Source organism: Paenibacillus tepidiphilus (genome assembly GCF_008635795.1).
Taxonomy (GTDB): Bacteria; Bacillota; Bacilli; order Paenibacillales; family Paenibacillaceae; genus Paenibacillus_AQ; species Paenibacillus_AQ tepidiphilus.
The window spans coordinates 115343-173013 of sequence record NZ_VWRQ01000011.1 but is presented as its reverse complement, the minus strand read 5'-3'; the positions used below and the strand labels follow the sequence as shown (position 1 = coordinate 173013).

Genomic DNA, 57671 nt, shown 5'->3' with positions numbered 1-57671 from the left:
TACGAGTTGACCCGGCCCAAATTGAAGCGTAAGCACCGTGATACTCCGGAAATCCAGTCGCAATAACACCACAGTAAACAATGAGCCCGGTTAAGCTTGCTCTCAAGCTTGCCCGGGTTATTTTTGCTGTCTGAAAAGGGAATGTCTTTGCATCTCGGGCAATAATAATATATTATAAATAAATATTAATTTATTGTTAAACGATAAATTAGTTTTACAATACTTACGGCGAGGTGCTTCATTCATGAAATCAATCGTACAGCTGCTGCATTTTGGATATCATCAGGCGATGAGCTGCATTTTTCCGGTGGCGATCTTCGGGACATTGGCATTGTCAGGCACCGTTCAGGTGCCTTTTATTGAACGGTATGATCTGATTCTGCTTGTACTGCTGACCGTACAGGTTTTGATGTACCGCTCCGGACTGGAGACACTTGATGAGATCAAGGTGATCTGCGTCTTTCACATTATCGGCCTGCTGCTGGAGATTTACAAGGTGCACATGGGTTCATGGGCGTATCCGGAACCGGGGCTGACCAAGCTGTTCGGGGTTCCGCTCTATAGCGGATTTATGTATGCAAGCGTCGCAAGCTTCATGTGCCAAATCTGGCGCAGGCTGGATATGGATATGACCGGCTGGCCCGGACTGTTAAGTGCGGGATTGCTGGGAGGGGCCATCTATCTGGACTTCTTCACCCATCATTTCCTTCCGGATTTCCGCTGGTGGCTGACGGCGCTTGTCGTCGTTGTCTTCTGGAGAACGTGGATCATTTACCGGGTGCGGACAGTGACTTACCGGATGCCTTTGACGCTGGCTTTTGCCATTGTAGGTTTCTTTATCTGGCTGGCTGAGAATATCGCCACCTTCTTCAATGCCTGGAAGTACCCCGACCAGCACGAAGTCTGGCAGCCGGTCAGCTTCAGCAAGATCAGCTCCTGGTTTCTCTTGGTCATCATCAGCGTTATTATCGTGGCGCAGTTGAAGCATGTTAAGGCGACAAGACAAGGCGGTAACAGAATCTGATTTCTCTCTCAGCGGCTCCCGATTGGCGGGAGTCTTTCTCTTTGCTATCGACGGCATTCACAGCTTGTGTTATTATGATACTCTGATAACGTGGTAGCGAACTAAAGCGTATGATGCTGCAAGCAACTTACTAGGGGGAGTAGAAAGAGATGAAGAGACGGAAATTTGGGGTAATACTGGCAGCCTTTACGGTAATGGCCACGATCGCAGGTTGCTCGGGTGCAGATAACGGAGACGGAAAGCTGGTCATCGGGATTGATGACAAGTTTGCACCGATGGGCTTCCGCGACGAGAACAATGAAATTGTCGGCTTCGACATTGATTATGCCAAAGCGGCCGCCGAGAAAATGGGCAAAGAGATTACCTTCCAGCCGATCGACTGGTCGGCCAAGGAATCCGAGCTGAACAGCGGACGCATTGATATGATCTGGAACGGCTACACCATTACGGACGAACGTAAAGAGAAGGTCTTGTTCACCAAGCCTTACCTGGAGAACAGCCAGGTTGTTGTCGTGCTGGCGGATTCCGAACTGGCCCAGCTCAGTGATCTGGCCGGTAAGGAGGTCGGGCTGCAGAGCCTGTCCTCGGCCGCTGATGCCTTGAATGCCAATCCGATCAAGGACGAGGTTGCCGGGGTATCCGAATTCTCCGACAATGTGCTGGCTCTGACGGATCTGAAGTCCAAACGTGTGGACGGCGTGGTTATTGATGAGGTAGTGGCCAGATACTATATGTCCATTGAGCCGGATACGTATAAATTGCTGGATGAATCACTGGCTCCCGAGCAATACGGGGTCGGCATCAAGAAGGACAATGAGGCTCTGCTGGAAGAGCTGCAGGAAGCACTGGATGAGCTGAGCAGCGATGGCACCGCCGCAGAAATTTCCACCAAATGGTTCGGAGAGAACAAGGTACTGAATTAAGACAGTGATCATTAGGAGTCGGTTGAAGCAATGAATCTGGACTACATTATACAAATTTCGGGACCGATGCTGGAGGGGGCGCGGACTACCATCCTGCTGTTCCTGATCGTCATCGTGCTGTCCATCCCGCTCGGGATGCTGGTTACGCTGATGGCCAAGAGCCGCTTGAAGCCCCTGGCCTGGATCGCCCACACCTATATTTACGTCATGCGCGGTACACCGCTCTTGCTGCAGCTGCTGTTCTTCTGCTTCGGTCTGCCGCAGATTCCGGTAATTGGCGAGTATCTGGTCTTCGACCGCTTTGTCGCAGCCTGTCTGGGGTTCGTCCTGAATTACGGGGCTTATTTCGCCGAGATTTTCCGCGGGGGGCTGCTCTCTATTGACAAGGGCCAGCACGAAGCTGCCAAGGTGCTCGGTCTCAGTAAATGGCAGACGCTGCGCAAGGTAATTCTGGCCCAAATGTTCCGGGTGGCTCTGCCTGCGGTAGCCAATGAGTCGATTACTCTCGTAAAAGATACTGCCTTGCTCTATGCCGTAGCTGTACCGGAGCTGCTCAACTATGCGAAGACGGCGGTAAACCGTGACTTTACAGTGACCCCGTTTGTGGTGGCAGGCGTTATTTATTTGCTGATGACACTGGTGCTGACCTTATTCTTTAAGGGGCTGGAGAAACGTTTCAAATTCGAGTAGAGGACTGTCTAACGATGAGCAGTATGATTGAAGTTCAACAACTACAGAAATCCTTCGGCAGCCTGGACGTGCTGAAGGCGATTAATTTCTCGGTATCTCCCGGTGAGGTTGTGGCGGTCATTGGACCCTCGGGCTCCGGCAAAAGCACAATGCTGCGCAGCCTGGTCCACCTGGAGGAAGTAAACGGCGGCAGCATTCTGATTCACGGCAAGCCGCTCGTTCAGAACGGCAAATATGCCGCTGCAGCCGACATCCGGAAGATCACCTCAACCATGGGCATGGTGTTTCAGCATTTCAATCTCTTTCCCCATCTCACGGTGCGGGGCAATCTGGAGCTGGCTCCGCGAACGCTGAAGCGGGAGAGCACGGAAGTAATTGCGGCCCGGAGCCTGGAGCTGCTTGCCAAAGTGGGCCTGGCCGATAAAGCTGATGTATACCCGTCCCTGTTGTCGGGCGGACAGAAGCAGCGGGTGGCGATTGCCAGAGCGCTGATGCTGAACCCGGACATTCTGCTGTTCGACGAGCCTACGTCGGCGCTCGATCCCGAGCTGACCGGCGAGGTGCTGCGGGTCATCCGGACGCTGGCGGAAGAGAACATGACGATGATCATTGTTACCCATGAAATGAGCTTTGCCCGTGATGTGGCGGACCGCATCTTCTTCATGGAGAATGGTGAGATCGCCGAGTCGGGGACACCGGAGCAAATCTTCGGTAACCCGCAGCTGGAACGGACCCGGACTTTCCTGAACCGGGATTAGAACCGTTGAGAGAGCAATGCCGAACATATGATATAGGAGCGCGTAGCTGCGGCTATGCGCTTTTTCTATGCTTTGCGGGAGCGCTCATGGTACAATCTGCGGTACAGAACAGTAGAATTGGAAGTGACTGCATGAAAGAGAGGAATGCGTGTGTTAACATACATAACTGCGGTTCGGGAACAAGACTATGACAAGCTTGTGCAGATTTGGTACAGGGCTGTGAAGGAGACGCATCATTTTTTGGCAGAGGCGGATTTTGAATTTAATCATCAGGCGGTGAAGGATGGGGCCTTAAGATCTGCAGAGTTATATGCGGAGGTTGACGAGACCGGGCAGCCGCTCGGCTTCGCCGGAGTGGAGGGCAGCAAGATTGACACATTGTTCGTGGACCCGGAGCATTTCGGCACAGGCGTCGGCCGGCGCTTGGTCGCTCATATTGCGAAATTGAAGGGTGAACGGCTGCTAGTCGATGTTAACGAACAGAATGAAGGCGCCTATCAATTCTATGTGCGGTGCGGATTCCGGCAGGTTGGCAGATCGGAGCTTGATGATTTGGGAAAACCCTATCCGCTGATTCATATGGAGATGACACCGTCACACGATTTCAAGCACTCGCTCATCGACAGCTACAATAAGCTGGCGCCGGATTATGAGAAGCATGTGGATACGGACAGCGGGCACAATGCTTACTATGAAAGACCTGCAATGATTCAGCTCTTGCCCAGTGATTTGAACGGGATGAATGTGCTGGATGCAGGGTGCGCAGCAGGCTGGTACACGGATTATCTGTTGCAGAAAGGTGCGGACGTGACCGCTGTTGACTTCAGTTCTTCTATGGTTGAAGCTTGCCTAAGGCGGATTGGCGGCCGCGGAACGGCCTTGGTGCATGATCTGTCGGAGCCTCTTCCATTTCCCGACGCATCCTTTGATCTGATATTAAGCTCGTTAACACTTCACTACATTAAGGATTGGACGCCCGTATTTCAGGAGTTCCGGCGGGTACTGAAGCCCGGGGCAACCTTGCTCTATTCCATTCACCATCCGTTCATGGAACAGCAAGGGGAGGCTGCGGGGAATTATTTCGCCACCGAACGGATCACGGAAACGTGGAACAAGCAGGAGTCCGGACCTGTTCAGGTCTCCTTCTTCACCCGGCCGCTGGGCGAGATCGTTAATACGACAGCCAGCTGTTTCCGGATCAGGAACATGGTAGAGCCGCAGCCCGTGATGGGCGATATGAACAATCCGCAATACCGCAGCTGGCATGATAAATGGTTCCAGCGGTTGAGCATGCAGCCACATTTTCTAATCGTTCAAGCCGATAAAATGGAATCAGATTTTGAATTATTGAATTAAAGTAACTATAATTGTTTAAGTAAGATACCTGAGGTCTATAACTATACCAAAAAATTTCCCAGAGGAGTGGAGTAAATGAATCCGAAATACAGTCCGATCCTAGAGAATGTGCCGCTACCGAACGGCATCACGCTGAAGAACCGAATCGTCATGGCCCCGATGACCCATTCCTCTTCTAACGAGGACGGCACCGTGTCCGATGCGGAGCTGGCCTACTACGCCCGCCGGACCGGCGGAGCCGGCATGGTGATTACGGCTGTGACTTACGTGTCGCCGAATGGTAAAGGCTTCGCCGATCAATTCGCGGCCTTCGGCGATGAGTTCATCCCCGGCCTGACCCGGCTGGCCGGCACGATCAAGGAGCAGGGCGCCAAGGCCGTCCTGCAAATCTTCCACGGCGGACGGCAGTGCCCGCCGAATGAGGTCGGCGGCGATGTCGTGGCGCCGAGCGCCGTCCCCAGCGAGCGGCCGGGCTCCCCGGTACCACGCGAGCTGACCGAGGCTGAGGTCGAACAGATCATTACCGATTTCGCCGAAGCTACCCGGCGGGCCATTGCAGCCGGATTCGACGGTGTGGAGATTCACGGCGCCAACGGCTACCTGATCCAGCAGTTCGTGTCGCCGCACTCGAACCGCAGAGAAGACCGCTTCGGCGGGGATGCGCATAAGCGGCTGACCTTCCCGCTGGAGATTATCGACCGGATTCAAGCGGTCGTCCAGAAGCATGCCACAGCGCCGTTCATTATCGGTTACCGTTTCTCCCCGGAAGAGCCGGAGACACCGGGATTGACGATGGAAGAAACCTTCATTCTGCTGGATGCTATCAAGGAGAAGGGCCTGGATTACATTCATGTGTCACTTAATGATTTCTGGTCCAAGCCGAGACGGGGCGCAGATGAATCCAAGACCCGGATGGAATGGATTCTGGAGCGGGTCGGAGACAAGGCTCCTGTTATTGGTGTAGGCAATATTCATACAGCGGATGAGGCTTTGGCAGCGATCAGTACGGGTGTTCCGCTGCTGGCGCTTGGCCGTGAGCTGATCATCGAGCCGGACTGGGTGGAGAAGCTGGAATCCGGCAATGAAGAGCATATTGCCGTGAACCTGACCAAGCAGGACCAGGAGCGGCTGGTCATTCCGGACCCGATCTGGAACATGATTGTGCATGTTCCGGGCTGGTTCCCGGTGGTGGAAGGGTAAACGGATGAAGCATCCGTTTGTACTGAACGCAGTCTGGAACGGCGGACGGAACAGCACGGGCACGATCGACGCCGGTCAGTTAAAGACGCAAATCTCCATCCCGCAGGGGATGGGCGGGCCCGGCGTGGGCACGAACCCGGATGAGATGCTGCTCGGCGCGGCAGCGACCTGTTATCTCATCACCCTGGCGGCGATGCTGGAACGGTCAGCAATCACACCTGCAAGTCTGACTCTGACCTCCAAGGCTACGGTGGATGTCACGAACAACATTTTTACCTATGAAGCCATCAAGCACTCCCCGGTCATTACTCTACCTGTGGATGCAACGGATGAGGATGTCCGGAAGGCGGAGCGTATCGCCCACAAAGCAGAGAGCGCCTGCATGATCTCCAGGGCGGTGGCGGGCAACGTACAGATATCCACGGAGCCAATCGTGGTAATCGCCGTCAGCTGAAGAATCCTGATCGGGCAGGAGGGACGGCAAGCCACCGTCATCTTACACCACCGTTCATGTGGGTCCGCATACGGCGGTTCCAATGGATAACATAGCTCCGGATAACGTGAAAGCAAACATAAAGACAATAAAGACGCTCCGTCAGGAGCGTCTTTATTACTGTAGCAGCGTTCAACTTCGTTGTCTTAACCTCGGCTTCCAACTGTGTATGAAAAACCAACCACATTCGGCTCCTGCCAGCGTACACGGTCCGCATGTGTACGAAAAACCAACCACATTCGGCTGCTCCTAGCGTAAACGGCTCGCATGTGTACGAAAAACCGACCACATTTGGCTCCAAGTAGCGCAAACGGCCCGCATGAGTATGAAAAACCGACCACATTTGGCTCCAAGTAGCGCAAACGGCCCTCATGTGTATGAAAAACCGACCACATTTGGCTCCAAGTAGCGCAAACGGCCCTCATGTGTATGAAAAACCGACCACATTTGGCTGCTGCGTAACTTCTCCGGCCAAAGTGTTAAAGTGACAGCCGTAACTTTTAGCCTAACCGTGCCGGTAACGCTTACATTCCGACTGGGACCTCTAACTAACATTAACCTCCAATCAGGCAGAAGGATGATGCCAATGATCGCCCGTACCCCGGGTATCACCCGTGCAATCGTTATTGTCCATGCTGACGGCATCTCCCAAGCTGAGGGTATCGTCTATGCTGACGGTATCTCCCATGCTGACGATATCACCCATGCTGATGATATCGTCCATGCTGACGGTATCGCCCATGCTGACGATATCACCCATACAGCCGGTATCTCCCACGCTGACGGTATCTCCCATGCAATCGGTATCTCCCATACTGCCTGTATCGCCTGTGCTACCGGCTTTGCCTAGTACAAGGCTGAGTTTACTCTTGCCGACAGAGTGATGCTCCTTGGGAGAAAGCTCAGCTTCACTGCTGTTCATGCGCTCAATAATATCCTGAAAGCTCAGAATGTCGCCGTTGCTCATGACGACTTCTTTCCCGCTTGCATCCTTAAAGCTCCATGTTTTGTGTGCCATTGTATTCGCTCCTTCACAGGTTCTTCCTTCTTGTAATTTCATCATATTATGTTTGTGAGATCATGTATAATGAAGGGAAATGATGGTAAGGCATCACTGTGAATGATGGCCAAGTCAGGAGGGAGGCAACGGTATGGATATCGGCTTACTGAAGGTGTTCAGGAGCGTAGCAGAAGAAGGCAGCATCTCCAGAGCTGCCCAGAGTCTGAATTATGTGCAGTCCAATGTAACCGCGCGGATTCAGCAGCTGGAGCAGGAGCTGAAGACACCGCTGTTCTACCGGCACAGCCGGGGGATTACGTTAACCTCTGCGGGGCAGACACTGCTGGAGTATACGGAGAGGATCATCAACCTGATGGATGAGGCCGAGAAGGCTGTACAGGATTCTCCGGAGCCGAAGGGCTCCATTACCATCGGCTCAGACACTACTGCAGCTGTACGGCTGCCTGCCGTCCTGTCTGCTTACCGCAGCAGATTCCCCGATGTTGAGGTGCATCTGGACATCGGACGCGTGGAGCCGTTAATCGAAGCGGTCCTGCAATATGCCGTGAATGGCGCCTTCCTGGACGGTCCGGTCGAGCATCCGGAGATCGTACAGGAGCTCATCATCCACGAGCATCTGGCCCTGATTGTTCCGCAGACCCTGGATTATCAGAGGCTGTCATCGATTCAGGGCAAGACGCTGCTGTCCTTGAATTCGGATTGTATCTATCCGGTGAAGCTGGAGGAGTGGCTGCGGGAGGAAGGGTTCCGTCTGGGTAAAGTGATGCAATTCGGGACCATGGAAGGGCTGCTCGGCTGTGTCAGGGCGGGAATCGGCTTCTCTGTGCTGCCAGCCTCGTATTATGACCGGCTTACGGTCAAGGACGGCATGTGCTGCTATCCGTTTCCGGAAGGGTACGGGGATATTCTGACGGTCTTCATCCGTCGGCGCGATCTGTACATGACCAGTGCCTTCCGGGAATTCATGCAGGTGCTGAAGGAGCGGCTGCCGGAAGGAATACCCGCCGGAGGCGAATTCTGAGCGGGTTCACAGCTCTTTGAGATTGTTGTGAATCCTCGTAAGCATATCTGTCAGGGCATTCATTTCCTGCGCGCTGAATCCGTCAAGCATCTGCCGGATAAACTCCGTACGCTCTTTGTTAAAGTTGACGATTACACCCCGGCCCTCATCGGTCAAGCGGACAAAGGTCTCCCGCTGGTCTTCAGGGTTCCGTCTTCTAGATACCATGCCTTCGGCTTCAAGCTGCTTCAAATGGCGGGTAATCGCGGCTCCATCGATATGGACCGCTTTCTGCAGAAAGCTTTGCGTCACTTCTTCGGCATTATAGAGCTGGTAGAGCAAATCGTACCGCGACGAGCCGATTCCGGTGCAGCGCTCGAACTTGGGGCTGAGCTCATTGCTCATCTTTTTGAGCAGATACAGGATACCTTCTTGCTCCATGGAACAATTCATAGAGTTCCCTCCTTGATGTTATGTTTAAAGAAGACGGAGCTGAGCTCCGTCTTCTGGATAATAAAAATTGAGTTTAAGCCCAAACAGTCGTTCTGTCAACCGGCAGACGGTAAGAGGTGAAGCCTTCGCTGGCAGCCTTGCCGACGGTAAGCAGCATGACAGGCAAATAGCGGTTCTTATCAAGTCCGTAGGCTTCGGCGATCTGATCCTTCTCATAGCCGCCGATTGGATTCGTATCGTAGCCGTGCGCCCGCGCCACCAGCATCAATTGCATGGACACCAGTCCGGCGTCGAGCAGGATGATATCGCGCATAGCCGCTTCCGAAATCTGGGAGTAGAGCGGCTTGAAGGCGTTCAACTGGTATTCCTTCACCTCTTGCGGCATATAACCCAGCTCTACGGCTTTACCGTAAATTTCTTCGGCATAATCAAAGTTGTTCATGTCGGCGAAGATCGCCACAACCGCGGAAGCCTGAAGCACCTTCTCTTTATTAAAACGGGACAGAGGAGCCAGCTTCTGCTTGCCTTCTTCACTGTCAATCACGAGGAAGCGCCAAGGCTGCATGTTGATGGACGATGGTGCGGTGCTGGCCTCTTCCAGAATCTGCGTCATTTCCTCTTTGCTGATTTTTACCGAAGGATCATAGGTTTTGATCGAACGGCGGCCGTATACAATCTCGTTGAAGTCGTTGGTTTGCTGGAATTTTCTCATGATGATTCTCTCCTTAAAATGTCTATTTTTATTTGACCGCTCAATAGTTGACTAGTCAATAATTGATACGTCAAATATATCGCAAAATATGCTGCATTGCAACAATAAATTTGAATTCTAATATCTGGTGTCCATCATACTTCATAATCTGAACAAGAAAGGTGTGGTTCATACCATGATTGAACTTTTGACAGAAAGACTGCGGATCAGGGAGTACCATGCCAGGGATCTTCCGGCTTTACAAACAATGCTGGCCGAGCCTTTGACAATGAGCTATTGGCCGCAGCCCTTCAACCGCGTACAAAGTGAAGATTGGCTGCAGCAACGGTGCTTCGCACATTACCCCTCCGGATATGGCAGACTGGCGGTCGAGCTGAAGGACACAAGGCAGCTCATCGGTGATGCCGGACTTTTGAAGCAGGATTTTGCCGGTGAATCCGAAAATGATCTGGGTTACATAATTCACTCTGATTATTGGGGGGAAGGTTACGGTTACGAGGCTGCCAGGGCAGTAATGGAGTACGGATGGGAGAAGCTGGAGCTGACAAGGATTTGTGCGAATATGCCTGAGGCCCATACGGCCTCAAGACATGTGGCGGAGAAGCTGGGAATGAAGCTGGAGAAGCAGTTCGCGAATCCCCGGAACCGCGGCATCCTGACCTGCTTATATGCCATACATAAGGTGTGATATACTCTATTAGCTATTAGTAGATTAAGGGGTGTATCCATGCGTTATCATGAATTTCAGACCGGCCAGACCTTCCAGACCCGCTCCTTGCGGCTGACCAAAGAAGATATAACGGCATTTGCCACCGAATATGATCCACAACATATGCACCTGGACGATGAGAAAGCGGCGCAGGGCAGGTTCAGCGGGATTATTGCCTCCGGCATTCAGACGATGGCGGTTACGTTCAAGCTATGGGTGGAGACGGGAAGCTATGGCGAGGATATCATTGCGGGAACCGCGATGAACAATATCCGCTTTATCAAGCCGGTGTATCCCGGTGACGAGCTTCATGCTACCGTTGAGGTGACCGGACTAAGAGAGAAAGCCAATGAAACGGGGCTTGTTACGGTATTCCTGAAGACGTTCAACGAGAAGGAAGATCAGGTGTTTGAAGGCGAGCTGACCGTGCTGGTGCGAAAATAACAGATGAATAAGCGGAGGGCAGCTGACGTTGGGGGTCGGCTGCCTTTTGAATTTAGAGCAAATGCTGATGGATGCTTCCAGGATTTATTTTCGCCAAAAGGTAGTACACTCGGCCTTGTCCCAAATGTTGAACTCGATGAGTTTCTCCAGCAATGTATAATCTACCGGCTGAGTCCACTTGATACGCACCAGTTCTTTGGTATGATCATAGCTGGACTTAACAATATCCTCGGCAAAATGGGCGATAGTCACCTTCTCGGGAGCGACCGCCATATGCTGTTTGGCTGCACTAAAGCCGATAATGAATGTTCCGTGATCGGTAAACATCGGCTGATTCCAGGCTACCTTGGTCTCAAGCTGGGGGAATCTCTCAGCGATCCAGCCAAACACTTCCTCCATTCGGGCCCGATGCTCCGGATTCTCAAGCTTCGATATAAACGCTGCGAAATCTTCCAAAGGCTTCCCTCCTAAATAAATATAAGTTGAACTTAAGATTAGCCTGAATAAGGCCCGAAAGTGAATTAAAGTTATGGACTTCCGGACGCTGCCCCCATTCCCGTTCTCCAGATGAATACCGCTGGTTGCTGTTGAATTCGCTGGCAGCAGGCTCTATCCGGCTCTGTTTAGGTATGATGAACGAAAGGCAACCCCTATTCTACAAGGATAAATGTATTTCGTACAACTATTTGTTAGGTATGCACCCATCTTTGAAGGATAGATGTATTTTGTGCAACTAAAATCAGCATATTGAGATCAAACTGCCTAAAAGCAAGAAAATAGATGTACGAAATGCAACTATAGCCGGGAAACGGTCTGTTTAGATGGATATAGTTGTACAAACTGCAATTAGCAGCTTAGCCCGTGCTTCGCCGATCAGCTTAACTGCGAAAGCCATCAGGCGGAGGCCGAAACCGCAACTATATAAGTTGAACAAAAGAACAACACAAGAGATTGGAGTGCGGAGGGGAAGTTTGGAACTGGAGGAGCGATAGCGTCCGCCTGAAAGCTTTCCGGAGGAAAGCTCACATCGGAAGCATGAGCTGTCACCGGATTTCAACCGCTAAGAGCGGTTAAAATTAAGAAATCTGGGGGCGGGCAGTGGCCGGAAGTCCAAACATTCCCCGCAGTTACGACCTAATCTCATGTGAATTTCAATAGTTCAATTTATATAGATACATAAGCTAAGTATAGCAATGAAGCTTCAGGCTGACCAGAAAGCAGTGGACAGAGTGAAGGAAAAGATATATGTTTATACTTATTAAAAGGTCTTTAATAATGCTCGAAAGGAAGATACCTCATGAATCATAAAGAAAGAATGCTCGCCGGACTCCCTTATAAAGCCTGGCTGGATGGATTGACGGAAGAAAGATTGGCCAATAAGCTGAAGATACATCAATATAATCAGCTAAGCCCCGACCAACCGGCAAGAAGAGAAGATCTGATCCGGAGTATTCTTGGCGACGCGGGTGAGAATATTAACGTTGAAGCTCCCTTTCATTGCGATTACGGGAAGAATATTACCGTCGGCAAAAATTTCTATACGAACTACAACTGTACCATTCTGGATGTTGGCCGGGTGGTCATCGGTGATAATGTTATGTTCGCCCCGAACGTCTCGATCTATACGGCCGGCCATCCCGTTCATCCGGACTCGCGGAATTCAGGGTATGAGTACGGCATCGCCATCACCATCGGCGATAACGTGTGGCTCGGCGGCAATGTGGTCGTCAATCCCGGCGTGACCATTGGCAGCAATGTCGTCGTCGGTGCCGGCAGCGTCGTGACCAAGGACATCCCGGGCAATGTGATTGCTGTCGGCAATCCTTGCAGGGTTGTCCGCGAGATTACGGAGGAGGACCGGAGATTTTATTTCAGAGACAGAGAATTCGATGTTACGGATTATTAATTCAGCATAAAAGTCTTGACTTGGAGTTAACTCCAGACGATATGCTTGTTCTTGAGTGAGCATCAGCGGAAGAAGGAAGGCAGTGAATACGATGTCGATGTCGATTGCGGAAGTCAGCGAGAAATTCAAGCTTACACAGGATACGCTTCGTTATTATGAACGCATCGGGCTCATCCCTCCGGTAACCCGCAACAAGAGCGGAATGCGGACTTACACGGAAGAGGACTGCAGGTGGGTTGATTTCATCAAATGCATGCGGCAAAGCGCCGGGCTTCCGGTAGAGACGCTCATCGAGTATGTGACATTGTCACGGCAGGGGGACGCCACCCTCGAAACGCGCAAAGGACTGCTGACAGAGCAGCGCACCCGCCTCGCCGGGAAGATCGCCGAGATGACGGATACACTGCTGCGGCTGGATGACAAGATCGAACGCTACGAGCAGACGATTCTGAAGAAGGAGCAAGCCTTACGCCCGCAGCAGGATTGAGAACTGAACCGCTGGTGCTGCTGAATTTATTTCAAAGCTGGAGGAGCTGCTAAACCTATGGATTATGTGAAGCTTGGTAATACGGGAATGGATGTATCCCGGCTGTGCATGGGCTGTATGAGCTTCGGCGTCGCTGAGCGCTGGGTTCATCCCTGGCTGCTTGACGAAGCTCAGAGCCGTCCGATTATCCGTAAAGCCCTGGAGTCTGGAATTAACTTCTTCGATACAGCGAATGTATATGCGGATGGGACAAGTGAGGAGATCGTAGGACGAGCCCTTAAGGAGTATGCAAACCGGGATGAAGTGGTGATCGCCACCAAGGTATATTTCCGTATGCATGAGGGACCGAATGGAGCGGGGCTGTCTCGGAAATCTATTATGAGTGAGGTTGATAAGAGTCTCAAGCGGCTTGGTACCGACTATGTGGACCTGTATCAGATTCACCGCTGGGATTATCATACGCCGATTGAGGAAACCATGGAGGCCCTCCACGATGTTGTAAAAGCCGGGAAGGTACGTTATATCGGCGCTTCCGCCATGTATGCCTGGCAGTTCCTGAAGGCGAATCATGTGGCTGAGCGGCATGGCTGGACCCGGTTCATCTCGATGCAGAACCATTATAATCTAATGTACCGTGAGGAAGAACGGGAAATGCTGCCGCTGTGCAGGGAAGAGAAGATCGGCGTCATTCCGTACAGCCCGCTGGCTTCGGGAAGACTGACAAGGGACTGGAAGGAGTCCACCCGCCGCTCCGAGACGGATCAGGTCCAGCGGAGTAAATACGATGCTATGGCGAATGCCGACCGCGCTATCGCGGAGCGGGTCGCTGAGCTTGCAGAGAAGCGCGGCATTCCGCGGGCACAGATTGCTCTGGCCTGGCTGCTGCACCAGAGTGCGGTAACTTCCCCGATCATCGGCGTGACCAAGATGAGTCATCTTGAGGACGGGATTTCGGCCTTGTCCGTTAAGCTGACTCCGGAAGAGCTGACATATCTGGAAGAGCCGTATGTACCGCACCCGGTTGTAGGGCCACAATAAGGGTAAATCCGGTAGAGACAGACAATGTAATCAAATCAATGAATGAGCACAGCCGGGAGAAGACAACCTAAGCAGGTAGTATACATCTTCAGATTCCAGAGGAGGCTACCTGTTATGGCTCACCAGAAGAGAAGAGATGAAGCTGCCTGGAAGTCACGCAAGCAAGCACAGCATCCCCATGGTAAAATCAAATCGCTTAAGGAATTATCCGGCGAGTACGAAGAACAGCATACTACACTCTAAAGCAAGAAGGACTGCCGGAGACGATCTCCAGCGGTCCTTTTGCTATGATCCCGGCTTGATCCATCCAAAATATGATCTGCAGGCAGAAGGAAAGCTCCGGTATAATCCCGCCGCTCCTGCACATCTTAAGTAAAACAGGCGAGGAGTGGAGCATATGGCCAGAAAAAGGAGAAAATATGCAGTGTCCGGTGCAGAGCAGGGGATGCAGGACTTCAAGGCAGCCGTGATGAAAAATGAAGGCTATGCCGTTGACCCGGGGCGTCCGGACGATGTGAAATACGAGGTGGCCCGGGAGCTGGGTATACCGCTTGAACGCGGCTACAACGGCAGCCTGGATACGGAATCGGCCGGCCAGGTTGGCGGGAAGATCGGCGGAACCATGGTTCGCGAATTGATCCGCATGGCCCAGGAGCAGCTTGCCAAGAGAGAGCAATAATACGCTCTAATCAAATCGCCCGTTCGGTAAATGGCCTGGTAGTATTGCCGTTACCGGAACGGGCGATTTTGGCTTAATAATCAAATTCCTCTTCACTGACCAAGCCCCGGATGAACGCCTCGAAATCATCTGCCAGAAAGGTGATTTCATAGTCGCTTTCCTGATCGACGTGAATGACAGCAGGCTCGCCGTCCCTGCCGCAGGCCCGGTAGTCCAGCATGACAAGATCATGACCCGCAGAAGGACAATCACAGATCACGACGCCAATGTCCGGATAACCCCATTCCTCTATCATGAACGGGCTGCCCAGGCCGCCGCACAGCGAATAGCTCTTTTCCCGCCCAATGCCAAGGATGCCCATAATCGCGATATGATCTTCGGCCCATGAGGTTGAATCTTCAGTAGGAAAGCAGGTATTCCTGGGCACTCCGCCATTACGTTGCCGCATGAGTGCGACATACGACGCCGGCAGCTTATATCCGAGCTCTTCTTCAACAGAAGCGAGTAATTCCTCGTCAAAAGGCGGGGAATGATAGGCTTTCCCGGCGTATTCGCTGTCCTCCCAGAAATCCGCAAGCGGCATATCCGTAAACGGCACCGCTGCCGGCTGTCCGCCATGCTTGGAAGCTTCCTCTTGTTTTGAGGCGAGCCGTTGTCCGTTCTTAAGCTGCTTCTCCGCTTTTTGCAGAATCCACTTCAATGACTCTTCCAAATCCGGATCGCCGGAAGCCAGGCGTCTGGAAGTCTGCAACGCTTGAACCGCATCCTCATATCGTTTTAAGTAATACAGAGAGTAGCCTGCCCGGTAATGCCATAACGGATCTTGCGCCCCAGCTTCAGCTACACGCTCCAACTGACTAAACGCTTCTTCATACTGTCCGAGATTATTGTAAGCTCTGGCCAGCAGACCGGCCCACTCATAGTCCCGTTGATCGGCTGGAACCGCCAGCAAGGCATCCACAATTGCCTGATGCTCGTCTTCTTCATGCCAAACCTTCAATTGTTCACTAAGGGTATAATTCATAGTTGCCTCCTCTCACAATATAGTATATCGAATTCAATGTATAAATTGACAGCCGCCTTCTTTATGGATATCATAGACTCGTATTATCCGTAATATAAATTTAGGAAAGGAGTAGACAAGCCCCTATTATCACGGAATGTGGAGGAACATATTGTGAAAAAAAGAAATGTACTTATCGTTGCGTCGCTTGTCGTCGCCAACTTCCTGGCGCAGCTGATGCAGACCATGCTGAATACAGCCCTGCCGCAAATGATGGAAGAGCTCGGCATCCCGGCCAACCGGGCGCAATGGCTGATCACCGCCTATCTTCTTGCCTCCGGAATTGTAATGCCTGTAACGGGCTTCTTGATCGGAAAATATTCTACACGAACGTTATTTTTCGTTTCGGTGGGTGCATTCACTTCCGGCACACTGCTTGCCGGATTCTCCTATGGCTTTGAATGGATACTCTGCGGGCGAATTCTGCAAGGCGTTGGCACCGGATTACTGGTACCACTCTTCTTGAACACAATTATTCAGGTGTTTCCGAAGGAAAAGCTGGGCGCAGCAATGGGGCTCGCCAGCCTCATCGTCGGTCTTGCTCCGGCACTCGGACCGACCATTTCGGGCTTCGTGATTCAAGAACATTCCTGGCGGCTCCTGTTCTATGTAGTTGCACCGGTTGCGCTGGGAAACTTGGCTGTTGGTTATTTTTTTCTGGTGAACGTAGGGGAGACCCGCCCGGCGATTCTGGACAAGCCCTCTATTCTCTATTCGAGCATAGGCTTTGGCAGCTTGCTATACGGATTCAGCATTCTGGGAGAGCAGGGAAGCAGTGCACTGCTTAGCGGTTCCATTCTGCTCCTCGGCTGTACAATGATTCTGCTGTTCGTAAAGCGTCAATTTAATATGAATGTGCCGCTGCTGGACTTCAACGTATTCCGTTACCCGCAATTCACCTATGCCACGCTCATCAGTGTGCTGATGTTCATCGTGATGTCCGGGGTAGAACTGCTGCTTCCCCTTTATGCCCAGAATGTCAGGGGCATGCTGCCGCGGCAATCGGGCCTGCTCCTGCTGCCCGGCGCACTGCTGATGGGAGTGTCGGGGGTTGTATCGGGAAGAATATACGACCGTTTCGGCGGCCGGAACCTGCTGCGCAGCGGCTTTACATGGATCGCTCTGGTCATGGCCGCGTTCACGGCGGGTGTATCGGCCCAGGCCTCATACGGAGTGCTAATGCTGCTGTTCGCCCTGCTGATGACCGGCATCGGTTGCATGATGACACCGCTCACCGCTCTGGCAATGACCAGTCTGCCGCGTCCAATAGCGAATTACGCTTCGCCGATGACGACGGTCACCCGCACGATGTCTATGTCGATGGGCGGTGCACTGCTCGTTACCTTGGTAACCTTACAAGCCGACTATAGCGCTGTATCTTATACTGCCGGTATGCATAAGGGGATCTATGCTGCATTCATAATTTTGGCGGTGCTCGCAGTTCTGGGGTTCATCCTTTCCTTATTCATTCCGCTCAGAGAGGGACATTTGACTTCACGTTCTATTAAAGTTATTATAGACAAATAAAGTCTACGATAGAGGTGAACAGCGCGCGATGAAATTTTCCAAAGCGACGAACTATGCTCTGCACACCATGCTCTTTCTCGCCGCATCCCCGCAGCATAAATTGATCGGCGTACAGCAGCTGGCGGAGCGGCAGCAGGTTTCCACTACTTATCTATCCAAAATCCTGACCAAGCTGGTCAAGGCGGGAATGATTGAATCGACTTCAGGAGCCAATGGCGGCTACCGTTTGAAGCGGAATTTCGAAGAAATATCTTTTCTTGATGTCATTCATGCCATTGAAGGCACAGCATCCTTATTTGAATGCGAGATGAACCATGGTCCGGAGTGCCTGATCCAGCAGGTAATGGTCTCTGCGGAGATGAAGATGGAGGAGCATCTGCGAAATCAAAAGCTGTCTGAGCTGGCCAAGCAAATGCCGGTTGTTCTGTAAAGAACAGCTTTTATTTCATCCGAATTACGGATATCTAGAATCTACGATAACTCTGATAGGAGGCTCACTATGAAAGAAATAGTACTGGATGAACAAGTGTGGACAAAGGCTTGGCGCGAAGACCCGCTTACGGCCGTAGCCCGGATGAAAAAAGCCGGCATGGACCCCGCTCATACATTCGACAGTAAAGCCAAAACGTTCAACGAGCAGGTGTGGAATGAAGAAGGCCGCCAACGGGCCAAACGGATTATGAATTGGCTGGAAGGGCAGGGGGTTGCTTTTGAGGGTCAAGCTGTACTGGATATCGGTGCTGCATCGGGGGGCTTCAGCGTGCCGTTCGCCGAAAGAGGGGCCTGTGTAACCTCTGTAGAGCCCAGTCTGCCTTTGGCCGAATTGCTGCAGCACAACGCAGCAAAGATTACACACGGAAGCGTCAGCCTCGTTGCCCGGCCTTTCGAAGACATCGACATTCAGGCAGAGGGCTGGGACCAGGCCTTTGATCTCGTCTTTGTGTCGATGTGTCCGGTCATCGAGGACTGGGAGAGTGTGGAAAGGGTGCTGGGCTGTGCGCGGAAATTCTGCTATATCAGCATGTCCGTAGGTCCACGCGAGCACAGCCTCGTGCAGGAGCTATGGCCGCTGGTTACGGACCGGGCAATGGACAGCGAGCAGATGGAGTATGCTTATCTGCTGCAGCTGCTGCTGCTGAAGGGTTATGCGTTTGAGTCGATTGTTACCCGAGAAATGAAGACGTCGACGCTTACCCGTGAAGCCGCGCTGGAGGAAGCCATGCATTTGTTCCATTTATATGGATTGCCTGCAGACGAGCGAAGCCGGCAAATCGCTGCCGATTATCTGGAGCGGACCTATCCGTCAGGGCAGGTAGAGATCTCGCAGGGCGGACGATTCGGCAAGGTGCTGATCCGGCTGCAGGACCAGAATATGTATACCCGAGAGCTTTAATTGCCAGACATATCGTTCGAGACAGTGGTTCCCGGCAGGGAATCACTGTTTTTGTGATGCAGGCTCGAATCTTACAAGCGCAGGGGCTTTTTCTCCATTCACCGCCACCGGAGGGGATGATATGATTCCTATTAATGTAAAGAAGGAAGGGAGAACCCAATAGATGAGCGACAAGCATTTTTACGGTACAGCGTTTGATATGGAGGAAATTGCTGCCCCGCAATTCCCGGATCTAATCTTGCGCGCAGAGGCCTTCCGGCCCGCTGGCCCTGGGCGGGAATCCGATTCAGGCGCGATTCAAAGAGCGGTCGATGCCTGCTCCGGACAGGGGGGCGGAACGGTCATCGTGTCTGCGGGAGAATGGAGATCAGGACCCATCCACCTGAGAAACAGCATTCATCTAGCGGTTGAAAAGGGGGCTGTAATTCATTTCAGTGATGCGCCTGCCGACTATCTGCCGCCGGTGTTCACTCGCTGGGAGGGGATGGAGTGCTACAATTATTCCCCGCTGATCTATGCCAGAGATTGCGAGAATATAGCCGTAACCGGCGAAGGGACGCTGAACGGAAACGGCGAGGCATGGTGGCACTGGAAGCAGCTGCAGCAGACGGCGGCAGACAAGCTGTGCTATGCCGAAAGCGAGAGGATTCCCGTGGAACAGCGGATATTCGGTACCGAGCAGGATGCGCTGCGGCCGTCTTTTATCCAGCCGGTTCACTGCAGAAATGTGTGGATTGAAGGACTCTCCATCCATAATGGCCCCCAGTGGACGATTCATCCGGTCTACTGCGAGAATGTCATTATCCGGCGGGTGAAGGTCGTAAGCTGCGGCCCCAATACGGACGGTCTGAATCCGGATTCCTGCCGCAATGTGCTGATAGAGGACTCCAGCTTCGAGACAGGCGATGATTGCATCGCGATCAATTCCGGCATGAATGAAGACGGCTGGCGGGTCAATAAGCCATGCGAGAACATTGTCATCCGGAATTGTACAATGAAGGAAGGGCATGGCGGACTGGTTATCGGCAGCGGCATGTCGGGAGGCGTCCGGAATGTGTATGCCCACCACTGCACAATCAGCGGCGGAGACCGCGGCATCCGGCTTAAATCCATGCGCGGCCGCGGGGGCTTTGTGGAGAATATCCGGTTCGAGCAAATCGAGATCAACGAGGTAAGGGAAGAGGCCGTGCAAATCAATATGTATTATGGTTACAGCACAGTCGTACCCAAGACGGATGCGCCTTCTATTTTCAGGCAAATCCACATTCAGGATATTTCTGGCGAGGGTGCGCGGATTGCTGTGGAAATCAAAGGCTTGCCCGAGCAGCGCCTCAGCGATATCGAGCTTCATAATATTCGCTTGCGCGCTGAGAATGCGCTCATTTGCAGCGATGTCGAGAGTATCGTGCTGAATAATATTGATGTGCAGGCCATCAATAAGAGTGTGGAAATCAGTAATGTTGGACGGCTTAAGCTGGAGAACTTCAGGGTGCGCTAGTAGATAAGACATGACTGCGGGGAGTTGAGCAGGGCATGGACTGGAAAGTAAACGGACTGAATGGACTGGATAGACTGAACAGGTCGTAGGACAAACGGACTGAACAGGCCGAGCGGAACGATCAGATCTAACGACCTAACGGCAACCAAAACTCAGATAATTCAATAAAACTGCCCCTGGCAGCCATTTCATACGCATGGCTTTAGGGGCAGCTTCATGGTCAAGCTTCCGGCGCGTTAACCATAGCTTCTATGCTAACCGGGGCAAGAAGCTCATTCGCTCCAGGACCGGTAGATCCGCCGCACTTCCCGGAACGACTGCTTGGGCTTGCGGTACTCGTTGACAAGACCCTTGTTATTGAACCCGCGGGCCCGGTCACGGAAGTGGCGGCTGCTGCTCTTCAGATCGCCGCGGATATCGGCGAACTGCCAGATGAAGGTACCTCCGATCTTCGGATCGCTCCTGAAGATGTCCAGCGCCTCCGCTACAATCTGCGCCTGGTAATCCTCGCTGAACAATCTGGGCTCCCAGCCCACGTCCCCGAACAATCCGGCCCCGCCGAACTCGGTCATTAGCACAGCTTTATCTCCTGCTCCCAATTGCCGGGCACGCTCATGGAACTGCTCCAGCATAGCCTTGAAGCCCCCGACTTCTCCTTCATACCAGCCGAAATACTTATTAATCCCGATAACGTCGAAGAGAGGCAACAGGATGTCTTCCAGCGGATGCATGGTGGCATAGGTTACCAGTCTGGAGGTGTCCTGCTCCTTCACCGCCTGAATCAGTCGTTCCGTCAGGGCATAAGCCTCCGGGGTACGGGTGTCGATCTCATTATGTACCGACCAGAAGACCACGGACGGATGATGAATATGCAGGCCAATCATTTCGCGGATCATGGTCAGCGCCCGCTCCTGGAACAGCGGTTCACTTACGGTATCATTCGGCAGTAAAGCCCCCCAGATCGGGATTTCACTCCAGAATACGATCCCGTGTTCATCGAGCAGGTCCAGCCAATACGGGCTTTGCGGATAATGTGAGCCGCGGACCGAATTGCAGCCCAGCTCCAGAATGATGTCCAGTTCCTTGTGCATCAGCTTTGGCGGGAAAGCGAAGCCCCATTCGGGATGCTCCTCATGCCGGTTAACGCCCTTGAGATATACCGGCTGCCCGTTGATCAGAATCCGCTGGTCCTTCGTTTCAATCCGCCGGAAGCCGACCCGCTCAATTTGGTCATCTTCGTCGATCCGCGCCTGAACCGTATATAATTCGGGCTGCCCAACATTCCACAGACGCACTCCAGTCCACTGAAGGTCAGCCGTATAAGTGACGGTTCCCCCTGCTTCCACAACAATTTGCTCCGACTGGAGCTCTTGTCCGCCTTCGATCAGCGTCAGCCGGGTCGTCTGCTGTGCCTGGGCAAGCGAACGGATTTGCACCTGTACACTTACGTTGGCATCGGTGCCGCTGAGTTCATACCCGATCTTGAACTGCTGGATGAACAGCTCCGGCAAATACTGCAGCTCGACGGAACGGATAATGCCGCCATAATGAAACCAATCCACATTTTCCGTCGGAATCGTCAGCCGGTCCAGGGTGCTATCGGTCCTTACTATAAGCTCATGCTCTCCTGCAGCAAGGGAAGGGATAATAAATTCAATAGGCGTATACCCGCCATAGTGATACCCCAGATGCTTCCCGTCCAGATATACATCGGCGTGGCCAAGCACAGCATGCAGGATCAGCCGGACATGCCGGGTGTGGTCCAATTGCAGCTTGGTCCGGCACCAGCCGACGCCTTCATAGTCGTACAAACCGAGCTCATTATTCCAGCAGGAAGGAACATAGAGAGATTGTGTGTCTTGTGGAAATCGCTCATACCATTTCTCTTGTATGCCCACATTCTCCGGATCTTTGGCAAAATCCCACGGACCGTCCAAAAGCTCTGTTCTGCGGAGCTGATGTTCGCGAAAGGTTCTGATCAATTGCGCTCCTCCTCGTTATAGCTGCCCTTTACCAGTATTATAAAGATTTCTTGATCATACGGATCGTATCATGTACAGTTCAGGTATTGAATAGAAAAAAACACGAAGCACTTGTATAAATCGCGCTTATCTACAGCAAGGAGGAATGATCGTGCAGGAGCTTGGATACAACCTGAACGACCTTATCGTGCACATCCATTTTGCCTTTGACAAGGTCACCTATCCCGGCTGGGAGGACATCCGCAATCTGGTAAATGTGCACAGCCTGTACTGGATACATGAGGGAGAGGGGACCTTCCTGACGAATACGGAACACCGTGTGCAGACCGGAATGCTTGTTTATTTAAAGCCCGGCCTGAAAATGTCGATGCGCTCGGAGACCAGCGCACCGCTGCGGATTACCATGCTGCTGTTCGACTGTGCGGAGCTGGTATACGATGCAGTGTGGAAAGAAGTGAAGCCTGTCGGGAAGCTGATGCTTCCTTTCATCAGCCAGTTCAATGAAGAACAGGTAGAGGAATTAAGCCGGTTGTTCCGGGAATTCCACCATGAATGGTCACCGGCGCTCCCTGCCGGGACGGCCGTCTCGAAGGCCAAGCTGCAGCTTCTGCTGCACAAGCTTCATCAGACCACACAGGCGGATTGGAGCCTGATGGAATCCGGTGCCTTCGCTGCCTTCGAGGGAATCAAGAGACAGCTGGAGAACAACGCCAAAGAGAACCTCCGCATCGAACAGCTAGCCGAGGAGCACAGCATTTCCGCTTCATACCTACGAAAGCTGTTCCTGAAATATACCGGCATGGGACCCAAGGAGTATCATATGCACATCCGTAACCAGCACGCCTGCGGCTATCTCGTCTATACGGATTATCCGGTGAAGGAAATTGCCAAGCTGTGCGGCTTTTACGAGGAATATCATTTCAGCAAAATGTTCAAGCAGCTTAACGGCCTCTCCCCGAGCGCCTACCGCTGCAGCAGAAGAAAGAACGAATAATGCGTAGCCACCTCTCGATAGTCCTGCGCGGTACCTGCGGTGAGGCCCTGCCGGAATTCCGGCACGGTAAGAATATAGTCCATGAAGTGCCGAAGATCATTAATTTCCTTCCACGCCCGCTTACGTTACATTGGAATTAGCCTGCAAAGGATACTGCGACGAAGACGATAGGAGTGAGCAGCGTGGAACAGCTTGGTAGAACAACTATAGTGCTCAGTGAAGGATGGAAATTTCAGATGGACCCTGAAGGAACAGGGCTTGTGGAGGGCTGGGCGGGCTCCGGACTGCCGGCTCCCGAAGCGGTAGATGTCCCGCATACCTGGAATGTGCAGCCGGCATCAGAGAATTACCGCGGGCTGGGCTGGTACGAGAGCCGCTTCCAGACTCCGGAGCTTCGGCCGGGGGGACGGGTGTGGCTTGATTTCGAAGCCGTCTATCACGATGCCGCCATCTGGATTAACGGGGAACTGGCGGGCAGTCATCTCAACTCGGGTTACACCGCCTTCAGAATTGAAGCAACGCCGTTCATCATCGCCGGAGCAGAGAATCTGCTGGTCGTATCCGCCGATAACGGGAACAGCGAGACGGCTCTGCCCAGAGGCAACAGCTTTGATTGGGCCGATGACGGCGGAATCATACGTGAAGTAACAATGTCAATCACCGGCGAAGCGGCTATAGATGCTGTTTTTATCCAGGCGGCTCCGCTGCTGCCAGGTAGTGGTCAATCCGAAGCCACCGGCGTAATTACAGGGACGCTTACGCTCCATCAAGGACTGCATGCTGCCGGGCAGGAGCTCCAGCTTGAGCTGCTGCTGCAGCGGAAGGGCGACACGGTATGGGCGGGTTCACATACGACTGCTTATCCAAGCGGCATTATACAACTGCCGGAGATTAGAGTCGGCGGCATCGAGCTTTGGCATTTTGATCATCCCCATTTGTATGAATTCACGGTGCGAATTGTAGCCGGAGGACAAGTGCAGGATGAAGTGACGAAGAGCATCGGGTTCCGTGAATTCAAGGCGGAAGGCAGCCGGTTTCTGCTGAACGGAGAGCCCGTAAGATTGGCCGGCGTGGAATGGATGCCGGGCTCCCGCCCGGATACAGGAATGGCCGAATCGGAAGAGGATATCATGCGGGTATTGCAGCAGCTTAAGCTGGCTAACTGCGTATTTACTCGTTTTCATTGGCAGCAAAGCGAACGGCTGCTGGAATGGTGTGACCGCTACGGAATTCTGGTCCAGGAAGAAATCCCGCTGTGGCAGCAGCCTGCCGAGCCCGCCGGAGAGACGGCGGCGCTGGTGCAGCAGCAGCTATACGAGATGATCTCCCGCCACAACCATCATCCCAGTGTGATCGCCTGGGGAGTCGGCAACGAGCTGGACGGGCAGTCCCGGGTAACGGTTCGTTTTGTTGAAGATATGAAAGCATTTATCCACAGTCTGGATTCCTCCCGGATGGTGAATTACGTGAGCAACACCGTACATCTCGATCCGGCTGCCGACGCCACCGGTGCAGGCGATGCCATTATGTGGAACGATTATATCGGGACCTGGCACGGTGAGCATGATATGGACGAGACGGTGCAGCGAATGATCGCGGCCTATCCGGACAAACCGATTGTCGTGTCGGAGTTTGGCTTGTGCGAGCCGGCCTTTAGCGGCGGCGATGAGCGGCGCAGGGAGCAGCTGCTTGAAAAAATGGATATCTACCGCAAAATTCCGAACATTGCCGGGATGATCTATTTCAACCTCAACGATTACCGCACCCAAATGGGCGAGGAAGGTGAGGGACGGCTGCGCCAGCGCGTGCATGGGGTAACCGATCTTTACGGGAACGAGAAGCCGTCTTATCGTCTGCTGCAGGAGGTATCGGCACCGGTCAGGCTTGAGGTGGTACACAGCGGCAGCGGTTCCGCCAGAATTCTGCTCTGCCGAGTGACCTGCAGCCATGAGCTTCCCGCGTATTCTGTTGCCGGATACCGGTTGCTCTTGTCTGTAGCGGAAAGCGAAGGAGAGAATAGCTTTGAAATTCCGCCATTGGCTCCGGGTGAACAGACGGAGATTGCCGTGGAGACGCAAGGCCTATCCGGCAGGGTTCATGCAGAAATCCGCCGGCCCGGCGGTTTCCAAGTGCTTGAACAGTGGATAAAGCTGTAAATAGCTTAATAACGGTTCGTACTTATATCCCCCGGTATGGGGGATGTTTGCTTTTTGCGACAAGATTTTAACCTTCAGGCGACGGGAACGTCATTTCCGGGCTGTCCGGTCTGATTATACTGTCTGTATAGCATCTGGAGAGGGGGGCAGGTCGATGAAATCAATGGTTTACCCGATAGCAGGAGTACTCGCTGTTCTGCTGATAGCAGCAGTAATGGCCACCAGGGGAATGTCCGGCTTGGAAGACGGAAGCAAGGGGATTCGGCAGGAGACTGGCAGCACATCCTCTCTCGGGAACCCTGTAACGCATGAAGGGAGGACAGCTCTAGCCGCAGCGCCAGCAGAGAGCCCGGGAATCGCAGCGCCTGAAGGGAGCCTGCTAACCGCAGTGCCAGAAAAGAGCCCGGTTATCGCAGAACCTGAAGGGAGTGAGGTAATTTCTGCCGGTAACACTCACCCTAAATCGCGCGAAATGGCTTCTGTGGAGATGATCCCGCTGGACTGGCAGCCTGCCGGAATACCGTCGGTGTCTTCCGTGGATGGCCTGCCTGCAGGCGCAGCGGTCATTTCTGAGGTGCAGGTAGAGGGTTTCGAACATGTGGGGGTCATATTTTACACACTTGCTGGCGATGATGATTATATTTATGCGGATTTAACAACACAGCAGGGGCATTATGAGCTTGGTGATATCGGCACTTATAACTACCGCCGTCCTGAAGATCTGCATGCAAATGCTGCGGATTTGTTCGGCGGAAGACTGCTGAAGGTCGTCGGAGGACTCGGAGCGAACAATACTCTAAGCAGCTATTACCGGATCGGCGCCGACGGCCGGCCGGCAGGAGTCCTGCGGGTCGACACTGGCCATACCGCCGAACGGGATCTGGACGGGGACGGAAATGCGGAGGCCGTCGCCGCCCACGGACTGCCGATGACCGCCTATGCCTACCGCTGGCATGATGGACGCGCAGAGGAGGCCTGTATTAACGATGCCTTGCAAGCGGATTCCGTCATGCTGCGGAACGATCTGGTCTACGAGGCCTCGGATATCGGTTCTACAGAGATCCGGGAATACCGGATGAAGCCGGACGGGTTAATTCCGGTGCGGATGCCAGCGAAATAGAGTCCCGTTCAGCCCTTGAGCTTATTCCGGTAATCGGTGGGCGAGAGCCCGTTGATCTTGCGGAACAGCCGAGAGAAATAATACGGGTCCTTGAAGCCGAGGGCATGGCAGATTTCCTTGATGCTGAGCGTAGTGAGATCAAGAAGCTGGCTCGCACGCCGCATCTTCAGCCGCAGATAGTAGTCGATCGGGGCAAACCCGACGGAGCTTTTGAACAGATGATTGAGATGCTGCTTGGAGATCTGGGTATATTGGGCAATTTCATCCAGTGTCAGGCTGTCCTCCAGTTTCAGATTCATCAGATGAATGGCGGATTCGATATATTGCCGTTGACGGTCCTCGTCCTCACGGTCCGGGAGCAGCCCGAGCAGGCTCATGGCGTAGGCGGCCGTCTGCATGGCGAGAATCTGGTGCGAAGCGGAGTAAGCCCCGCCCGAGAGCAGGTCGAAGCACTGGTGGAACAGCGAGATGAATTTGTCGGAATCAGGGGCGGCAAGCGTCAGTGGCCCTAGCCCTCCCTTCAACAGAGCAGAGTAATCCCCGGCCTGTTCACCTTGGAAATGAAACCAGTAAATCGTCCATGGCTGCTCGCTCTCCGTCCAGTATGAGTGCGGCGTATCTGCCGGGATGACGATCAGCTGGCGATCGGTCAGCACATGCTGGGCGCCGTTCATGGTCACAAGACCTCTTCCTTCTGCACAATAGATCAGAATGCAGGTATCACAGCCCTCCGGCCGCTCCCTGTAATGATACTGTGCCCGCGGGAAAAAGCCGATATCCGTTATGTACAGTCTCTTGTTCAGCGGGTGGGCGACAATTTGCTCCAGCAAATACGCTGGGAGGACGATGATTTTCTCCGATTCGAAGCCTTCGGTTTTCTTCACAGGTACAGACACTCCTTTCGGTCGGATCAGAGATAGTATAGACCGAAACAAGAGAATAGTCCATTATGTTGCGAACTTCGTGAATTGTGGCCAGTACAGCGCTCCTGTAATGTTGAGGTATAAGTTAACTTCGCACACAGGAGTGATTGTGTTAGGCGCGAGGAGCCGAACAGTGCCCAGGAAGCAATCAGCAGCTATAATAAGGTAGCGGGTGTCCGGCCGGTCTACCGGCCGCCGGCAGCTTCAGCTTGCAGTGCAGCCGGGCCCGCATGGAGGTGTATGATGAGCAGACCGATACGTTTTGGATTAATCGGGCTGGGCTGGCGCGGGGAGCAGTATGTGCGGATTGCCCGCCAGCTTCCGCAATGGTTCGAGCCCGCCGGGGTGGTTGTACGCAATCCGGACAAATACCGCGACCTTGCCGCTAGGCTGGGCCTCAGGCTCTGCCGGACGCCGCAGGAGCTCGCACGGGATTGCGACTTTGTGGTGGCGGCTGTCGCCAAAGCGGCCGCGCCCGCTGTGCTGGCAGAGCTTGCCGCGCACGGCATTCCGGTGCTGGCCGAGACGCCGCCGGCCCATGATAGTGCCGCGCTGCGGCAGATGGAGGCAGTCGCTGCGCAGAGCCCGCGTATTCAGGTAGCGGAGCAGTATCCGCTGCTGCCGCATCATGCCGCCCGGAGCGCGCTAATCCGCTCCGGGGCCCTGGGCGAAGTGCGGCATGTGCAGGTATCCGCAGGGCACGGCTATCACGGCATCGCGCTGATCCGCCGCTGGCTGGATCTTAGGGATGAACGCTGCAGGATCGTGGCCCAGCAGTTCACGCATCCGGTGCTGGAGGTGCCTGTCCGGGGCCGGGATACCGGAGACGGAGTGGAGCTGGAGCGGCACGACATTGCATTATTATCCTTCGAGGGCGGCAAGAGCGCCGTCTATGATTTTACGCGCTCGCAATACTTCTCCCCCCTGCGGCAGAACCGGGTTCTGATCCGTGGCTCGCACGGAGAGATCCGGGACAATGAGGTGACCCGCAGCTTGGACAGCGGAATGTTCGACACCCTCACCATCCGCCGCATCCAGGACGGTATGGAGGGGAGTCTGGCTCCATTGTCGCTGCGGGAGCTGTGGGCAGGTTCCGAGCGGCTGTACATCAGCCCGTTCTACCCGGCTCCGCTGTCCGATGAAGAGCTGGCGATTGCCGAAACGCTCGTCCGGATGGATGATTACATCAGAACCGGTACAAGCTTCTATTCTCTCACCGAAGCCTTGGTTGATGTCCGCCTGTCGCTGGCGATAGAGACGGCAATTGCTTCAGGTGTACCCGTTACTGCTCCGTAAAGCACCTGAAATCAGCCGCCTTGCGCAGTTGGGCACCAACAGACTGGCCAAATAAGACCGCCCTGTATAAGGCGGTCTTGTTGGCGTTCTTCGTTCAATGCCTTAACAATACAGCTTCCGGTATTGAATGGGGGTTAATTGCTCGTGCTTTTTAAAGACAGTGCTGAAATAATTGGCGTCCTCGAAACCGGCCAGAAAGGCGATTTCTTTTACCGGCATCAGGGGATGCTGCAGCAGCAGCTCCTTGCTCTTCTTGATCCGGACCGAATGGATATATTGAAAGATCCGGATATGGGTCGTCTTTTTGAAGACGGTACATAAATGCTGCGGCGTAATCCCCATAACCCCGGCCATAGCCTCCAGCGTCAGCGGCTTGTGGGAGTTGCGGTCGATATAATCCAGCAGCGGCTTCAGCCGGAGATTCAGGCTCGATGCGCTGGCATCCGGCGTCGTTGAGGCGAATTGGATAACATCCGTCAGGAACGTATACATGTGAGCGGACCACTGCAGATTCTTCAGGGCGTAATCCGACTGCTGGAGATCCATCATGCCCTGGATTTTTGCCAAAAAAAGCTCCGGCCTGGACGTATACATCACTCCCGAAGCCTGCAGCCCGGCCTGCTTCAACAAAGCTTCCACCTGATGACCGTCGAAGACGAGCCAGTTCACGACCCAGGAGGAGGTGACGGCATAATACTCATGCGCAGCCCCTTTGAACAGCAGCATTGCAGTTCCTTCCTTGACCCGGAAGGTCCGCCCGCCGGTAAGCAATTCACCCTCGCCTTCCACGCATTGAATCCACTGATACAGATAACCGTCCGGATTGTTGATATGCTCCTGATTCCAATGGACTCCCGCATCGACAAGATAGAAGGGCAGTTGTTTATCCTTTTCGGTCAGGACCGGAAACAGCCGTTTGTGCATAAGACCACCTTAATATTTGTATGTATTGATTCGTGAAGTTCAGGTTAAACCTTCGTCTTCTTATTGTATAACCTGATTAACTAAGTCTATGAGGTCAGAAACCTTTAATTTGTAATCACCTAACTGATCCAAGTTCCCATTAATGTAATAAACATATCCGGCCAAAAAACCATTCTCACCCATCCACCAGATGGATTGGCTTGTCTCATCTATAAATTTTCAGTTTGATCGTTACTGCTACAGCCACATAATAAGGTAATCAACATCAGAAATCCAAAAGAAAATCTCTTTATTAATTCTCCTTTCTTAGTACCCTGCTGACACAGGACCCCTTATGTTGTAAACCGGCCTTTTGTGAAACGAAGAAACGACTGCCCATATCTTTTATATTCTCAGTCTAACACTTAAATCACTGTGTCTCATCCTTTTTGATAGTTTTGTACAAGAGAAAGTTAAGATTGAACATTCATTCATCCAGTCTAAGCTTGTTAGGATGGAAGAGAACCATATCCAGTCGATTGGAGGCTTATTGTCGATGAATATCCAGTTTCATACACCGGCCGTCTACTGGACGGATGCGCTGCCTGTGGGGAACGGCAAGCTCGGAGCCATGGTGTTCGGCGGTATAGAGAAGGAACGGATTGCGCTGAACGAAGATACGCTTTGGTCTGGTTATCCCCGGGACTGGAACAATCCCAGGGCCAGGGAAGTTCTGCCGCAAATCCGCAGGCTGATTGCAGACAAGCGGTATGAAGAGGCCGACAGCCTCTGTAAAGAGATGATGGGGCCCTACACCCAGTCCTATCTTCCGCTGGGTGACCTGAACATCACTATGGAGCATGGACAGGCTGCCAACCGGGGGACATACCGCAAAAAGCTGGACCTCTCGACCGGCGTTGTCACCGTCCAATATGAGCTTGGCGGCGTCCAGTACACCCGTGAGGTCTTCGCATCGTATCCGGACCAGATTCTTATTGTCCGGCTGACGGCGAGCCGGGAAGGGGCGCTCAGCTTTCGTGCCGCACTGGACAGTCCGCTTCGCCACGAGACTCAGGCCGGCGAAGACCAATACATCCTCTTTGGCCAGGCACCGGAGCATGTGAATCCGAATTATCATGATGACGGTGAGCCTGTCCGCTACGGCGAAACCGGCACATCCAGAGGATTAAGATTCCAGGGACGGCTTGCCGTGGTACAGGAAGGCGGGACCATCAGCTCGGGAGCCGCAGGCCTGCAGATTACGGGCGCCAATACAGCGCTTCTGCTCTTCAGCGCAGCGACCAGCTTCGATCCAGTCCTTCGGGCAAGCAGCCCGGATATCCACCCGGAGCTCATCACAGCCGCAGCCGTTGCCGCCGCACTTGGCAAGAGTTACGCAGACTTGCTGCAAGCCCATCTGCAGGATCACCGGCAACTATTCAACCGGGTGGAATTGCGGCTCGGCGAGAGCAAGGCGCCTGCCGATATGCCGACAGACCGGCGGATTGCCGAATTCGGCAGCAGCGACCCCGGGCTGGTCGAGCTGTTGTTTCATTACGGCAGATATCTGCTGATCGCAAGCTCCCGGCCGGGATCACAGCCGGCCACGCTGCAGGGAATATGGAATCAGGATACACGTCCGCCCTGGAGCAGCAATTATACCCTTAACATCAATACTGAAATGAATTACTGGCCGGCGGAGACCTGCAATATGGCGGAGCTGCATCAGCCGCTGCTGGATTTCATCGGCAGCCTGGCGGTGAACGGCAGGAAGACCGCTGAAATCAATTACGGCGCCCGGGGGTGGGTTGCGCATCATAATACAGATCTGTGGGGGCAGACGGCACCGGTTGGCGCTTATGGGGCAGGCGATCCGGTGTGGGCTTTCTGGCCGATGGGCGCCGTGTGGCTAACGCAGCATTTATGGGAGCATTACGCTTTTGGCCTGGACGATAAGTTCTTGCGTGAAACAGCTTATCCGGTCATGAAAGCGGCGGCGCTCTTCTGTCTGGACTGGCTGATTGAAGATCATGAAGGCTATCTCATAACATCGCCTTCAACTTCACCAGAGCATAAGTTTAGGGTTGGGGATCAGCAACATGCAGTCGGCGCGGCAACGGCGATGGATATAGCGCTGATCACGGAACTGTTCGACAACTGCGTGGCCGCGGCGGAACGGCTGCTTATGGATAATGAATTTGCGGCGAATCTTAAGCTTCAGCGGAAACGTCTGCGCCCATTATCCATTGGAGAAGCAAACCGCCTGCAGGAGTGGTCGGAGGATTTCCGGGAGGAGGATGTGCATCACCGCCATGTGTCCCATCTGGTAGGCGTATATCCCGGCAGGCTGATCTCCGAAAAGGCGGCGCCTGAATATTACAGCGCGGCCAGAACCTCGCTTGAAATCCGCGGAGATAACGGTACGGGCTGGAGCCTTGGCTGGAAAATCGGCTTATGGGCCCGATTCAAGGACGGCAACCGTGCCGAACGGCTGATCACCAACCTGCTGACCCTGGTTAAGGAGAACGAACCGGCTCATCACCGGAAGGCGGAGGGCGGGGTTTATGCCAATCTGTTCGATGCTCATCCGCCATTCCAGATCGACGGCAATTTTGCCGCCACCTCCGGCATCGCCGAGATGCTGCTGCAGTCGCATCAGGACTTCCTGGAGCTGCTGCCGGCGCTGCCTGACTGCTGGCCGGACGGATACGTGAAAGGTCTGCGGGCCCGCGGGGGCTACACAGTCGATGTGGAGTGGAGCAGCGGAAGGCTGTCCAAGGCTGTGATTACAGCGTCCCGGACACAGCACTGCCGATTGCTTGCCGCCCGGAACATGCAAATATCCACAGAGGGCAAACCGGTGGACGGCATTCACTCTGCCGGCGGCGTTTTGGATTTTCCTGTAACGTCAGGGAAGCACTATGTAGTTACGATTATTTAACTGCGGTAATCAAGGCGGGTATAATCTGCAAGTGCTGCATGATGTATTATTATTTATATTTTTATCTGTTTTTTAGCGTTCACTTTTTTGACACCAAATTGTAAAATGAAGGGAACGGGGTAAGCGGCGCTTTTCATCCTTTACAGCATGGCATCCGGCAGAGTGGCGAAATAGCCCCTGTATTGCTTTTTTACATGTAATAGAAGCAAAAAGCTAACAGAATGCCAAAAGGAGGATGAACAATGACAAGCATGCTTCCCCCCAGGAAAATCCTTGTGCTCGGAGGGGACGGATTCTGCGGCTGGCCGACCAGTCTCCACCTGTCCAGCTTGGGTTATGACGTTATCATTATCGATAACCTCTCCAGAAGACAGATCGATCATGAGCTGGAGACGAGTTCCTTGACGCCGATCCAGCCGATTGACGTCCGCCTTAAGGCCTGGGAAGAGGTCTCGGGACGGCGGATTCCCCACTACCTGCTGAATGTCGCCGAAGATTACAGCGGTCTGCTGGAAATAATCCGGCAGGAGGAGCCCGATGTAATTATTCATTTTGCCGAGCAGCGTTCCGCACCTTATTCCATGAAATCCCCACGCCTCAAGTGCTACACGGTCAACAACAATATCAATGCTACCCATAATGTTCTATGTGCTATCGTTGAAAGCGGTCTGGATATCCATCTGATCCATTTGGGAACCATGGGCGTCTACGGGTATGGAACGGCGAAGATGCAAATTCCGGAGGGCTACCTGGAGGTGGAGGTCACGACCGAGACCGGAGAGAAGGTCCACCAGGATATTCTGTATCCGACGAATCCCGATTCGGTGTACCACATGACCAAGTCGCTGGATCAGCTGCTGTTCCTGTATTACAACAAGAATGACAAGCTGCGCATCACCGACCTTCACCAGGGAATCGTCTGGGGTACGCATACCCGGGAAACGCTGCTTGACGAACGGCTGGTCAACCGTTTTGATTATGACGGAGATTATGGAACGGTGCTGAACCGGTTCCTGATCCAGGCGGCCGTCGGCCATCCGCTCACTGTACATGGTACGGGCGGGCAGACACGGGCTTTTATCCACATCCAGGATACGGTACGGTGCATACAGCTTGCCGTGGAGCATCCCCCGGAAGCCGGAGACCGGGTGCTGATTATGAACCAGATGACCGAAACTCACCGGGTCAAAGATTTGGCCGAGCTCGTGAGCCGGCTGACCGGCAGTGAAATCCTGTACGTGGCGAATCCAAGACAGGAACCGGCAGAGAATGAGTTCCATGTTAACAATAATCTGTTTTTATCCAAAGGGCTTCTTCCCACTACCCTGAACGAAGGGGTTATGCTGGAGATCAGCGAGATCGCGAAGAAATATGCGGGCTTTGCAGATATTTCCAAAATCCCTGCCACGAGCACATGGACCAGGCGGCAGGAGCCGGGGGTGCTTGCGATTCCCGAGGAGATGGTGTAGACCGCCACAATTCCCTCATGCGATGAAAAAGAATTATAGCTATAGAGCAGCGTTCTTCCCTATCAGGGAGAATTGCTGCTTTTTTTGTTTTCGGGAAAATCTCTCTGCGACGGCAGCGGCGCAATTTACATTGTTTACATTGCGCTATCCGATTTCGCCATCTCCGTTAATATTCATTGACTAGAGTACAAGAAGCTATAAACTTTTAAATTTAATAAAAATCTGTAGCACAGGAGTGAACTAAACTTGAATTCTACCGGCAAAACTGTGTTAACTCTGCTGCTTGCAGCCGAGCTCGTTCTGAGCACCGCCCTCCCGGGAGGCCCTGTGAGTGCGGAGGCTGCTGTACTGCCCGGCACACCCTACACGGCGGACGGCAGCTATGATGTAACCGTTCCCCATATTATGGTGAACCAGGTGTACGGAGGCGGGGACGCCGATACGACCGGAGGCTATTTCTCCCACGGATTCATCGAACTGTATAACCCAACCGCAGCTGCCGTCAATCTGCAGGGCTGGTCGCTGCAATACTCCGATCCGCTGAACCCGGGTGTTTGGAGCAAGCTGGAGCTGACGGGAACGATTCAGCCCTACTCCTCTTATCTGGTGACCGACAGCAAGAATAATCCTTCCTATCAGGTGAACATCAGCGGGCAAGGCGACCAGGTGTGGGAGGATGCCGTGTTCTACAACAAAGGGATGAAGGTAGTGCTGCTGAGCAGTTCCGGATTGCTGACCTCCGTCAACCCGTTTGCAGACAAGCCGGAAGGGTATGTCGATATGATCGGCACAGCCGGCAATGACAATGGTTCGGTCATCGACGGATACGAAACCGATTATCCAACCGGCAAATCCGAAGGCACTTCGAAACAGAAATCGGTCCGGCGCGATGATTTCCGGGATTCGGACAACAACAAAGCCGATCTGGATCAGATCAGCTTTGAATCGCTCAGTCCGGCAGATATGCTCGTGATGAAGCCGCACAGCAGCAAGGACGGCAGCTGGGGCGCCGTGGTTCCGCAGCTTGGCGTCGACAGCACGCCGCTGCCGGCGGCGGCAGCCGGTAAGCCCTATACGGCAACCTTATCCGTCTATGGCGGAATAGCGCCGTATTCGCTGGAAGCAGCAGGCCTGCCCGCTGGTCTGGCGCTGGACGGCAGCACCGGCGTAATCAGCGGTACACCGCTGGAAGCCGGAACAACCACAGTCACTTACTCGGTATACGACAGCTCGGTTCCCCGCCTTAATGTCACAGGCAGCCTTACCCTTACGGTAAACGAAGCTCCGGTACTGACGGAGGACCGTATCAGCATCACCAAGCTGGGAGGTTATTCGGTCGGCACAACCAACGCCGACGGCGGGGTGGCGGAGATTGTGAAGTACAACCCGGATAACGGCAGATTCTATCTGGTGAACGGCTCCACGCAACCGGCGACGGTCGATATCGTCGATCTGAAGGACGGCCGCCAGCCGGAGAAGCTGGCCAGCATTAACATTGAAGCCCTCGCGGAGACCGGCGGCTTCACTTACGGCGACCTGACCAGCATTGACATCAATACCGCCGCCAAGCGGATTGCCGTTTCCGTCCAGGAAGAGGATGCCATGGCTCCGGGCAAAATCCTCGTGCTCGACTAGACGGCCAGGTGCTGGCCACCTACCAGGCCGGCGTGCAGCCCGATATGGTCAAATACACAGCGGACGGCCGCTACATTCTGACTGCCGATGAAGCGGAGCCGCGGACACTGGAAGGCGACCCGGAAGGCAGCGTGACCATTGTCGATACACAGACCGGCGCCATTACGGCCGTGAAATTCGACCAGCCGGAGCTGATCGACGATCTCGTCCATATCCGCGGCGCGGTGGACCCTGATACGAAGCTCATTACCGGTTCCGGTGCGAAGGAGGATGCGGTACGCGATCTGGAGCCGGAATTCATCACACTTGCCGATGATCAGAAGACGGCCTATGTCTCGCTGCAGGAGAATAACGCCATTGCAGCTCTGGACATCGCATCCGGCAAGCTGCTGTGGGTGAAGGGGCTCGGCTTCAAGGACCTGAGCCAGCCGGGCAACGCCCTTGATCTGAAGAATGACAGCGAAATCCAACTGGAGAATGTGCCGTTCTACGGAGTGTACATGCCGGATGGCATCGCCCAATACACGGTGGAGGGCAAGACCTATCTGTTCACGGCGAACGAAGGCGATGCCACAGAGTGGGACAGCAAAGAGAACGCCAGCACAGTCGGCAAGCTGAAGGCTTCACTGAATCCGGATTCTCCGGCTGCCGCTTTCCTGAACTCCACTACGGCATACGACAAAGTGGAGGCCATGACAGACATGGGCAACGACAGCATCTATATGTACGGGGCACGGTCGTTCTCAGTATGGAACGCCGCCACAATGAAACAGGTCTATGACAGCGGCAGTGATTTTGAGCGGATTACCGGAGAAGGCCTGCCGGACTACTTCAATGCCAGCAACAGCAACACAACGCTGGACAGCCGCAGCACGAAAAAGGGCCCGGAGCCGGAGTACGTGGAGATCGGCCAGGTGGGACAGCGGGCGCTGGCCTTCACCGGACTGGAGCGGATCGGCGGCATCATGACCTATGATGTGACCAACCCGGAGCAGCCGGAGTTCGTGAATTACACCAATTCGCGTGAGTTTACGCCAAAGAATAATCTCAATACCGACACTGGTCCGGAGGGCATTGAATTCATTCCGGCAGACGAGAGTCCGACTGGACTGCCCCTGGTGCTGGTGGCCAATGAGGTGGGCGGCACCGTCGCTGTCTATCAGATCAATGTGACGAAGCTGACGCTGGACCGCAGTGCGCTGTCGCTTACGGCAGGCGGTGCAGCGGCTACACTTAACGTCACAGCGGAAGCACCGTCTGGCGGCACAGCCGGAACCCTGAACTGGGTCAGCTCCGATGCTGAAGTGGCCGCCATCGATCCGAACGGAAAGGTTACTCCGCTGAAGGCGGGTACAGTAACCGTGTCTGTATACAGCGAAGACGGGTATGGTGCAGCGAAGGCAGATGTGACAGTTGCGGCGGCAACGACCCAGCCGACGCCAACACCGGAGCCAAGTGCAACGCCTTCGCCTGCTCCTACCGCAGCGCCTGGAGGAAGCACGAACACCGGCCCGGCCTCGGCTGCACCTTCGCCAAGCGCCACTCCGGCACTAACCGGTGTTACGCAGAGCGGTAACCAGGTGATTGTTCCGCTCACAGGTACAACCGATACCAGCGGTACGCTTGTGGTCCCGGTAACGGAAGCTGCGGCTCAGGCGGCACTGCAGACTGCCGCAGGAGATAGCGGCGAGCTGGTATTCCGGATAGAAGCCTCCGGCAGCGCTACGGGCGGACCGGTGCAGGTCCAGGTTCCGGCAGCGGTGTGGTCATTGCTGGCTTCCGGCAGCAAGGCCAAAGTCGGTTTCGATACGCCACAAGGCAAGGTTAGCTTCGACGCAGCTGCGCTGGCATCGGTGCAGACGGGCAGCGCCGGCGGGGCGGTGACGCTGACCGTATCCTCCGGCTCCGGAGCCGCCTATGGCGTCATCGGCAGCCGCCCGGTACGGGTACTCCGCCTGCAGGCCGGCGGACAGCCGGTCAGCAGCTTCGGCCCCGGCAGCGTGCAGGTCAGCATCCCGTACACGGCGGCAGCCGGTGAAGATGGTAATGCGCTGGCCGCGTATTACATTACGGACGGCGGGCAACCGTCAGCCCTGCCGGTGAGCAGCTATAATGCAGCATCCGGTCAGCTGACGTTCCGCACGAAGCATTTCTCCACGTTCGGCGTGGGATATCATAAGCTGTCCTTCGGCGATACTGCGGGTAATTTCGCCGAGGCTTCCATTACAACGCTGGCGGCGCGCGGCATTATCTCCGGTGTCGGCGCAGACCAGTTCGCGCCGAAGGGCACGCTCAGCCGCGGCGACGCCGCGCTGCTGCTGGCCCGGCTGGCCGGAGCCGACCTGAGCGCCGGCCCGGCCGCAGCCTTCCAGGACGTTCACTCTGCCGATTATTACAGCCAGGCTGTGGCCTGGGCGGCGGATAACGGCATCGTGAACGGCACCGGCGGCGGCATGTTCGCGCCGCGCGCCCAGGTCACCCGCGAGCAGCTCGCGGTGATGCTGCTCCGGTTGACGGAGCAGCAGGGCTGGGCGCTGCCGCAGGCTGTTTCGGCGGGCGGGAGCTTCGCCGACCAGAGCGCGATCAGCGCCTACGCTGCGGAGGCTGTCGCGGCCTTGAGCCAGGCCGGGATCATCTCCGGCCGGACCGCAGCAAGCGGCGGCGTGGCGTTTGCGCCGCAATCTTCCGCCAGCCGCGCCGAGACCGCGCATATGCTGGCGGCATTGCTCAAGCTTGTGCAATAACGGAACAAGCTGCAGGCGAAGCGGATTGTTCACTGGGATACTACAGCCAGCGTAATCTGCACTTCAAGTAAATGCAGACGAGCAAGAGCGGCGATTCTCCTGTTACAGGAGGATCGCCGCTCTTCTTTATGGGTGACAGAAACAGTTGGCTTAATTCTACGTTTGAATGCTAATACCAACGCTTGAATGATAACACCGACACTTGTACGCTTAACCAACACTTACAATGCAAATACCGACACTGAATGCTTATACCACCACTGTATGCTAATACCAACACTTGAATGTTTAACCCATACTCATGCTCATTTTCATACTATTATGAATTGTGTCCGCGCCTGCAAGTACCTTATAGTGGAAGGAGCAGACTCAGGGTTATGCCACATCTACTCTTTTATCGTCCAATGCAAACAAATAGTTCGATTTTCGAACACTAATTTTGCCGTTTTTACAGATTTCAGTGATCTAGTTCGATAATCGCCACTTAATTGGGTCGAAATGAGCGAGAGAACCGATTTGCTCCCGAATTAAGTGGCGATTTTCCAATTAGACTGGTTAAAATCTCCAAATAGGCGAAATTAAGTGGCGATTTTCCACTAACCCTACATTTAGGAATATGATCAGCCGAACAGTGTGGTTTGTCAGTTTGTTCACATCTTGGAATGTAGGCACTTACTGTGGTTTGTCAGCTTGTTCACAGGCTTGAGATATAGGCACTTACCATCCTTAGATTTGGTTTGGTCAAGGTACAAAACACTCATCAATACATAACTATCATCGATTCTTCATTCTATTATTGCAGGAGCGTGTGAAATGAATTTGAAAGAAAAATTATATACAATCAAAGAGAATAACTATCAGGCACCTCTGGATACCTTCACGCTGGTTCAAGAAATGATGAATAACATCGGTTCTTTGGATGCGGAGCTGCGCGATGAGCTCATTTATACGACCTTATCCCACTGGATTCCGGACGGCGCTTTGACTGCAAGTGAACTGGAGCAGCTGCTGGCGATTGTCCTGGACCCTGAACACTTGCTCTATAAGATTGGTGAGGCCGATTCAGACTCTGTCTTTACCCGCTCCTTCTCCATGCTGGTCCTGCCGCTTATCATCATCAAGCACCGGGAAGCTCCGTTCCTCGTAAGTGATCAAATTCATCAGATAAAAGAAAGTGTGTTCTACAACGTGCGGGAAGAGCGGGATTACCGCGGGTATGACGAAGTCAAAGGCTGGGCTCACGCCGTAGCGCATGCGGCAGATGCCTTGGACGATTTGGCCCAATGCTCCGAGCTGGGCAGAGACGACCTTATCGCCATCCTTGGCCTGGCCTACGATAAGATGACCATAACCGAAAGGGTTTACTCCGATGGGGAGGATGAGAGAATGGTTAATGCCATTATGAGTGTGCTGAACAGAAACATCCTTAACCAGTCTGAGATGGAGCAATGGATTGAGCGTTTTGGCAATGTGGAGAAGAGCCCGGATTTCCTGACCGCCTTCAGGCAAAAAAATAATATAAAAAACTTCCTGAAGAGCTTATACTTCCGCATCAAATTCTACCAAACGACTGCCGCGCTCTGCCCGGCGATCGAGCAAACCCTGTATAAAGTGGAAAAAGTCTATTACGCTTGATTGCACACCTTCTTAATACATATTAATTTAAACTAATTTAACTATAGCTAAAGGAATTCCCGCTTCCGCGTCGTAGAATAATAGAGAACTACATATTGACAAAAGGATGTGTCAGACGTGGAAGCGTATTTATTTGTTCATTTCAAGGAAAAGAAGACGCCCGACGGAGAGCAGGTTTATTTCGCCCTCAGCACCGACGGGTTTCACTGGGAAGCGGTGAATAACGGCGAGCCTATATTGGAAAGTAGCCTGGGGGAGAAGGGGGTCCGGGATCATACGATTGTCCGCACCGGGGACGGCCGTTTTGTCATTCTTGCGACGGACCTCAGCCTGGCCAACTGTTTTCATACAAAGTATCAGGGAAGCTGGGATAATATTACAAAGGAAGGCAGTAAATGCCTGTCGCTGTGGGAATCGGAGGATCTGGTGAACTGGTCGGAGCAACGGCTGATCGAGCTTGGCGATGACAACTATGGCTGTCTCTGGGCGCCTGATGTCGTCTATGATCCGCATGAGCAGGATTATGTGCTGCACTGGTCCTCGTCCCATGCCTCGAACGGATATGGACCGAAGGCGATTTATTACTCGCGTACCCGCGATTTCCGCACCTTCAGCGCACCGGAGCTCCTGTGCCGGAAGGAAGATAGCGGAATCATTGATTCCGCCATATATGAGGAGAACGGTGTATTTTACCGGTTCCTGAAGAGTGAAGCCAACCCGGCAACGATTATTCTGGAGCGGGGCGACCAGCTGGCCGGTGAAGGTTATACCCGAATTGCCGCCTTTGACTCAGAGATGGCCAAGCTGCAGCAAGGGGTATATGAAGCACCGACGGCGTTCCGCCTGCCGAGTGGTGAGTGGTGCCTGATGCTTGATTTCTATGGCGTAGAAGGGGAAGGGCAGGGGTATGTGCCATTCGTCGCCGAGACGCTGGAGAGCGGCCGGTTTGTGCGTTCGGACGAAAGCTTCAGCTTTCCGTACGGCTTCAAGCATGGCACCGTGCTGTCGATCTCGAGCGAGGAATACACGCGGATTAAAGAGGCGTTTAACCCAAAATAGCCTTACTCGCTCCGCAAAAAACCGCGCCAGGAGCTCACTCCGGCGCGGTTTCTTTACGTTTCGCCTTACAGGCTGCTGAACACGATATTACGCAGCTTGCGCGTAACCGGCAACGTGCCTGCATCCTTCTTCTGGATCATGAACAGGACCGTCAGCCGATCCTCCGGACTGTTGCTGAAGTAAGCCCCTAGCCAGCCGTCCCAGCCGTATTCGCCCCGGCCGCCGATGAGTCCGGCCTTGCCGGGCTCGGTCATGATGCGCATCTGGTTCCCGTAGCTATGGCCGCATAAGGAATGCCATGTATCGAAGCCCTGCTGCTGCCGTGCAGACAGTGCAGCCGAGGTCATAAATTGCACCGTTCTTGGCTTCAGCAGCTGTCCGCCTTCATAACGGCCCTGATTCATCAGCATCGTTGTGAATTTCGCGGCATCGTCAATAGTGGAGGCAAGTCCTGCGCCGCCCGACTCGAATGCCGGTTCCCGGTCCATCTGATGAGCGATGCCGAGATGGCTTTCCGTGAACAGCTTCAATCCGCCTGCCCCGTCATCCTGGTAGGTCTTGACCAGGCGGGCTCTCCGTTCCTCCGGCAGCCAGAAGCCTGTATCCTGCATTCCCAGCGGCGCGAAGATTTCCTGTAGCAGGAATTGCCCGTAACGCATGCCGCTAACCGCTTCCACTACTGCGCCCAGGACATCCGCCGATGTACCGTACTGCCAGGAGGAACCCGGCTCGAAGGAGAGAGGACCTTGACCCAGACGGTCCGCAAACTCCATGGTGCTCATCGGCTTATCGCCGGACAAGCGGCTTCCCAGTTCACGGAACAAGGCATCTGCATGCTGTCCGGCTTGATCGGTCCCGCCGTAGGTGAGGCCGGAGGTCATGTTCAACAGATCATGAATATTGACCTCCCGGCCGGCCGGCACAAGCTCGCCGCTGCGTTCAACCTGCTGGTTCCTGAATCCGGGAATATAACGGCTGACGGGATCGAAGAGGTCGATCTCCCCGCGCTCTAACAGCAGCATGACGGCGGCAGCGGTTACCGGCTTCGTCATTGAATATAACCGGAAGATGGAATCCCGGGCTATCGGACGCTTTGCTGCAAGATCGGCGAATCCGTCTTCATGGTAGAAGACCTCATTGCCGTCCTTGATGATCATGAAATTTGCTCCGGCAATCTCATTATTGTCGATGCTTGCTCTCAAGGTTCGTTCAATTTGCTTGGTTATGCTTGATTCCAGCATGTCACTTCAAAACTCCTTCTGCGGATAAATTCTCTCGGATCAAATGATTGTAAGCATTTGCTAAAGAGAATTTTAAACGCTTTCGGAGCGGTTGTATAGTGCTTCTGCGCTTAATAACGTTAATTCGGAATCAGCTGATTTAGCTGGTTCATCAGCTCATTAACCTGATTAATGGTATCGGGAATTCCCGTCGATTCGAAGGCTGCCTTGCCTTCCTCCACGTTGGCAATCGCCTGATCGAGGCCTTGCTGCAGCGTATCGTTATAACCGGCGATCTTTTGGTGCAAATCCGCCGCATACTCCGGAACCTGCAGACTGGCATACTGGGCGCTCTCTTCCTTGAGGGCCACAAGTTTGTCTTTCAGTGCCTCCCTTGCCTCCGGGTCCGTGGCAGCATCGGTAACCCAGGTCTGGGCCTCTTGGCCGAATTCATTCAGCTTCTGCATGTAAGAGGCGGTGTCCGTGGCAAAATTCACGCTGTCTCCGACCTGCTCTGCAAACGCACAACCCGGCATAATCAGCAAAATGAGCAGCAGAAAGCTTAATTTGTGTTTTTTCATGATTTCACTCCTTGCAGTTATTTTAATTTTAAAGTTTAATGGTATTAGTATACGAAAAAAAGAATACCCGGTTGCATCATTATAGCCATATCAACATAACAAGGAGATTGAGCCATGATCCAAAGCAGCTCTTCAAGACTCAACGAATCCCTTTTGCAGGTGCTGAATGTACGGCACAACGTCACTGCCGAGAATATCGCCAATGCCGATACCCCCAATTATAAAAAGAAGACGGTGGAGTTTCAGGAGGAACTCCGGCGTATTATCGAGAACGGTTCATCGGACAATCTGGAGGTCAAACGGACACATCCGAAGCACATACCCACCGGTGAGACCGGCTTGTCGGGAATTCCCTACCGGATTGTGCAGAACAGCGATACCACAATGAACAACAACGGCAATAATGTCGATATGGATATTGAAATGGCCAACCTCGCAGAGAATCAGCTGATGTATAATTACATGGTTGATAAGGTGAGCGGGCATTATTCGAAAATAAAGAATCTGCTGCAGGATTTGAAATAAGTCCGTACGGCAGCAGAATAATACAACCAGGAAGATCTACGTTAAGAGCAGCCAGAGCAGCCGATGCATGGCTGCTTTTTGTTTAAGTTGACAATGGTCGCTCAGGCCGCCTGATCCTATAGCTGGAGGGACCGTAGCTGGCCGGATTATAAAGGGACCGTTAAGGGTAAACAATGTTAGCCATAGCCTAAAAATCCACTTTAACGGAGGCGCATAAATGACTGAAATGAACAGCAAGGCCGGAACGGCGGTCCTGGGCATTGGAACGGCTCTGCCTGCCTATTCCATTGCCCAGCCGGAAATCGCGGAGCTGATCGCTTCCTCACTGCAGGACAGCCCGGATTTGGCACGCTTCGCTAAGCGGATCTTCAAATCCTGCGGCGTGGAGACCCGCTATACTGTAGACGACAGCTATCTCGGCTCTGCGGATTCCTGCCGGTATGTACCGACAGGAGGGGAGCTGGCGGGAATCCCCACGACCGGTGAACGGATGAAGAAATATCAGCAGGAGGCGCTTCCGCTGGGGCTGGAGGCCGCCCGTAGAGCGCTGCGCGATGCCGGTCAGACCGCCGGAGAGATTACCCACCTTATCACCGTCAGCTGCACGGGCCAATACCTGCCGGGACTGGATGTCATGCTCATCCGTGAGCTTGGAATGTCGCCGCGCGTGAACCGGCTTCCGTTAATCTTTCAGGGCTGCGCTGCCGGCCTGAAGGCAATCCAGATGGCGCGTGATGTCGTCAATGGCGCACCCGGGTCTACAGTGCTCGTCGTGTGTGTGGAGCTGTGCACCTTGCATTTCCAGCCGGTCCAGGAAAGAGGGGCATTATTCGCCGCTTCCTTCTTCGGCGACGGGGCAGGCGCCTGTGTTGTTGGAGCTGCGGAAGCCCGGCACAGCCATTATCTGAGTCTGGGCACGGGCTATTCGGTGCTGCTTCCGGAGACGACTGCGGATATGACCTGGGAGGTAGGCGATGCAGGGTTCGACTTGTATTTATCCCCGCGGATTCCGGAGCTGCTGGGCAGCCATCTCGAAGCAGAGCTTGAGCTTCTGCTTGCCGGCGCTGCGCTGCCTGAGCTGTGGGCAATCCATCCGGGCGGACGCGGGATTGTCGATTCGGTCCAGAAGGTCATGAGGCTCCGCGATGAACAGACACACTATAGCCGCGAGATCCTGCGAACCGCCGGTAATCTGTCTTCGGTCACCATCCTGTTTGTGCTTGAGGCCATGCGGCAGGATATGAAAGCACAGGGAAGCGCGGCTAAAGAAGGAGTAGCGATGGCCTTTGGCCCGGGGCTGACCGCCGAGCTGATGCGCTTCACTTACGTTCCGGCCTATTCCCCGGCTCATCAGGAGCAGAATCATGCCGTTCTTTAGAAGATTGTCGGTCCGGGCGCAGGAAGACGAGCTGATGGATGACTTCTCGATGGGCGGCGAGGAACTCCGCGAGGCACTGAAGCATTTGCGGCGGCTGAACCGGATCTTCGCCGCTCCCGGCCCGACCAGGGCCGGCGTAGAGAAATTGTGGCTGGCCAGCGGCCGGCCCAAAGCGCTCAGTATTCTGGATGTGGGTGCAGGCTCGGGCGATGTGAACCGGAAGCTGCTCGAATGGGGAGACCGGAAGGGCATCGGGCTGAAGATCACTCTGGTTGACATGACCCAAGAAGCCTGCGAGGAAGCCCGGCAGCTGTTCCGCGATGAACCACGGGTGAAGGTGGTGCAGGGCGACCTTAGGGAGCTGAAGGATGGCTCGGCGGATATTGTGACCGGCTCGCAGTTTATCCATCATTTTGACGGATTGCAGCTGGTAGAGATGGTATCCCATATGCGCAGAGCTGCGAAATACGGGGTCGTCATCAACGACATTCACCGGCATCCGGTATCGTACGCTGCCGTCTGGGTAGTTACACACGTAATCTCGCGCAACCGCTACATCCGGCATGACGGACCGCTGTCCGTTGCCAAAGGCTTCAAGGACCGGGATTGGCGGGAGCTGCAGCAGAACCTTCAATCCGCAGACATGACTTATTCGTGGAAGCCGCTGTTCCGTTATTCGGTGGTAATCCCTAATGCTTGACATCGAACCGCCTATTTTAATTAAAAAGCAGGTGAACCGTGAATGAAGCCAGTGGATATCATTGTGATCGGAGCGGGAATCGCCGGCAGCAGCTGCGCACTCCAGCTTGCCCGGCTGGGACACCGCACGGTGCTGCTGGACCGGCAGGAGTTCCCGCGCCACAAGACCTGCGGAGAGTTCATGTCTCCGGAGACCAAGGAAATGCTGAAGGTTCTCGGCGTCGATCTCTTGAAGGAAGGGATTGTGCCCGCCATGATGGACCGGGCCGTCATCATCCTGCCGCATGGAGGAGAGATTGAGGCTCCTCTGCCCGGAGAGGCCGTCGGGATCAGCCGTTATGAGCTGGACCGGATTCTTCATCAGAAGGCACAGGCGGCGGGAGCGGAGATTGTTACGAAGACCATGGTCACCGGCATCCGCAAGACGGATGATCATCTTTATGAAGTGGAGACCCGGCAGAACGGCCGAAGGGTCCGTTATCAGGCAAGGGCTGTAGTGGGTGCATACGGGACGAAGAAACCCCGGGATATGGCGCGCTTTGCTGAGGAAACCAGGGATGAGACCGTATATATCGGTGTAAAATCCCACTTCACCGGCATTCATGTTCCGTCACGGGTAGAGCTTTATTTCTGCCCGGGCGGATATATTGGAATTTCCCCCATTGAAGAAGGGAAAGCCAATGTCGCTGCGCTCTTGACTCTGGATTCCGTCCAAGGGAACGGGAAATCCGTGCCGGAAATTCTGCAGACGGCTGCACAGACAAATTTCCGGCTAGCGGAAAGGCTCACCGCAGGGAATCCGGTCCCTGGCTCGCAGGTGTCGATGGCACCCGTCCATTTGTCCGATCTCCCGGAGCCCTGGTCGGAATTTCCCCATATCGGGGATGCCATGCTCATGATTCCGCCGTTATGCGGAGACGGAATGTCAATTGCCCTGCGTTCCTCGCTGCTGTGCTCCGGCTGGACGGACCAATATCTTAAGGGAGAACTCCGTTATGATCAGTGGCGAACCGGCTACACCGGGGAAGCGAATCAGGAATTCACCGCGCTGCTGAAGCGGGCAAGGCGGATTCAAAGTCTGGCGTTTGCCAGAACCAACCGGCTGTATCCTGGACTGGCACGGGTATTCCCGGGCTTGGCCAAGTACGTGGTCAAGGCTACCCGACTCTCGGAGACCGGGATGACCCGGTGATGGCAGAAACGGCTTAGCCGTCCAAATTAGGACGGCTAAGCCGTTTTTTACTTTGTATGACCGATAACCTATATATTTTTTATCACTTACTCAAAAGTATAATTCTGGTATGAATTTATATAGATTTGACCCGAATTGCGCTGTGGTGAGGAGCAACCCGAGTATGGATACTCTGGAAAGTGTACTGCTCTATCTCTATGAAAATGTGGATGAGAAGTGATGATGACGATGAAGAGATATTTGGCGTTCAGCAAAACCAGAATCCGGCTGGAGCTGTTCTATAAGTTTAATTTCCTGTCTTCCCTGTTCGCTGCCCTTGTAATTTTCTTTGTAGAGTATTTCTTATGGAACGCCATCTATTCCGGAAGCGGAGAAGATGAGCTGGCTAATCTAACATTTTATAGCGTCTTCTCCTATATCCTCTTCGGCCATATTCTGCGCAAACTGCTGGGAGACGGAGTGGATGAACGGATCGGTGAGAGCTTTCGCGACGGTTCAATCGTAATGGACAAAGTCAAGCCTGTGCTGCTTCCGTTCAGGTATCTGTTCGATGATCTGGGCAGAGGGTTACTGCAGGCTGCTGTAATCAGCATTCCGCTTGTAGCGGTATTTATGTTCAAGGACGGTGATGCGGTCTCCCTGAATCAGGTGCTGCTGTTTACGGTCATGGCTATACTTGCGTACCTGATCTTCTTCATTCTGAACTTCATCCTGGGCTTGACCAGCTTCTGGACAGGCTCTATCATCGGAATCTACATGCTGAAAATGGCATGCATGAGCATACTCTCCGGGCTATACATCCCGCTGGAATTTTATCCGGAATGGCTCTTGAAGCTGTGTTATGTATTTCCCTTCAGGGCCATCTACTATCTGCCGGTCTCGGCTATGATGAAGTCCTACAGCTTAACGGAAGGTCTGTGGCTCATCCTTCAGCAGTCGGCTTGGGTAATCTTTCTTCTCTTTTTATGCATGCTGCTGCAACAAGCCGCTTTCAAGAGACTGACGGTTCAGGGGGGATAAAGATGGAGGGACTTAAGAAATACCTGCGCTGTTACCGCTCTTACTTTAAGACCAACTTGCTTGTATATGCAGAATATAAGGCGGATTTCATTGCAATCAACGTGGCCAGTGCACTGATTCTGTTAATGGGCGTAGTAAGCCTGGAGATCATCTTTGCCCAGGTGGACATGATTGCGGGCTGGAACAAATACCAGGTGTTCTGGATGCTCGGTTATTTTTATCTGATCAGGGCACTCTATAACACTTTCTTCATTAATACTTTGAATCTCGGATATTGGATACGGCTCGGAAGCCTGGATACGTACATCACCCGTCCCTTGGGTACGTTCTTCCAGCTGCTTTCAACAGGGCGGTATAACACGGAACTCCCGCTTGACGAATTTCTGATCGGTCTTGGACTAATGATTGCCGCAGAGAGACATATCGCTATCATCTCCGGCTTCCCGGATGTGCTCTACCTGATGCTTGCACTGATCTTCTGCACCATCATCTATTCTTGTCTTATGTTTCTGTTATCTGCCGCTTCCTTTTGGATGATCAAGAGCAATGCCCTGCATGAGCTGGTGGGCAGCATCGAAAGACTGATTGAATATCCGCTGAACATTTATAATCTGACGATCAAAATCATCCTGACAACGATTCTGCCGTTTGGCTTTATCAGCTTCTATCCCTCGCAGTATTTCTTCAGCTTTGAGGATCATAAAGCTTTCATTATCGGTATACCGTTCGTGGCGCTTATCCTCATTGTCTTAAGCAGACTGATCTGGAAGAAGGGCCTGCAGACTTACCAGAGCCCGGGAGCGTAGAAGAGGGCAGGACCCAAGTGACCGTATCCTTACCAGGGATGCGGTTATTTTTATTTACAGAAGATGTTCTCCACCAATACCTTCAGTGTTTTATCATCGGTCAAAAGCTACAATGAACTAGCTGTGAAAATACATAATGGAAAGAAGGCAGCAAATGAATGAGCTGGAGAAAGCTTCAGGCGGAGAAGTGCTGCTTCTCCCGAAGAAGAAGAGTAATCGTCGGTTAAAGAGTATGGCTATGTACCCGTACAACTTCTGGCGCGATCTGTCGGTAAGATTAAAGCTGTATCTAATGGTTTCAATCTGTCTGATTTCATTTACCGTAGCAATGATCTACCTGGTTGAGACCGGAAAGCGGGATATCAACAACTTGACCAAGGTTCTCTACAGTGCAACCATCCGGTCCACCACAGAGCTGGTAGATGCCGACAAAAACCTGCAGCATCTCATGCTTGAGCATAAGAAATATACATACACCGGCAACACCTCCGGCTCGGAGGTCACCGGCGATTCCATGGATGTGGTGGTCAATAAAGTAACTATGGCCAGAGCTGAACTGGAGAGTCTCGGGGTGCTGGATGATATCTACTACAGAGATACCGACAAAACGCTGAACAGTTTGTTCTCTGAGTTAAATTCGATGCTGCAAAATTGGTCAGACGGGATGAGCCGGCCTGCTGCTTCCAGACCCGCCGAGGAGGTGCTGGACCAGCAATTCGCTGACGTAGGCTCTGCGATAACCCAGATTACCTCGTCGTTAGAGAGCTATTCCAAAATACATATTCTCGCGGCAGAGCAGGAAGCCTTACGCAAAGAGCGGTTCGGATTTGTCATGCTGGCCCTTGTCCTGCTCGCGACTTTACTATTGGCAGGGATGACGATCAGACATATTGTAAGCACTCTGCGCAGTGTAAATGTGAAGCTGTCGAGCGTTACAAGCGGTGATCTGACGGCAGCTCCCGAGACCAGCTATCCCAGAGACGATTTGGGGCAGCTATCCCAATCTGTTGACACCACGGTGGCTGATCTGCGCAGAATCATTGCTCTGATTGCTGCGAACGCCTCTACTACTGAGCACGCGATGCATTCTGTTGTGGCCGGTTCACAGACTGCATCAGAGGAGGCGGATACTGTTGCCGGCAATATAGAGAGCATGTCCTTAAGCGTTAGAAGCCAGTTCACGGGTATCTCGGAAACCAGCCGGGCGGTCGAAGAAATGGCCTTGGGAGTGAACCGGATCGCCGAAAGCACTTCGCAAATTGCCGATTACTCCACTGCTATGAACACATCGGCTATTCACGGGTTAGAATCGGTAGCATCATTAAACTCGCAAATGACAGCAATTATTACAGCGATCACTTCACTGGAAAAGGTTATTACGTCGCTAAGCAGCAAATCGGCACAAATGAATCAGATTGTATCCAGCATCTCGGGCTTTGCCCAGGATACGAACCTGCTCTCCTTAAACGCTTCGCTGGAAGCAGCCGGGGCCGGCGAGCAGGGCAGAGGCTTTCTGGTGGTGGCCTCGGAAATGAGACGATTATCCGCTCATTCTAGACAGGCCGCTCAGGAAGTGAGCTCCATCTTAAGCGAAACCGTTGATGACATCACGGAAGCGTCCACCCTGATGCAGTATAGCGTCGAAGAAACCAGACGGGGCAGCGCTTCAGCGGCGGAAGTCCATGCGATTATTGAGCAGATTATCTCCTCTATAACTTCTATCACCACCCAGCTGCATGAAGCATCCGCCGTCACGGAGCAAATGTCCGCTTCATCGGAAGAAGTGGCTGCGACCATGGGTGAGCTAACCAATGCCGCAGAGTCCGTGTCCAGAATCGCGAGCTCCGTCAACTCGGCGACAATGAGCCAGAAGGATATTCTCACCGAGGTGGTTGGCTCTTCAGTTAATCTGGAGCAGGTCGTAACAGGGTTGAGAGAATCGGTCGACTCTTTCCGGCTTTGATTCATAGTGAACTATCATCTATTGATCTGCATTGACAGCCCTGGATATTGGTGCGAGAATATAGTTAGTTTTCCTAACTAGTTCGCGAAATCGCATAAAAGCGGGTGATCGGAAGATGTCATTTATAAGCCGCTGGTCTGAAAGGTTAGATGCCCCGATAGAGTCCTACATACATATTGATCAATTCTACTATAATCAGTCTATCCATGTGCTTCGACTGGAAGCAGGCCAGAATGTACGAAGCATCTCGCGTATTCTGAATGCCTTACAGGATAATGACTATCTAACCATTGGAGATTTAATGCATGCTTCGCTGGAAGAACTGGGCTCCAAGAGGAATTTCGGGACAAACGGACAAGCTATCGTGGTCGAGCTGCTTGAAGCTCTGGTAAGCAGGCTGGACATCATAAAGCCGATATAACTGAATTAAAGCGGATGGGGCCATCCGCACGAATTGACATTGTGCTGTCAGGAGGCCGATTCTTTGAAGCCATCAGTATATAAAATACGTGATTTAACTATAATCCAAAGACCCGGGAGCCGGTCATTGGTCATCGGCTGCGACTCCAGTGCAGGCATCGGGAACAAGCCCATGGATGTTGTACCGGCCCCGCCGGATATCGTAGGTTATTATGCAGCCCGCGTTGCCGTGATGGAGGTACTGTCGGTAGGAGCAGATATTCTTACCGTGGTAGACACTCTGGCCGTAGAGATGCATCCGACGGGATGCGAAATTATCCGCGGCGTACATAGACTGCTCGATGAAGCCGGTCTCACGGAGCTTCATGTAAACGGAAGCACAGAAGAGAATTTCGAATCCCGCCAGACCGGCGTTGGAATCACCGTCATCGGCGAAATCAGCGAGGACGAACTGAAGCTGAAGCGGTCGGCGGCCGGTGACTGTTTAATTATGCTGGGAGAACCGATGCTCGGCGCTGCTGTCATGGAGCACCCGGACAGGCAATGCAGCATCCGGCAGCTACAGTCCCTGGCAGCCTTACCGGAAGTGCATGAGATTCATCCGGTCGGCTCCAAGGGGGCAGGGTATGAGGCGGCCCTTCTGGCCGGGCTGAACGGCTGCCGATTCGAGCCGGTTCCCGGCATTACGGACAAGCTGAAGGTTTCAGGCGGACCGGCGACGGCAGTGATCTTCTCGGTAGCCGAAGAGAATGCAGCAGCCATCCCATCCGTAATTGGCGGCAGAATGGAGATCATCGGGCATCTGCTTGCCTGATTCACACGATAATGAACCTCTGGACACCCATTTAACCTGGGTGTCTTTGTTGTGCTTAGATTTCCGGAGAAGACGCAACTATCCGGGTTCCGGTTTCGTCTGAAGCTATGAAAGGTATATGTTAACAACGCGACAATAATATAGAGGAGATGAGGGATGACATGAGAAAGATACTGCTCTTAACTATAATGATAGGCAGCCTGGCACTGGCCGGCTGCGGGAATAACGCCAATAACAGCTCCGGAGCGGCCGGATCGAGCCCAGCCGCTCCAGAAACCGCAGCTCCTGCGACTACAGCGCCAGCAACGGCTTCAGCGGATAATGAACTGCAGGAGTCAGCAGCTCCGGAGACAGCCTCCCCGTCGGCCTCTCCGGCCACCGCTGAACAGACACCTGCCGCTTCTGCAACCAAGCAGGATTATCTGGAGAAGCTGGATGCCGTAGATGCCGGACTTAGCGACCTGCAAAGCTTAAGAGAAGGATCGACAGCGTCCATGATCGAGGCGGCTGACGAAGAATACAAGCGCTGGGATGAAGCGCTGAATCAAATCTACGGTGAGCTCAAAGAACAGCTGTCCGAAAGCGATATGGCGAAGCTCAAGCAGGAACAGCTGGAATGGATCAGCTACAGGGATGAGACCGCGAAGGAAGCGTCGCTGAAATTCGAAGGCGGCACCATGCAGCCGCTGGAATATTCGTCTGTGCTGGCAAGTGTCACAAAGGACAGATGCTATGAGCTGGTCAACTCGTACATGAAATAAGCTGCACTAATTAGATCAGAATCGAGTAATAAGAAGTGGCCTCTTCAAATAAGCGGGAGAGGTCATACTCTCCGAACCGCTCCTTGCAGGCAGAGGAACCGGAAGCCGCATAATAAGCTGCCGGGGGCTTATTGTAATGTATTCCCGCTGAGCCGGCAGCTAATTGTAATGGAACACTTTGGGCCAGCGCCAGTCTCCATAACGCCGATTGCAGCAATTGCGACTGGCCCGGTGTCCATTCCCGCTGGTGAAGCTCCAGGGTCATCAGTGCCTCCTCAAGTTCCATATGGATAATGCCCCTCAAATAGAAGCCCCACTTGATTAAATTCGGCGGCTGCTTGTCGGCAGATAACACACATTCCCCATAGCTGACACATTTATCGCAAGTCAATTTCAGAATGAGCTGCAGTCTCGTATTGTGTCCTGAGCTGTCGTCCTGTAAGGACGGAGCCGGAAGGGCAAAGAGTTCGATCCGCGAGATTCGGTTGCCGGTGTCCATGATGATCTCTCCTCAACCATTCGTCAGTTTGATGTAGGCCAGACAATGGGCTTCTTTGGCTTTGTTGATACAGGCTGCGAGCTCCGCTTCATTCTCGCAGACCGAGGCGTGCTCCAGCCAGATACTATATTTCCTCCGCTGGACTACAGATAGATGACAAGGATACGAGGCACGGGACCGGATGATGTACCAGCCGGTGTCCATGCCGCTCCAGGGCGCTCTGAACACTGACAGCAAGGAGAGCTTCTTGCGGGTGTTCCAGTCCTGCTCATGCTGCGCTGCCCTTAGACTGCTGTAGATATCGAGCAGCGTATGTTGATCGTTGCAGGTATAATGCGCCGTGGAAGCGCAGAACTGCTTCAGTTTATGAATAGGTTCCTCTCCGAATCCGTAGCCGACGATATACCGCCTGCTATTTTCTTCATACCACAAAGCGGCAAAACTCAAGAATTCCAGGCTGACCGGGTCCAGCAGGCGAGGGTGGATGCCAAAATAATATATTTTCAAGGAATACATGGTCCCATCCTCCTCTTGTACCTGACTAACTTACGCCCTGTGTTACTTCTGCGTTGAATTACAAGCAATCATACACAGCCCGCTCCGGCAAGTACAAAACCGTGAAAGTTCTTTAACACAAGATTTCGGCCAGTTTCGCAAAGATATCGAAAATAACTTGGGTAAGTCTTACGGATAGCACGGCTTTCCTGCGGATTGCTTCAATTTCTTTGAATATTTAGACGACCTTAATGAACCGTGTCATCTCCTTATCAGACCTTAATACCTGCCGCAGCCGTATCTTAATGCGCTCTTAATACTGCGGCAGGATTTCTAACACCGTTCTGATGCCCTTAATGGTATACTCGCAGAATCATCAAGCGGATGGTATAAGGACTGAAGATCTAAGCATGGAGGAGAAGAGGTGTCCCCATATAAACGCAAATCGCCGGAGGAAATTCTGTATTCCATTTACCGCCTGCACCGGGGCAGGCTGAAGATCGTCATCGGTTCTGTCAGCGGTGCGGGCAAAACGTATCATATGCTTAAGGAGGGCAAAGCCTTGCAGCAGCAGGGCATTGATGTCGTCATCAGTGCAGTGTCCACCATGCAGCGGTCAGAGACCGTCCAGCAGCTGCTGGATTTGGAGCGGGTGCCCAGCATCCACTGGTGGCGTGACGGCAAAGAGCAGAAAGACCTCCCGCTCGACGCCATCCTGGAGCGCAATCCCGAGGTTGTGCTGGCAGACGGGCTTGCCCACCGCAACCGTGAGGGGGCCCGGTTCAAGACCCGTCTGGAGGACATCCGGTTCCTGCTGGACCAGGGTATAAGCGTGATTACAACCATTAATGTGTATGAGCTGGCCGGGGTTGAGGATATTGTCTTTAAAATGACGGGAATCCGTGCGGAAGAAACGGTCCCCCTGGATACGCTTGAACTGGCGGATGAAATCCAGTTAATCGACGTTTCGCCGGAAACGATTCTCGGCCGGATCAATGAGGGAGTGCTGGGCGATCAGACACACCCGGCGATGTCCCGGCGCGGCAATCTCGGCGTGCTTCGTGAGCTCTCACTGCGGCTGGTGGCCGAAGGCGTGAACGATACCCTGGAGAAGCACCGCGAACAGAACGGCCAGATCGGGCCTTCGGGAGCGATTGAACGGATTCTGGTCTCCGCACAATATCACTGGAACGGATCGCTGCATGTGCGCAGAGGACAGCAGATTGCCAAGCGGCTGAACGGCGATCTGCTGGTGGTTACCTTTATCGTGTCCAAGCAGAAATTAACGAAGGAGCAGCAGGCCTTCAAGCGCTACATTCAGAAGCTGGTGGACAAAGTGGACGCGAGGTTCGATGAGCTGTCTCTGCTGCATGCCCGCAAGCTGCCTTCCGTGCTGGTACGATATGCCATCCGTAACAATGTCACCCGGATTGTGATGGGGCACTCCAAGAAGAGCCGCTGGCAGGAACGCTGGCAGGGCTCGATTGTGAACCGGGTGCTGCGCCGAACCCGGAATATTGATGTGTTCCTGATGGCCGACCGTGCGGAGCAGGAGGGGGAGCGTATCCTGCCTGTCAGGGCGAAGCCCAAAGGAGAGGCCGGGCCTTTTCACCGGCTCAGCAGCAAAGAGATTGAAACGAAAATCAGGACCATGCGCCGCGGCACCTTCAAGGTGTATATCGGTGCCGCTCCCGGAGTCGGCAAAACCTACAAAATGCTGCAGGAAGGAAACATTCTGCTGCACAAAGGCATTGATGTCGTCATTGGCCTGCTGGAGACACACGGCCGCATGGAAACCATCAGGCAGGTAGGCGACTTGCCGGTCATCCCCCGGGCGCAGATCGCCTACCAGAACACAAAGCTGGAGGAAATGGACACAGAGGCCATCATTGCCCGCCGGCCGGAGGTCGTGCTGGTCGATGAGCTGGCGCATACGAATGTGCCGGGAAGCCTGACGAAGAAGCGGTACGAGGATGTGGTCCGCTTGCTGGAGAATGGAATCTCGGTAATTACTACTGTCAATGTCCAGCACCTGGAAAGTCTGAACGATGCAGTGGAGCAGCTGACCGGTGTACGGGTCAGAGAAACGGTGCCTGATGCGATTCTGAAGCTGGCGGATGAGGTGGAGCTGATCGACGTTACGCCGCAGATGCTGCAGGAGCGGATGCGGGACGGCAAAATCTATGCCTTCGAGAAGGTGAATCAGGCGCTGGAGTCGTTCTTTAAGCTCGGCAACCTGATTGCATTACGGGAGCTTGCGCTGCGCGAGATTGCCGATGATGTCGATGAGCGGCTGGAAGCGTGGGACCGGGAGGCCTCACTGCGCGGACCCTGGGGCCGGCGTGAGGTCATCTTCATCTGTGTGGATCTGGGCTTGCGTTCGGAGCGGTTAATCCGCCGCGGCTTCCGTATTGCGCACCGGTTAAAGGCGGAGTGGTACGTCCACTATGTCCACTGCGGGGGAGTACCGGGTGACCATGAGCAGAAACGGCTCAATGTCCTGCGGCAACTAACTGAACGGCTCGGGGGAAGAATGGAAATTGCCGAAGCCGTCAGCCGGCGGAACGTTCATAAGAATCTGCTGCACCGGATTAACGAGGTGCATACCACCCAGCTGATTATCGGTCAATCCCGCAAGCCGCTCTGGTACACCCTGCTGAAAGAAAGCATCGTCCACTACCTGCTGCGGAACGCACGCCATATGGATATCCTGATCGTGGCCGATTTCGATCCGGACATTGGAGAACAGATACTATAGTTAACCCGAAAAAGATAGTATAAATTTTAAAAATATTTTTAAATGCCGTCCCATCAAGCGGGGCGGTATTTTTGCGCTGCAGATCAATTTTTTCGCTTTGTACAAGCATTGACATTTCAATATATGGTTATAAAATAGATAGAGTCATCTAAATATAGTATCTAACAGCATTTTCCATAGAATCCAAGGAGGTAGCAGCCGATGCTGATTGTATATGATTCCAAGACCGGCAACGTTAAAAGATTTATCTCCAAGCTTAATCTGCCAGCCGTCCAGATTGAAGAGCAGATGACCATTGATGAGCCTTATGTTCTCGTTACATATACGACAGGGTTTGGAGAGATTCCCGAGCGGGTATCCTCCTTCCTGCAGGATAACGCCAAGCACCTGCTTGGTGTATCTGCCAGCGGCAACCGCAACTGGGGCGAACGGTTTGCCCTCAGTGCAGACATAATTGCAGATCTGTACCAGGTTCCGGTCATCAGCAAATTCGAGCTGTCCGGAACCAAGACCGATGTAGAACGATTCGAAAGAGAGGTGAGCCGTGTTGCGTCATATTGAACTCAACAACATGTTAATGAAACGCGATGCAGACGGTTTTTTCCAGCTGGATAAAGACCAGGAAGCCGTAGCCGAATTTATGAAAGAAGTCGAAGCGAGAAGCCTGTCCTTCGCCGGCTTTGCAGAACAGGTTCAGTATATGATCGAGCACGATTATTACGAGGACTTTTATAAGGAATATGCACCCGAAGAGGTAACCGGGATTTTCGAGATTACACACAGCTATCAATTCCAGTTCCCATCCTACATGGCGGCATCCAAGTTCTATACGGACTATGCCGTGAAGAGCAATGACCGGAAGACCTATCTGGAGCATTATCCGGACCGGGTAGCGGTTGTAGCCTTGCATTTAGGACGGGGTAATGCAGATACAGCCCGTATGCTTGCCCGTTCGCTGATGGAACAGCGTCTTCAGCCGGCAACGCCGACCTTCCTGAACGCAGGCAAGAGCCGCCGCGGCGAGATGGTCTCCTGCTTCCTGCTGGAAATGGACGATTCGCTGAATTCGATCAACTATGTGCTGAACACCTGCATGCAGCTGTCCAAGGTGGGCGGGGGCGTAGCCGTTAACCTGTCCAAGCTGCGGGCCCGCGGCGAAGCGATCAAGGGCGTGGAAGGAGCGGCCAAGGGCATTATGCCCGTACTGAAGCTGATGGAGGACGGCTTCTCCTATGCGGATCAAATGGGCCAGCGCAAAGGCTCGGGAGCGGCCTACTATAATATTTTCGGCTGGGATGTCATCGAATTC

54 protein-coding genes and 1 pseudogene (2 of these 55 running past the window's edge) are annotated in these 57671 nt (G+C 53.5%); 43 read left to right on the top strand and 12 right to left on the bottom strand.

What is annotated here, in order from left to right; genetic code table 11:
- The 8 genes from F1379_RS15860 to F1379_RS15825 form a co-directional block, all read left to right on the top strand.
- A protein-coding gene (locus F1379_RS15860; protein ID WP_150271454.1) for an MmcQ/YjbR family DNA-binding protein crosses the window boundary here: on the top strand, positions 1-66 show its final stretch. It extends 303 nt beyond the left edge of the window; the window shows 66 of its 369 coding nt (coding positions 304-369); the start codon falls outside the window, past its left edge; its stop codon occupies positions 64-66.
- Between the two features lie 178 nt (positions 67-244).
- Positions 245-1024, top strand: a complete 780-nt coding sequence (locus tag F1379_RS15855) for a DUF817 domain-containing protein (protein ID WP_150271452.1) — start codon at positions 245-247, stop codon at positions 1022-1024.
- A 149-nt stretch (positions 1025-1173) separates the two neighbouring features.
- Positions 1174-1947 (top strand): amino acid ABC transporter substrate-binding protein, encoded by a 774-nt coding sequence (locus F1379_RS15850; protein ID WP_150271450.1) that lies wholly within the window; start codon positions 1174-1176, stop codon positions 1945-1947.
- Positions 1948-1977: 30 nt separating this feature from the next.
- Complete coding sequence (locus tag F1379_RS15845) at positions 1978-2637, top strand: amino acid ABC transporter permease (protein WP_150271448.1); 660 nt, start codon at positions 1978-1980, stop codon at positions 2635-2637.
- Between the two features lie 14 nt (positions 2638-2651).
- Positions 2652-3395, top strand: coding sequence for an amino acid ABC transporter ATP-binding protein (locus F1379_RS15840; protein ID WP_275262497.1), 744 nt, complete (start codon positions 2652-2654; stop codon positions 3393-3395).
- A gap of 150 nt (positions 3396-3545) precedes the next feature.
- A complete protein-coding gene (locus F1379_RS30630; RefSeq protein ID WP_338046375.1) occupies positions 3546-4751 on the top strand; it encodes an acetyltransferase in 1206 nt (401 codons plus the stop codon).
- A gap of 75 nt (positions 4752-4826) precedes the next feature.
- Positions 4827-5951, top strand: a complete 1125-nt coding sequence (locus F1379_RS15830; protein WP_150271446.1) for an NADH-dependent flavin oxidoreductase — start codon at positions 4827-4829, stop codon at positions 5949-5951.
- 4 nt (positions 5952-5955) lie between these two features.
- Entirely contained in the window at positions 5956-6405 is a 450-nt protein-coding gene (locus F1379_RS15825) for an OsmC family protein (protein WP_150271444.1), read from the top strand.
- Positions 6406-7009: 604 nt separating this feature from the next.
- Here F1379_RS15825 and F1379_RS15820 read toward each other — a convergent pair.
- Positions 7010-7462, bottom strand: a complete 453-nt coding sequence (locus F1379_RS15820; protein ID WP_150271442.1) for a hypothetical protein — start codon at positions 7460-7462, stop codon at positions 7010-7012.
- Between the two features lie 133 nt (positions 7463-7595).
- Between F1379_RS15820 and F1379_RS15815 the strand changes: the two genes are divergently transcribed.
- Positions 7596-8486, top strand: coding sequence for a LysR family transcriptional regulator (locus tag F1379_RS15815; protein ID WP_150271440.1), 891 nt, complete (start codon positions 7596-7598; stop codon positions 8484-8486).
- Between the two features lie 6 nt (positions 8487-8492).
- Here the strand turns inward: F1379_RS15815 and F1379_RS15810 are convergent, their stop codons facing one another.
- Positions 8493-8918: a MarR family winged helix-turn-helix transcriptional regulator gene (locus F1379_RS15810; RefSeq protein ID WP_150271438.1), complete on the bottom strand. Its 426-nt coding sequence runs from the start codon at positions 8916-8918 to the stop codon at positions 8493-8495.
- A gap of 73 nt (positions 8919-8991) precedes the next feature.
- Complete coding sequence (locus tag F1379_RS15805) at positions 8992-9630, bottom strand: nitroreductase family protein (RefSeq protein WP_150271435.1); 639 nt, start codon at positions 9628-9630, stop codon at positions 8992-8994.
- Between the two features lie 175 nt (positions 9631-9805).
- On the opposite strand from F1379_RS15805, the gene F1379_RS15800 reads away from it, so the two are divergent.
- Complete coding sequence (locus tag F1379_RS15800) at positions 9806-10318, top strand: GNAT family N-acetyltransferase (RefSeq protein ID WP_150271433.1); 513 nt, start codon at positions 9806-9808, stop codon at positions 10316-10318.
- Positions 10319-10357: 39 nt separating this feature from the next.
- On the top strand, positions 10358-10783 hold the full coding sequence (locus tag F1379_RS15795) for a MaoC family dehydratase (RefSeq protein WP_150271431.1): 426 nt from the start codon (positions 10358-10360) through the stop codon (positions 10781-10783).
- Between the two features lie 84 nt (positions 10784-10867).
- Here the strand turns inward: F1379_RS15795 and F1379_RS15790 are convergent, their stop codons facing one another.
- Positions 10868-11239, bottom strand: a complete 372-nt coding sequence (locus tag F1379_RS15790; protein ID WP_150271429.1) for an iron chaperone — start codon at positions 11237-11239, stop codon at positions 10868-10870.
- Positions 11240-12080: 841 nt separating this feature from the next.
- Here F1379_RS15790 and F1379_RS15785 point away from each other — a divergent pair.
- The 5 genes from F1379_RS15785 to F1379_RS15770 all read left to right on the top strand — a co-directional run bounded on the left by F1379_RS15785 (position 12081) and on the right by F1379_RS15770 (position 14893).
- Positions 12081-12689, top strand: a complete 609-nt coding sequence (locus F1379_RS15785; protein WP_150271427.1) for a sugar O-acetyltransferase — start codon at positions 12081-12083, stop codon at positions 12687-12689.
- Positions 12690-12780: 91 nt separating this feature from the next.
- The gene (locus tag F1379_RS15780) at positions 12781-13176 is read left to right on the top strand and encodes a MerR family transcriptional regulator (RefSeq protein WP_203457115.1); all 396 of its coding nucleotides are present in this window, start codon (positions 12781-12783) and stop codon (positions 13174-13176) included.
- Positions 13177-13233: 57 nt separating this feature from the next.
- Positions 13234-14214, top strand: a complete 981-nt coding sequence (locus F1379_RS15775) for an aldo/keto reductase (RefSeq protein ID WP_150271425.1) — start codon at positions 13234-13236, stop codon at positions 14212-14214.
- 114 nt (positions 14215-14328) lie between these two features.
- Positions 14329-14457, top strand: a complete 129-nt coding sequence (locus F1379_RS30320; RefSeq protein ID WP_239004691.1) for a DUF6254 family protein — start codon at positions 14329-14331, stop codon at positions 14455-14457.
- 154 nt (positions 14458-14611) lie between these two features.
- A complete protein-coding gene (locus F1379_RS15770; protein WP_150271422.1) occupies positions 14612-14893 on the top strand; it encodes an alpha/beta-type small acid-soluble spore protein in 282 nt (93 codons plus the stop codon).
- Between the two features lie 79 nt (positions 14894-14972).
- Here the strand turns inward: F1379_RS15770 and F1379_RS15765 are convergent.
- A pseudogene (locus F1379_RS15765) lies at positions 14973-15917 on the bottom strand (SMI1/KNR4 family protein); the annotation flags it as partial.
- A gap of 153 nt (positions 15918-16070) precedes the next feature.
- On the opposite strand from F1379_RS15765, the gene F1379_RS15760 reads away from it, so the two are divergent.
- From F1379_RS15760 to F1379_RS15745, 4 genes are all read left to right on the top strand, one after another.
- Complete coding sequence (locus F1379_RS15760) at positions 16071-17483, top strand: DHA2 family efflux MFS transporter permease subunit (RefSeq protein ID WP_150271418.1); 1413 nt, start codon at positions 16071-16073, stop codon at positions 17481-17483.
- A gap of 28 nt (positions 17484-17511) precedes the next feature.
- The gene (locus F1379_RS15755; RefSeq protein WP_150271416.1) at positions 17512-17913 is read left to right on the top strand and encodes an Rrf2 family transcriptional regulator; all 402 of its coding nucleotides are present in this window, start codon (positions 17512-17514) and stop codon (positions 17911-17913) included.
- 69 nt (positions 17914-17982) lie between these two features.
- Positions 17983-18876, top strand: coding sequence for a class I SAM-dependent methyltransferase (locus F1379_RS15750; RefSeq protein WP_150271414.1), 894 nt, complete (start codon positions 17983-17985; stop codon positions 18874-18876).
- A gap of 163 nt (positions 18877-19039) precedes the next feature.
- A complete protein-coding gene (locus F1379_RS15745) occupies positions 19040-20374 on the top strand; it encodes a glycoside hydrolase family 28 protein (protein ID WP_150271412.1) in 1335 nt (444 codons plus the stop codon).
- Positions 20375-20646: 272 nt separating this feature from the next.
- Here the strand turns inward: F1379_RS15745 and F1379_RS15740 are convergent, their stop codons facing one another.
- A complete protein-coding gene (locus F1379_RS15740) occupies positions 20647-22356 on the bottom strand; it encodes a glycoside hydrolase family 2 protein (RefSeq protein ID WP_150271410.1) in 1710 nt (569 codons plus the stop codon).
- Positions 22357-22507: 151 nt separating this feature from the next.
- Here F1379_RS15740 and F1379_RS15735 point away from each other — a divergent pair, with 151 nt between their 5' ends.
- From F1379_RS15735 to F1379_RS15725, 3 genes are all read left to right on the top strand, one after another.
- Positions 22508-23350 carry a helix-turn-helix transcriptional regulator gene (locus F1379_RS15735; RefSeq protein ID WP_162551180.1) on the top strand — a complete coding sequence of 281 codons (843 nt, stop codon included), beginning with the start codon at positions 22508-22510 and terminating at the stop codon, positions 23348-23350.
- Positions 23351-23532: 182 nt separating this feature from the next.
- Positions 23533-25506: a glycoside hydrolase family 2 protein gene (locus tag F1379_RS15730; protein WP_150271406.1), complete on the top strand. Its 1974-nt coding sequence runs from the start codon at positions 23533-23535 to the stop codon at positions 25504-25506.
- 154 nt (positions 25507-25660) lie between these two features.
- A complete protein-coding gene (locus F1379_RS15725) occupies positions 25661-26626 on the top strand; it encodes a hypothetical protein (protein WP_150271403.1) in 966 nt (321 codons plus the stop codon).
- 8 nt (positions 26627-26634) lie between these two features.
- Here the strand turns inward: F1379_RS15725 and F1379_RS15720 are convergent, their stop codons facing one another.
- A complete protein-coding gene (locus tag F1379_RS15720; protein ID WP_150271401.1) occupies positions 26635-27510 on the bottom strand; it encodes an AraC family transcriptional regulator in 876 nt (291 codons plus the stop codon).
- Between the two features lie 282 nt (positions 27511-27792).
- On the opposite strand from F1379_RS15720, the gene F1379_RS15715 reads away from it, so the two are divergent.
- Positions 27793-28845 carry a Gfo/Idh/MocA family protein gene (locus F1379_RS15715; RefSeq protein ID WP_162551179.1) on the top strand — a complete coding sequence of 351 codons (1053 nt, stop codon included), beginning with the start codon at positions 27793-27795 and terminating at the stop codon, positions 28843-28845.
- 102 nt (positions 28846-28947) lie between these two features.
- Here F1379_RS15715 and F1379_RS15710 read toward each other — a convergent pair whose 3' ends face one another.
- Entirely contained in the window at positions 28948-29769 is an 822-nt protein-coding gene (locus F1379_RS15710) for an AraC family transcriptional regulator (RefSeq protein WP_150271397.1), read from the bottom strand.
- Between the two features lie 535 nt (positions 29770-30304).
- Here F1379_RS15710 and F1379_RS15705 point away from each other — a divergent pair.
- The 6 genes from F1379_RS15705 (at position 30305) to F1379_RS15680 (ending at position 41231) form a co-directional block, all read left to right on the top strand.
- Positions 30305-32689 carry a glycoside hydrolase family 95 protein gene (locus F1379_RS15705; protein WP_150271395.1) on the top strand — a complete coding sequence of 795 codons (2385 nt, stop codon included), beginning with the start codon at positions 30305-30307 and terminating at the stop codon, positions 32687-32689.
- Positions 32690-32931: 242 nt separating this feature from the next.
- Positions 32932-34158 (top strand): NAD-dependent epimerase/dehydratase family protein, encoded by a 1227-nt coding sequence (locus F1379_RS15700; protein WP_203457111.1) that lies wholly within the window; start codon positions 32932-32934, stop codon positions 34156-34158.
- 246 nt (positions 34159-34404) lie between these two features.
- Positions 34405-35793, top strand: coding sequence for a lamin tail domain-containing protein (locus tag F1379_RS15695; protein ID WP_150271393.1), 1389 nt, complete (start codon positions 34405-34407; stop codon positions 35791-35793).
- 8 nt (positions 35794-35801) lie between these two features.
- Positions 35802-38537 (top strand): choice-of-anchor I family protein, encoded by a 2736-nt coding sequence (locus F1379_RS15690; RefSeq protein WP_150271391.1) that lies wholly within the window; start codon positions 35802-35804, stop codon positions 38535-38537.
- A gap of 813 nt (positions 38538-39350) precedes the next feature.
- Entirely contained in the window at positions 39351-40172 is an 822-nt protein-coding gene (locus F1379_RS15685) for a DUF2785 domain-containing protein (protein WP_150271388.1), read from the top strand.
- Positions 40173-40289: 117 nt separating this feature from the next.
- Positions 40290-41231: a glycoside hydrolase family 43 protein gene (locus F1379_RS15680; protein WP_150271386.1), complete on the top strand. Its 942-nt coding sequence runs from the start codon at positions 40290-40292 to the stop codon at positions 41229-41231.
- Positions 41232-41296: 65 nt separating this feature from the next.
- On the opposite strand, the gene F1379_RS15675 is transcribed toward F1379_RS15680, so the two are convergent.
- Together F1379_RS15675 and F1379_RS15670 are read right to left on the bottom strand one after the other, a co-directional pair.
- Positions 41297-42472, bottom strand: a complete 1176-nt coding sequence (locus F1379_RS15675) for a serine hydrolase domain-containing protein (RefSeq protein WP_150271384.1) — start codon at positions 42470-42472, stop codon at positions 41297-41299.
- A 119-nt stretch (positions 42473-42591) separates the two neighbouring features.
- Positions 42592-43032: a DUF6376 family protein gene (locus F1379_RS15670; RefSeq protein WP_150271381.1), complete on the bottom strand. Its 441-nt coding sequence runs from the start codon at positions 43030-43032 to the stop codon at positions 42592-42594.
- Positions 43033-43146: 114 nt separating this feature from the next.
- Here F1379_RS15670 and flgB point away from each other — a divergent pair, with 114 nt between their 5' ends.
- From flgB to F1379_RS15620, 10 genes are all read left to right on the top strand, one after another.
- The gene (gene flgB / locus F1379_RS15665; RefSeq protein WP_150271379.1) at positions 43147-43557 is read left to right on the top strand and encodes a flagellar basal body rod protein FlgB; all 411 of its coding nucleotides are present in this window, start codon (positions 43147-43149) and stop codon (positions 43555-43557) included.
- A 217-nt stretch (positions 43558-43774) separates the two neighbouring features.
- Positions 43775-44935: a type III polyketide synthase gene (locus F1379_RS15660; protein ID WP_150271377.1), complete on the top strand. Its 1161-nt coding sequence runs from the start codon at positions 43775-43777 to the stop codon at positions 44933-44935.
- Positions 44922-45635 (top strand): methyltransferase domain-containing protein, encoded by a 714-nt coding sequence (locus F1379_RS15655; RefSeq protein ID WP_150271375.1) that lies wholly within the window; start codon positions 44922-44924, stop codon positions 45633-45635. Before F1379_RS15660 ends, F1379_RS15655 begins: the two co-directional genes overlap by 14 nt.
- Positions 45636-45677: 42 nt before the next feature.
- Entirely contained in the window at positions 45678-46826 is a 1149-nt protein-coding gene (locus F1379_RS15650) for an NAD(P)/FAD-dependent oxidoreductase (protein WP_150271372.1), read from the top strand.
- A 219-nt stretch (positions 46827-47045) separates the two neighbouring features.
- A complete protein-coding gene (locus F1379_RS15645) occupies positions 47046-47846 on the top strand; it encodes an ABC transporter permease (protein WP_150271370.1) in 801 nt (266 codons plus the stop codon).
- Between the two features lie 2 nt (positions 47847-47848).
- Entirely contained in the window at positions 47849-48652 is an 804-nt protein-coding gene (locus tag F1379_RS15640) for an ABC transporter permease (protein ID WP_162551178.1), read from the top strand.
- A gap of 154 nt (positions 48653-48806) precedes the next feature.
- Entirely contained in the window at positions 48807-50615 is a 1809-nt protein-coding gene (locus tag F1379_RS15635; RefSeq protein ID WP_162551177.1) for a methyl-accepting chemotaxis protein, read from the top strand.
- A gap of 115 nt (positions 50616-50730) precedes the next feature.
- Positions 50731-51036 carry a DNA-directed RNA polymerase subunit alpha C-terminal domain-containing protein gene (locus tag F1379_RS15630; RefSeq protein ID WP_150271363.1) on the top strand — a complete coding sequence of 102 codons (306 nt, stop codon included), beginning with the start codon at positions 50731-50733 and terminating at the stop codon, positions 51034-51036.
- A gap of 63 nt (positions 51037-51099) precedes the next feature.
- Complete coding sequence (locus F1379_RS15625; RefSeq protein ID WP_150271361.1) at positions 51100-51849, top strand: AIR synthase related protein; 750 nt, start codon at positions 51100-51102, stop codon at positions 51847-51849.
- A gap of 161 nt (positions 51850-52010) precedes the next feature.
- Entirely contained in the window at positions 52011-52610 is a 600-nt protein-coding gene (locus F1379_RS15620; RefSeq protein ID WP_162551176.1) for a lysozyme inhibitor LprI family protein, read from the top strand.
- Positions 52611-52620: 10 nt separating this feature from the next.
- On the opposite strand, the gene F1379_RS15615 is transcribed toward F1379_RS15620, so the two are convergent.
- Positions 52621-53109, bottom strand: a complete 489-nt coding sequence (locus F1379_RS15615; RefSeq protein ID WP_150271357.1) for a hypothetical protein — start codon at positions 53107-53109, stop codon at positions 52621-52623.
- A 12-nt stretch (positions 53110-53121) separates the two neighbouring features.
- Positions 53122-53625, bottom strand: a complete 504-nt coding sequence (locus F1379_RS15610; protein WP_150271354.1) for a hypothetical protein — start codon at positions 53623-53625, stop codon at positions 53122-53124.
- Positions 53626-54028: 403 nt separating this feature from the next.
- Here F1379_RS15610 and F1379_RS15605 point away from each other — a divergent pair, with 403 nt between their 5' ends.
- The 3 genes from F1379_RS15605 to nrdE form a co-directional block, all read left to right on the top strand.
- Complete coding sequence (locus F1379_RS15605; RefSeq protein ID WP_150271352.1) at positions 54029-56362, top strand: histidine kinase; 2334 nt, start codon at positions 54029-54031, stop codon at positions 56360-56362.
- 201 nt (positions 56363-56563) lie between these two features.
- A complete protein-coding gene (nrdI, locus tag F1379_RS15600) occupies positions 56564-56923 on the top strand; it encodes a class Ib ribonucleoside-diphosphate reductase assembly flavoprotein NrdI (RefSeq protein ID WP_150271350.1) in 360 nt (119 codons plus the stop codon).
- A protein-coding gene (gene nrdE, locus F1379_RS15595) for a class 1b ribonucleoside-diphosphate reductase subunit alpha (protein ID WP_150271348.1) crosses the window boundary here: on the top strand, positions 56910-57671 show its start. The gene runs 1323 nt beyond the window's last position; only the first 762 of its 2085 coding nucleotides appear in the window; the start codon lies at positions 56910-56912; its stop codon lies off the right edge, out of view. The genes nrdI and nrdE overlap by 14 nt, the downstream gene beginning before the upstream one ends.

Coding starts and splice junctions, on each gene's coding strand:
- F1379_RS15855 (WP_150271452.1), top strand. CDS start 245: ATGAAATCAATCGTACAGCTGCTGCATTTTGGATATCATCAGGCGATG.
- F1379_RS15850 (WP_150271450.1), top strand. CDS start 1,174: ATGAAGAGACGGAAATTTGGGGTAATACTGGCAGCCTTTACGGTAATG.
- F1379_RS15845 (WP_150271448.1), top strand. CDS start 1,978: ATGAATCTGGACTACATTATACAAATTTCGGGACCGATGCTGGAGGGG.
- F1379_RS15840 (WP_275262497.1), top strand. CDS start 2,652: ATGAGCAGTATGATTGAAGTTCAACAACTACAGAAATCCTTCGGCAGC.
- F1379_RS15830 (WP_150271446.1), top strand. CDS start 4,827: ATGAATCCGAAATACAGTCCGATCCTAGAGAATGTGCCGCTACCGAAC.
- F1379_RS15825 (WP_150271444.1), top strand. CDS start 5,956: ATGAAGCATCCGTTTGTACTGAACGCAGTCTGGAACGGCGGACGGAAC.
- F1379_RS15820 (WP_150271442.1), bottom strand. CDS start 7,462: ATGGCACACAAAACATGGAGCTTTAAGGATGCAAGCGGGAAAGAAGTC.
- F1379_RS15815 (WP_150271440.1), top strand. CDS start 7,596: ATGGATATCGGCTTACTGAAGGTGTTCAGGAGCGTAGCAGAAGAAGGC.
- F1379_RS15810 (WP_150271438.1), bottom strand. CDS start 8,918: ATGAATTGTTCCATGGAGCAAGAAGGTATCCTGTATCTGCTCAAAAAG.
- F1379_RS15805 (WP_150271435.1), bottom strand. CDS start 9,630: ATGAGAAAATTCCAGCAAACCAACGACTTCAACGAGATTGTATACGGC.
- F1379_RS15800 (WP_150271433.1), top strand. CDS start 9,806: ATGATTGAACTTTTGACAGAAAGACTGCGGATCAGGGAGTACCATGCC.
- F1379_RS15795 (WP_150271431.1), top strand. CDS start 10,358: ATGCGTTATCATGAATTTCAGACCGGCCAGACCTTCCAGACCCGCTCC.
- F1379_RS15785 (WP_150271427.1), top strand. CDS start 12,081: ATGAATCATAAAGAAAGAATGCTCGCCGGACTCCCTTATAAAGCCTGG.
- F1379_RS15780 (WP_203457115.1), top strand. CDS start 12,781: ATGTCGATGTCGATTGCGGAAGTCAGCGAGAAATTCAAGCTTACACAG.
- F1379_RS15775 (WP_150271425.1), top strand. CDS start 13,234: ATGGATTATGTGAAGCTTGGTAATACGGGAATGGATGTATCCCGGCTG.
- F1379_RS30320 (WP_239004691.1), top strand. CDS start 14,329: ATGGCTCACCAGAAGAGAAGAGATGAAGCTGCCTGGAAGTCACGCAAG.
- F1379_RS15770 (WP_150271422.1), top strand. CDS start 14,612: ATGGCCAGAAAAAGGAGAAAATATGCAGTGTCCGGTGCAGAGCAGGGG.
- F1379_RS15755 (WP_150271416.1), top strand. CDS start 17,512: ATGAAATTTTCCAAAGCGACGAACTATGCTCTGCACACCATGCTCTTT.
- F1379_RS15750 (WP_150271414.1), top strand. CDS start 17,983: ATGAAAGAAATAGTACTGGATGAACAAGTGTGGACAAAGGCTTGGCGC.
- F1379_RS15745 (WP_150271412.1), top strand. CDS start 19,040: ATGAGCGACAAGCATTTTTACGGTACAGCGTTTGATATGGAGGAAATT.
- F1379_RS15725 (WP_150271403.1), top strand. CDS start 25,661: ATGAAATCAATGGTTTACCCGATAGCAGGAGTACTCGCTGTTCTGCTG.
- F1379_RS15715 (WP_162551179.1), top strand. CDS start 27,793: ATGAGCAGACCGATACGTTTTGGATTAATCGGGCTGGGCTGGCGCGGG.
- F1379_RS15710 (WP_150271397.1), bottom strand. CDS start 29,769: ATGCACAAACGGCTGTTTCCGGTCCTGACCGAAAAGGATAAACAACTG.
- F1379_RS15705 (WP_150271395.1), top strand. CDS start 30,305: ATGAATATCCAGTTTCATACACCGGCCGTCTACTGGACGGATGCGCTG.
- F1379_RS15700 (WP_203457111.1), top strand. CDS start 32,932: ATGACAAGCATGCTTCCCCCCAGGAAAATCCTTGTGCTCGGAGGGGAC.
- F1379_RS15685 (WP_150271388.1), top strand. CDS start 39,351: ATGAATTTGAAAGAAAAATTATATACAATCAAAGAGAATAACTATCAG.
- F1379_RS15675 (WP_150271384.1), bottom strand. CDS start 42,472: ATGCTGGAATCAAGCATAACCAAGCAAATTGAACGAACCTTGAGAGCA.
- F1379_RS15670 (WP_150271381.1), bottom strand. CDS start 43,032: ATGAAAAAACACAAATTAAGCTTTCTGCTGCTCATTTTGCTGATTATG.
- flgB (WP_150271379.1), top strand. CDS start 43,147: ATGATCCAAAGCAGCTCTTCAAGACTCAACGAATCCCTTTTGCAGGTG.
- F1379_RS15660 (WP_150271377.1), top strand. CDS start 43,775: ATGACTGAAATGAACAGCAAGGCCGGAACGGCGGTCCTGGGCATTGGA.
- F1379_RS15655 (WP_150271375.1), top strand. CDS start 44,922: ATGCCGTTCTTTAGAAGATTGTCGGTCCGGGCGCAGGAAGACGAGCTG.
- F1379_RS15650 (WP_150271372.1), top strand. CDS start 45,678: ATGAAGCCAGTGGATATCATTGTGATCGGAGCGGGAATCGCCGGCAGC.
- F1379_RS15645 (WP_150271370.1), top strand. CDS start 47,046: ATGATGACGATGAAGAGATATTTGGCGTTCAGCAAAACCAGAATCCGG.
- F1379_RS15640 (WP_162551178.1), top strand. CDS start 47,849: ATGGAGGGACTTAAGAAATACCTGCGCTGTTACCGCTCTTACTTTAAG.
- F1379_RS15635 (WP_162551177.1), top strand. CDS start 48,807: ATGAATGAGCTGGAGAAAGCTTCAGGCGGAGAAGTGCTGCTTCTCCCG.
- F1379_RS15630 (WP_150271363.1), top strand. CDS start 50,731: ATGTCATTTATAAGCCGCTGGTCTGAAAGGTTAGATGCCCCGATAGAG.
- F1379_RS15620 (WP_162551176.1), top strand. CDS start 52,011: ATGAGAAAGATACTGCTCTTAACTATAATGATAGGCAGCCTGGCACTG.
- F1379_RS15615 (WP_150271357.1), bottom strand. CDS start 53,109: ATGGACACCGGCAACCGAATCTCGCGGATCGAACTCTTTGCCCTTCCG.
- F1379_RS15610 (WP_150271354.1), bottom strand. CDS start 53,625: ATGTATTCCTTGAAAATATATTATTTTGGCATCCACCCTCGCCTGCTG.
- nrdI (WP_150271350.1), top strand. CDS start 56,564: ATGCTGATTGTATATGATTCCAAGACCGGCAACGTTAAAAGATTTATC.